This window comes from Candidatus Erwinia haradaeae (genome assembly GCF_900698885.1).
In the GTDB taxonomy this organism is placed as follows: domain Bacteria; phylum Pseudomonadota; class Gammaproteobacteria; order Enterobacterales; family Enterobacteriaceae; genus Erwinia_E; species Erwinia_E haradaeae_H.
In genome coordinates this window covers 519,044-576,714 of record NZ_LR217705.1, presented here as the reverse complement: position 1 = coordinate 576,714, position 57,671 = coordinate 519,044, and the positions used below count along the sequence as shown (strand labels likewise).

Below are 57,671 nucleotides of genomic sequence, written 5' to 3'. Positions count from 1 at the left end.
ATTTTTTTAAAAAATAAAATATTAAATAATATTATTATATATATTTCAAAGTTATCAGAGATTCTCTTATATAGCTATATCTATATGTAGTAGTTTATATATTTATATATTTAACTAATAAGTATTAACTAATAAAAGACTCTTTTATTTCTATTTAGTTTAATGATAAAGTCTTAATGTTAATTTAAATAATAAAAATTAAAATATTTTATTAGATTTTATAATATTTATTATTTTTGATTTTTTTAAATTTTAAAAAAATAAATTGGATTTATATAGTTAGCAAGACTAATAAATTTATCACATATTATATGTATTATAATATAGTTATATATAAATGATAGTGAAAACTTATCATACAAAAAATAGTTCTTTTATTATATAAATTCAAATATTTAACATCAAACACTAATGCTATATATAACTGTTTTAAAAATATTTAAAAACTATATAATAATTTTTATTAATCATTAATATTTTATATATATTCAATATAATTTTTTATTAATTATTATATGAATTTTATTCAAAATATTATATTTTATAAAAATTAATGTTAAAAAATATTTTTGTATATATCTAAAACCATTAATGGTCATTATCACATTAGAAAGATAATAGTGAATCAATTCACTAAATATATTAACTAGATAAATATCATGATAAGCCAACATAATATGTTTCTCATATGGAACTCTTAAGCAACTCCTATAATCAGTATTTACGTTTATTTGCAGCATTTTTTACAGGTGCTCTTGGTACACTGAGTTTCTCTCCATACGACTTTTGGCAGGCTGCCATTGCGTCATTATGTGGATTACAGAGTTTAACATTGCATCGAACTATGCGCCAGGCGAGCACAATTTCGTTTATATGGGGCTTAGGTTTCTTTGGTAGCGGATTGCATTGGGTTTATATCAGCATTAACACTTTTTATGGAATTTCTTGTATATTTAGTATTTTTATTTTATTTTTACTATCTTCTTATCTAGCTTTATACCCTCTTTTATTTATTGTACTACTAGACAAGCTATGTGCCACAAATTTATTTCTTCGCCTAACAATCGTGGCTCCAATAATTTGGCAAATTACTGAATTTTTTCGTAGTTGGGTATTAACTGGCTTTCCATGGTTACAATTTGGTTATAGTCAAATTAATGGCCCACTCAAAGGTCTAGCTCCATTAATGGGAGTGGAATCAATAACTTTTTTCTTAATGATGATTTCTGGATTAGTTGTGTATGCACTTTTAAAAAATCGATTTATTGTTATAGTCTTCATTCCGCTAATATTTATAATTAGTGTGGTATTAAGTAAAATAACTTGGTATTTACCAATAAAGGAACGTATGGTAAATGTTGCTTTAGTTCAAGGCAATATCTCTCCATCAGTAATACAGTCTCCTGAGCAGATAGAAAAGATTCTCTCAATTTATATGCAACTCAGTAAGCCCTATGTTGGAAAAGTAGCAATTATCATATGGCCTGAATCTGCTCTACCTGATTTTGAATCTAATCAGCAATTTTTTCTGCAATCTAGTGATAAAACTCTACGAATGTCTGGAACTACTTTAGTCACTGGAATTATAGATTCTCGTTTTGAAATGAACAGCTATTCTACTTATAATACAATTATTGTAGTAGGTAGCGATATTCCTTATCGTTACTGGAGTGAAAATCGTTATCAAAAGAACCATTTAGTACCTTTTGGCGAATATCTTCCTTTAAAAACTATTTTACGATTTTTTATACCGTTTTTTGATTTTTTGCCATCTGAATTTAGTCAAGGAAAATATATTCAGCCTCAGTTACAAGTAGCAGGTTATCATATTACCCCAGCGTTATGCTATGAAGTAATATTAGGACAAAAAATGCGCGATAATATACGTACAGATACTGATTTTTTACTAACTATATCAAATGACGCGTGGTTTGGAAGTTCAACTTGCCCATGGCAACACCTACAAATGGCACAAATGCGCGCGCTAGAACTAGGAAGACCCCTATTGTATGCTACAAATAATGGTGTAACAGCCATTATTAATGCTAACGGTGAAATTTCTCATATAATTCCACAATGTGAATCAAAGGTTTTAATGGCGCAGGTGACACCAACTTCTGGTTTAACACCTTATGTACGATTTGGGCACTTTTTGGCATGGGGTTTAACATTATTATTTTCTCTTATTTGGTTATTGTGTATTTTTTTACATATTTAAATTATGTAACTAATATTTTTAAAAAATCTAACATGCATGGTTAACATAATCTACTGAATTTAACCCTGATGCAATATATAATTTTATTATTTAGTATAATTGCTTCAGTAAATATTCACAAATTATTATAGAGATAACATACTAGAAAAACGAATAAAATATAAAATATATATTTTATATAACCTTATTTAGAATTTGATTCTGAATAACTTTGTCATAATATATTTATGATCAAAATCATATTTTATATTACAAGATTATTGTAATATCCTATGAGTTTATAACTAGTGCTTAATATTAGATTTTTATAATTTAAAGAGAAATAGCGTTTTAAGCCAGAGTTGGTAAACTAATAACATAAATTATATCATCCCTTGCTAGATTGATGCAAAAAATAAAAAATTACCTTTATATTGACAATTTTTTAATGAGCATAGAATATTATTCTACCAACATGAATAATTCTACATAGTTTCCCTCTTATCTAACAACTAAAAAGGTTTAATAAACTAATTAGGTTGTTAGATGAGAGGGAAAATAATTGATATAATTATATTTACGATTATCATTGCTGATAGCGATCTTTGCATTACCCAGAAAACACATTGAAGAGTATTTATTTATTTTTCAGCTATCAAGTATTTCTATTAAATAACATTTAACTACAAAATCTATTTTGATGGTTTGATGCAGGAATATTTTAAAATTTTAAAAAAATAAAATATAATTATTGTTATATATTTCTAATTTTACAATACAATGATAATTTTTTATAAAAATATAATACAATATTAAATATTTTTTATTAATGTAGTATGTATTGCTTTCTGACTTACTTTATTATGAAATGTTACATATTTTTGAATATCACTACATTTTTCAAAATATGATTTAGTCATATCTTTAGTGATTTAGTCATATCTTTAGTGTCAAATTAATAAAAATCTATAAAAAATATTTTATAGTTATGTATTCTAATAACTATATAATGATTAATAAAATTATATATATTACCAAAAAATAAATAATTATCCTGAGAGAATCTGCATTGGGTTGCAAACTATAAATTATGTATGTTGTGATTTTATGTATTTTCTAATATCGGATTACAACAATCCTTCCAAATTTTATTAAATACCATGTTGGTATAAAATACCCAATGCTTTTCACTAATCAATAATATACAGAGATTCTTTACTGATATTTTTTATATGATGTCACTTAGCATCTGAGCTTATATTCTAAATATTGTTTTGCATAACATTTAAGAGCTATTAAGGATATGTAAATAATGATACTTTTTCAGTATAATGCAAGATATATTAATGATATTATCAGAGATAAGTTATTGATAATAGTCAATAATAACACAATATTTGTTCTTATTTAAATTTATAACTCTTTAAAAGCATTTAAAATCCAAAATTCGTTATAATGCTTAATATTTTATAAAATTTCATTGTATATATTCTAATAATAGTCACTTAGTATAGAGCAAAGCTTTTGATAATCATCATAATTTGTAATTATCTGAATACCAATAAACTGATTATTCTTAACGCAGATAAACAATAAATATATTTTGCTAAAAACTATAGCGCCTAATTTATTCTTATCTAAGAGTATAAAATAATTTTCTGTTAAGAGCATAATGCTTGTATAAAAATGTTTATTAAAAATAATATGTTTTTATATGACTCATCAGATTTTCGAGATATTGTTTATAGAATATCTCTATAACTTATGTTCTGCAGCATACAGAAATTATAATATAGTTAAAAATTGTCTTATAATTTATTCTTTTTGATTTTGGAGATTATCATAAAAACTAATGTCATTAATTGTAAATTTTTTAATCTTTACTAGAATGCGTTATAATCCAACATTTTATTATAGAGTGAGCATGAGTGAAATCTTTAGATTGGATTTTAGCAGTGATCTCAGTAGCTATCATCCCTATAGATTCCAAGCCAAATAAGTGCATTTTAAACCCATGTTTATTGTTAGAAAAAAATATTTTTCCGTGCATACGTAACAAACGTTTTAAGTACCAAAGCAATTCTAGGTAATCGCGTTGTACATCAAAACTTCTGTTCATTTTTTTTGAATTAGAAAAAGTAGGAGGATTAACAAAAATTATATCGAACTTTTCTGTAGCATGGCGAATCCAGTGTAAGCAGTTAGCTCTAACAAAGTAATGTTTATTTCCAGAGAGGCCGTTGAGGCACATGTTCCGCTTGGCCCATGCAAGATATGTGTGAGACATGTCAATACTTGTTGTGCTCAAGGCTCCCCCTAGCCCAGCATATACACTAGCGCTACCAGTATATGAGAATAGATTTAAAAAGTCTTTTCCCCTACTAAGTTTCCCTAGTATTTTTCGTATAATGCGCTGATCTAAAAAAAGTCCAGTATCAATATAATCAGTTAAATTAACCAATAATTTTGCATCAAATTCAGCCACTAAAAGATAATTGTCATTCTGGTCTATTTTTTTATACTGCCGTTCCTTTCCTTTTTGTTTAATTCGAGTTTTTAATACTACTCTATTGACTGGTTGTTTAAGTACCTCCAAGGTAGTAGAGATAATATTTAAAAGATGCTGGAGCGTTTTAAATGTGTTAATAGTGGTCGGCGGTGCATACTCATGAATAACGATCCAATTACCATAACGATCCACAGAAACCTTGCAATCTGGTAAGTCTCGATCATAGATGCGATAACATTCAATGCCCTGAATTCTTGCCCATGTATCTAGTTTTTTAATATTTTTGCGTAGGCGATTAGCGTAATCTATAACATATTGATTTACATATATGTCTTTTTTTTGATCTATTATTTGGTTATATTTCTGAATGTACTCCTGTATGCCATGAATATCTTTAAGCTGATTATTTATCTGTTGTTGATAATATGAAAAATTCTGCGTTATAGAATCTAATAAGGATATATTATATAATTCATTATAGATCTTCATAATGCACCTTAAATAATAGTAATAGATAAATATTTCTTTTTCTCAAACCATTTTTCAGGAGTTGCATTAGATATAACTAACATTAATAACTTTTAATAAAAAAATGAAATCTGCAGTTAATTATGATTAATCTATTTGTAACATCTAGCGCTAAACAAAAGAATACCTATATTATAAAAAGATTATATTTTTATGAGAAAATCTATAGCATGACTAGGTTATTATCAATTCTGTTATTTTTAGATAACTATTTCACTGGCATATATTAGTTAGAAGAAACTAGTTAGAGGCAATGTATATAGTATAAAAAGATTTTTTTAATCTTATAGACTGAATTTTATTTAGCTATCTATATCAATAATGTTAATATATTATGGTTTTTAAAACTCCAGTCAGCAGAGGTTGTCTTTTTGAAAAATCAGTCTGATTTTTAAAATCACATATGATTCACATCATTTTAAGGATAACGCATATCACTAGATAAAATGCTTTAAATATTAATTGATACACTCTACGTTGAGTAGTTAGTGTAATTTTAGTTCAGTTTCTCATCCCAGGGAACCAAATGCATTGCATAGATCAGCAGATACTGATTTTTATGTATATTATACAAAAACAAGTTTATGTACTAACTATTAACCTTAATGATTATAATGTAAACTAAATTAACTTATTGTTATTTATATAACATAATACAAATTATCTAATTATTAAGACTTGGCTAACGCAGAACTTTTTATGTACGATAAATACGAATATATCTTATTATTAGCTAATACTCTAAAATTATGTTACGGATTCTATCCTGATTCACATAATGTATTTTATATATGATACTTAAAAATTGATTTTTAATATCAACCTTTTTATAAAAAATTGACAAATATATAAGCTGATCTTCTTAGTTTTATTCTTTTTTTAATCTTACTAAAGAGATGGCGTGATTATAAGTTTTTGTCATAATTAAATTGGCATATTTTCGTGTCGGTAAAATATTTTCTCTTAAATTTCTATAGTTGATCTCATTCCATATGTTACTTGCAATTAACATAGCGTCCCGAGAGGATAATTTTGCATAATCATGAAAATAGGAAGATGGATTAATGCAAGAGTTTTGACAAAATTTTAGAAAACGACTAGTGTACCAATTTTTTAATAGCTCATTTGGTGCATCAATATAAATTGAAAAATCTACAAAATCTGATATAAAAATCTTATGATAATTGTGAGAATAATTCGTGTTACGTTGTAAAACGTTTAAACCTTCTAATATAAGAATATCCGGATGTCGGATAGTTTTATGACAGGATGGGACAATATCATATATTAAATGAGAATACACCGGCGCGTTAACCTGTGAAACACCTGATTTTAAATCTGCAACAAATTTTACTAAACGATTTATATCATAAGATGAGGGAAAGCCTTTTTCTTGTATTAACCCGCGTTCGGTTAAAATAGAATTTGGGTATAAAAATCCATCAGTTGCGATTAATTCAACGTACTGATACACCGGCCATCGACTTAATAGTACCTGTAATATACGAGCTGTAGTGCTCTTACCCACTGAAACGCCACCAGCGATACTAATAATATAAGGAATTTTTTTACTATTCGCCCCAAAGCATTTCTTGAGTACCATTTCACGTTTTACGTTAGAAGTTATATAGAAATGTATTAATTGAGCAAGCGGTAAATAAATCTCTATAACCTCTTGCATTGAAAGATCTGCGTTTACCCGTTTTAAACGGATGAGCTCGCTCTTTTGCAAGGTTCTTGGTACTGCATCAGGTAATCCCGCCCATTGGGTGCGATTAAAGTACCAATAAGGTATGGTTCGCATAGAGTCTTTGTTCTCATGTGTGCTACTAATAGAAATTTAAACAATTTCACCCAATAGCTTAGCAACTGAATACCGGTCCTAATCATTATAAATGATATAACACAAATAACTCTATAAAATAATAGTTATAAATTATTCAGAATAAAAAATAAAATTTTTTAACAAGACATGATTACTAGCGGTCTATTAGACAGTTTTATATTTATTTAAAACAAAAAACTATTCTGCAAAAAACATAATATATATCAATTTTGATTTAAAAATACACAAAATTATCACTAATAAAACATCAAATTAAAAAATAAGACTATAAAATGTAACTATTAATTAAATTAATAGGATCTTTTTTATTTTATCTCAATTAATACAAACCATGGATAAATATCATCATGACTTTTAGAACTCCTATGATCTATCAATATTTTTGCTACGAAAACCCAATGACTATCATATAAATTGCATGCACATATATTATGTATATAATATTTCGAATTTATTTTAATTCATAATTGCAGAAATGAGATTATATTCATAGTATTTTGACTCTTAAACAATCTTTATTCTACTTACAGAAGTTACATAAATATATTTATAACGATAATAGATGACTATCTTAGTAAAGATAATAAAAATACATTATTAGTATTAACGTGATTATATAGATAGATATGTTGTAAAGTATTTTCTTTTTTTAAAAGAAGACAATTACCATAAGAACTGATAAAATCATTTATCATGTAATATACAGTTTATTGACTTGTCTGTAGTATAGCATTTAAAATAGATAATTTCGTTAGGTAAAAATAAAATAAAAAATTTTATTTTATTTTTACCTAACATATAATAATTGCGAATTATAACTAATACAATCGATCCTCATCTAAAATTTTTATATAAAATCGTTCAGCATTTATCTTAAAACAAGATATATTATAATTATTTTTTAGGGTTTTTATTTTTTAAGATTTATTTAAAGATATTGAAGAATATTCTTGCTCGATAAAAATTCATTTAAATTACAAAATACATTCCATATAGAGATTTTAATTACTATGTTCAGATATGCAGATATTTTAAAAAAATGTCAATTATCAGTAACATTTTATCTAAACATAGATATGATGATTGATATCTGATATATTAGTTATATATCCAATTTTCATTGGAACTGATAATTATAATCTTTCATTATAGCACTAATGATAATTAAACCTGAGTTTTAACCCTATCTCGAAAAGTAATCAATCAATAATAAAAATATTCTTATATATCTTCTGTTAACTACAACTTACCATATAATATACACCATAAGATACAAAAAAACTGACGTAAGTGGAATATTAAGTAGCAAACATAAGCGATGTATAATAAGTAATTTGGATGTATAATTATAAGTAATATCGTTTCTCTTTTATGATCCAGGAAATATAAATAAATAACTAAAGTTTATCATATAAATAGTAAAAAATAGTTTAACAATACTATTGTAGTATTTGTTGTTGCTTATACAATAACAATTGTACTAAATTATTTAAATACTCACTTATTAAATTTATTAAGTTAGGATTTTATGTAACTTAGATACATTCTTATACTTAATAAGTAACGTACCATAGTATGGTTAATGTACATTTTTTTGTAAAAATCCCACAAATTAACTTATATGGAGAATGATAAATGATATAGGTTACTGGAAAAACATAGTAAATAATACTATTATAATATATATACTAAGATGATAATAAATAAGATATTTTAATTTCTCTATCAAAAAATAATAACACTTGATTATAAGATATGATTAGTAGAAACAGATTTTTTGCAAAGTTATGATAGATAACATAGAGAAATTTAAACTTTAAATTAAATACAGTGATGATATTGAATAATAATAAAAAATTATTAAAATATAATACTTAACAGAATTAATCAAGAATATTTGAAATTATTTTTTTAAGTATAGTCATTTGAAGTGTGCCGTCAAGTTGATGATACCTCGTATTATCCATTAACATTTCTGTAGTATAATGTTTTATCAGAGGGGCCGTTCTTTGATGATATTCAGTTAATCGTTGGTAAACTATTTCCCTTTCATCATCGTTACGCATAATTAATGGCTCCCCAGTTATGTCATCTTTGCCTGGGGTTTTTGGCGGATTAAATTGTGTGTGATAAATCCGACCTGATCTTTCGTGTATTTGACGGCCAGTGAGTCTTTCAATAATTAATTGATCTGGAACCTGAAATTCTAAAATATGATCAACCTTAATACCTAATGCTTTCATAGCATTCGCTTGAAAAATCGTACGAGGAAAACCATCTAATAAAAAACCTGTGCAACAATCTGCTTGAGATAGGCGTTTCTTTACTAAGGCAATAACAGTTTCTTCAGTAACCAACTTTCCAGCATCCATAGTTTTCTTAATTTGTTTTCCAAGCTTTGAGTTATATTTTACAGCAGTACGTAATATCTCACCCGTGGAGATAATTGGAATACTGTATTGACTTGTAATAAAATTAGCCTGAGTTCCCTTTCCTGATCCAGGTGGCCCAAGCAGAATAATACGCATTATAATACTCTCCTCATTCATGAATGCATGAGTACATGAGCGCATGAGTGCATGAATCTTTTTTTTGCAATAATTAAAAGATAGCATCTCGGCATCATAACCACAAGTAAGGGTCGTGAGACAATCTGTTTTAATAGATATTAGCAGTATAGCGTGAAATACTAGTAACTTAAACTAACAAGATACTTTAATAGTATATTGGATGGTAATAATTCTTCACTGATATTTTTCACATTATTAATTGACTAAAAGTAACAAATTTGAAGGTTTTTTATTTTCATCAAAATATTTAAACCACATGCATGTAATGAAAAGTTTTATCTTCTAAGTTGAACATTCAGTAAATTTTAATGCTATCTAGAATTTGATGTAGCACATGTATAAAATACATTCTCTATTAATTTATATGGTATCAAATAAATATTTGGTACCTTAATTTAAAGATTAAATATCAACATATATGTGACTAAACATATATGTAACTAAAAATTGAATCATGCTCTTTATCTTTTACATTATTATAATTTGTATTGCAGCGATGATATCAATGTTATATTTTACTCTGATATATTATCATGTTAAAATTTTTTAGAAAAATATTTATTTTATACACGCTATGCTTAGTATTAGATGGTTCGTGAATTCGTAATACATATTACATTCTATTATTATCAAGACACAATCTTATCATCAAGCACCTGATTCGATATGGCAAAATTACCAGTCTTTTAATCTATCGTAATAAGATTCTGAACTAAAAAACTCGCACAGCAAGTAAATATGATGTGATCCAATATACTTATTTTAATACTGATAATATAAAAATTACTCATTATAAGCTCTACAGCGTTACACGTTACGCATATGCGTAATTTTTATTTAATTCAAAATATTGAGGTATATGTAGCAAGACGAGCAGTCATTACCTCGGAGACAGTATAAAAAGATCCAAAAACAATGATAATATCCCGTGAATTAGCGTTTTCTAATGCATAATGCCATGCATTAGAGACTGATTTAAAACACATTGCTTTTTTAAGATAAGACATAATATGAACAGCGCTACTTCCACGCGGTTGTGTTAGTGATGCACAGTACCAGTAATCTATCTGGGGTACCAAATAATTCAAGGTATTAGAGATATCTTTATCCTGGCGCATACCTACTATTGCATGTATTTTGGCGTATTGTTTTATTTTTTTAAGTTGTTTAGATAAATAATGCGCTGCATGAGGATTATGTGCTACATCCAAAATAACCCAAGGCGACTTAGATACTATCTGAAATCGACCAGGAAGAGCGGCTTGTGGCAAAATATCACGAATCATCGCATCATGAACTTTTATTGGTGATATGCGTACTGCTGCAATAGCAGTGGCAGCATTATCTATAGGTATTTTTGGTAATGGAATAAAGCTAATCTTTCCATTAACATCTTCAAATTCCCAACTATTTCCGGTGACGCTATAGGACCAATCACGATTTCTTTGGTGTAGCTTTGCCCCTATATATTGTGCTACTTTTCTAATGGAATTAGGCATGCCTGGATCACCAACTACCGCCGGCTTACCAGTGCGAAATATACCAGCCTTCTCTCGACCGATACTTTCACGATCTGACCCTAACCACGTCGTGTGATCTAGTGCGATACTTGTAATTATAGCTATATCTGCATCAACAATGTTCGTGGCATCTAACCGACCACCAAGACCAACCTCTAGGATAACAATATCTAGTTTTGCCTCTCTAAATAACCATAGAGCGGACAACGTTCCAAACTCAAAATAAGTTAGTGAAATATTTTTACGTCCCATGTCAACTACTGAAAATGATGTAATAAGTTCTTCTTCTGTTACTTCCCTCCCGCGGATTCGTATACGTTCATTATAATGCATAAGATGCGGAGAATTATAGACTCCCACCTGATAACCTGAGGCTAATAAAATTAGCTCTATAGCCCGACAAGTAGTACCTTTTCCATTGGTTCCAGCAACAGTAAATATAATAGAAGCAGGAGTAAGAAGATTTAGAACCATGGCAACATGTCTAACACGTTCAATCCCTAGATCAATTGGTTGAGCATGTAAATTCTGAATGTGGTGCAACCATTCACTCAGTGTTGATTTAATTTTCAAAAAGTATCCATGATATTTTATGATGTTGATTACTGAATTATATTCATAATATTACATAAATTTTTTTATGCTCTAGTGCATTACTTAACCCTATTCAGTCACACTAGCGTTCTTATTCTCAGAATCTGGCACTGGAAGATTCATCATCTTCGCAAGGATACATGCTAATTTAAAGCGCATCACTGGACGACGCAATATCATATCAATTGCACCTTTCTCAAGTAAAAACTCGCTTCTTTGAAATCCAGGTGGTAATGTCTCATGAAGTGTTTGTTTAATGACACGAGGACCTGCAAAACCAATTAATGCTTTTGGTTCAGCAATATTAAGATCTCCAAGCATTGCAAGACTAGCAGACACTCCACCCATGGTTGGATCTGTTAGAACCGAAATATATGGTAAACCATGCTCTTGTAATTTTGCAAGAGCTGCGCTAGTTTTAGCCATTTGCATAAGAGATATTAGCGCCTCCTGCATTCTCGCTCCCCCAGAGGCAGAAAAACAAATCATTGGACACTGATCTCTTATAGCTTGCTCTACTCCGCGCACAAAACGTTCACCAACTACAGAACCCATTGATCCGCCCATAAATAAAAACTCAAACGCTACTGCAATAACTGGTATACTGTGTATAGCGCCCTTCATTAGTATCAATGCATCCTTTTCTCTAGTGGCTTTCTGAGCAGAAATCAGGCGATCTTTATATTTTTTAGAATCTCTAAATTTTAGGATGTCTTTAGGTTCTAGTTCTATCGCCAACTCACATAGTGAACCTGGATCTAATAGACTATGCAGACGATCTCGAGCGTGCATTCTCATATGATGATCGCATTTTGGGCAAACATTAAGATTACGTTCCAATTCAGCGCGGTATAGAACCTGACTGCAGCTATGACATTTTGTCCATACTCCTTCAGGAATATGCGCTTTACGCGACGGGGTGAGTCTCCTTGTAGAAAAAATTCGCTCAATCCAGCTCATAAATGGCCTGTTACTTTTATATGATTTTTTCTGAATAAAATCTATCTTTTAAATAGAATCTATCGCATGTAGTTTAAAAATTAATAAACATAACATAACATAACATATTATATTATGATTTAATGAATATATGCTTGAATTCACTTAATGAAGTTATGATAATTTTGTTAATCAGTATTCTAAATACTAAGATTTCTACAAATAATTATTTAAATAGCATATTTTTTGTAAAACTGTAAAATAAATAAAATCAAAAGCCTTAATTCTTATATATCATAATAATACTAAAATCTAATGACACATATTCTAATTATACTCGTGATATCATTAGAGTGTGATATTCTAGATAACATTTTCTGTAAATATACACGTTAGACAATTCATGAATGCTCTTCATTAAAAGAGCATAATATAATCATTAATACTCCAGATTTAACAATCAATAGAACAAAGCTTCAACCAACCTATTGAAAATATCTGATATATTAAATAATAAGCTGGATATTACCTTCAATATAAAAAAATAAATCTAATGTCTACATAGAGAAAGGATTCTCCTGTAATCTCACTATCTATTATCTAAAAATTATACAGTGTGTTTATTTCTATAGATCATCGTCTCATATCAAAAGATGATCTTTAATAGACATATTAGAAAAAACCTTAAGTCATGGACTTGATATTACCTGACACTAATCTTTATACATTTTATATATTTGATATAGATTTTTCTAAATGTCATAATTTTTATAATTATCTTAAATTAAGACAAGCAATGATAAAACTCTTATATACATTGAATTTCCTACGCATAATTAAAATATAATTATCATATCTGTGATTATAGGTTGATATTACTGAAGTTATTCCTAATGAAAGGGGGTTAAATGTATCAAGATATGATTCGTGATGAACTGCAGCAAGCATCAAAAACATTAAATGCATTTCTTAGTCATAAAGAAAATCTTGAAGCAATTCAGTTGGCAGGTATATTATTGGCTGATACTTTTAAATCTGGAGGTAAAGTTTTATCTTGTGGTAATGGAGGATCGCATTGCGATTCAATGCACTTTGCAGAAGAGTTAACCGGTCGTTACCGCGAAAACCGTCCAGGATATCCAGCGATTTCTATTTCTGATGTTGGGCATTTTTCTTGCGTGAGTAATGATTTTGGTTATGATTATGTTTTTTCTCGCTATATTGAAGCTGTAGGTAAACCCGGAGATATTTTAATGGGAATATCAACTTCAGGTACTTCAAAAAATATAATAAAAGCAGTTCAATGTGCTTATTTACAAGGTATGAAAGTTATTATGCTAACAGGTTATAAAGTCAGTGCAATCAATGGTATGGTAGATGTAATTATCCGTGTTCCTCATATTGGTTATTCTGATCGTATCCAAGAAATTCATATTAAAGTTATTCATATTCTTATATTACTAATTGAAAAAGAAATGACAAGAAAAAACTCTGTAATTACCATATGATAATTTCTATATATTTTAGAGATTCTTAATACGAGTAATATAATATCTGTTAAAGTATATAAAATATATTTCTCCTGTACTATCTTGCATGATCTTGGAGATTGAAATAAATCATAAATAATTAGAATTTAAACAATTGATATATTTATATAATAAAAGATAGTATAATCATACTACTAATTTTCGTAACATCTAGAAATTAAAAATCTATACAACAGCTGCAATAATTAATAAATTTTGATTACTTTATAGATTATGCTTTCAGTTTTTAATTGCAATTCTACTATCTAACTTACCCGAGATCATTAACATGATATCTAAAGATATTCTCTTTAGAATAAATAAAATATTTATCTCATGCTGATATTTTTTATAAAACAATAGATAAAACAATATACACGGTAAAGTACCTTTACCTAGAATAGGCTAACTATCAAGGAGAGCATCATGTTAGCAGAATACCAGAAGCATGTTGCTGAACGTAAAAACCAAGGAATTCTACCAAAACCCTTAAATGTGAACCAAGTAACTCAGTTAGTTAAGTTATTACAAGAGCCTTTTGCAAAAGAAAAAGAACTTCTACTTGATTTATTAATGTATCGAGTACCACCGGGTGTTGATGAATCATCATATATCAAAGCATCATTCTTAGATTCTATCATAACAGGTCATACAATCTCCCCTTTTGTTACTCCAGAAAAAGCAGTAAAACTACTAGGTACTATGCGAGGAGGTTATAACATTGATATCCTTCTCAAAATACTTGATAATAATAGATTCTCCATGCTTGCTGCTGATTGTCTATCTCATACTTTACTAATCTTTGATTATTTTAATGATGTAGAAAAAAAGGCAAAAAAAGGAAATATATACGCTCAAAAAGTTATGCATTCATGGGCTAATGCTGAATGGTTTCTCGAGCGTCCAATATTAGCTAAAAAAATTACATTAACGGTATTTAAAGTAGCAGGTGAAAGTAATACTGATGATTTATCTCCTGCTACGGATGCATGGTCTCGACCAGATATTCCATTACATGCACTGGCAATGTTAAAATATCCTCGTGAAGGCATAAAACCAGATAAAGAAGGCATTATTGGTCCGATAAAACAAATAGAGAATTTAAAAAAGAAAGGTTTTCCTTTAGTTTACGTAGGTGATATCGTAGGTACAGGCTCATCACGTAAATCAGCTACGAACTCAGTACTATGGTTTATAGGAGAGGATATCCCATATGTTCCCAATAAGAAAAGTGGGGGGATATGTCTTGGTGGTAGTATAGCTCCTATTTTTTTTAATACCATGGAAGATGCAGGGGCACTACCTATTGAGGTAAATGTAGAGCGTCTTAGAATGGGGGATATAATTGATATCTATCCATATCAAGGTGAGATTCGCAGCCATCAAACTAATGAAATATTAGCTAAGTTCTCACTTAAAACCAAGGTTTTATTAGATGAGGTACGTGCCGGAGGTCGTATTGCGCTTATTATTGGACGTTCTTTAACTGAAAAAGCTCGAACTGCATTATCACTACCACCTTCGGATGTATTTTTAGCAACACAGACTCTTGAAAACAGTCAATCAAATTTTTCTTTAGCACAAAAGATAGTAGGTCGCGCCTGTGGCCTTAAAGGAGTTTATCCAGGTACATATTGTGAACCAAAAATAACTTCCGTTGGCTCGCAAGATACCACTGGACCAATGACTAAAGATGAACTACAAGATCTAGCCTGTCTAAGCTTCTCTGCAGATTTAGTGATGCAGTCGTTTTGTCATACCTCAGCTTATCCTAAGCCTATAGACCTGTTAACTCATGATACGTTGCCAAATTTTATGATGGATCGTGGTGGTATTTCTCTACGACCTGGAGATGGAATTATTCATAGCTGGCTTAACCGTATGCTATTACCCGATACTGTTGGTACTGGCGGTGATTCACATACCCGCTTTCCTATTGGTCTTTCTTTTCCAGCTGGTTCTGGTTTGGTTGCCTTCGCTGCTGCTACTGGAAAAATTCCACTAGATATGCCAGAATCAGTATTGATACGTTTCATAGGAAAAATACAGCCACATATTACCCTACGTGATGTCGTTCATTCTATCCCATTTTATGCTATTCAAGCAGGCCTTTTGACTGTGAAAACACCAAACAAGAAAAACATATTTTCTGGTCGGATCATGGAAATTGAAGGCCTACCAAATCTCAAGGTAGAACAAGCATTTGAGTTCTCAGATGCGTCTGCTGAACGCTCTTCAGCAGGGTGTGTTATTCAATTAAGTAAAGATTCAGTCATAGAATATTTAAATTCTAATATTATACTATTAAAATGGATGGTTCGTCAGGGTTATGGCAACATATGCACTATTAAGCGTCGCATCAGTCGCATGGAGGAGTGGCTAAGTTTTCCTCAACTCCTGGAAAGAGATGTAGATGCATCATATACTGAAACGCTAAATATTAATCTATCTAATATTACAGAACCGATTCTATGTGCTCCAAATGATCCAGATGATGCCTGCGTTCTATCTGACGTCTCAGGAACTCCTGTTAACGAAGTATTTATTGGCTCCTGCATGACTAATATTGGTCATTTTCGTGCAGCTGGAAAATTACTAAAAAATAAACTGACAGGCTCCCTAAAAGCCCGTTTATGGGTAGCGCCCCCTACAAAAATGGATGTAAGACAATTGACTCAAGAAGGTTATTATAATATTTTTAAGAACAGTGGTGCACGCATTGAGATGCCGGGTTGTTCACTATGTATGGGTAACCAAGCTCGTGTATCTGATGGCACTACAGTGGTGTCTACTTCTACGAGAAATTTCCCCAACCGACTTGGTAATAAAACAAAGGTTTTTCTTTCTTCTGTCGAACTTGCTACTATTTCAGCAATTTTAGGTAAATTACCTACTTTATCTGAATACTATATGTTTATGAAAGCAATTAACTCCACCTCTATAGATACCTATCGTTATTTAAATTTTAATGAGATAGAAGAGTATTCTAATAAAAAAAATACTGTAATTTTTCAAACACCGAAATATAAAGCAGATTGTTCACCATAAATTATAAAACATTCTAGCATTTTTTATAATTACTAAACAAAATGTATTTTTAAATAAAAATATAAATAAAAAATTTAATCTCGAGTGCTCTATAATTTTTTGCATATTTTTTATTTTTCTTTTGTAGTTTTTATTCTATTGAAAAGTAATAAGAAATACTAATATTTAGCTATTAATTTTCTTTTAAACCATACTGTAATAATATTATATTCTAGAATGAAATTCATGTTAACAATCTTAGTTAATAATTTGTTTTAGGAATATTTATTTAATAGATTGGTCATCTATGTATTATAGATTACATCTATGTTATGATACATTTATGGTAATGCGCTATACATCTTTTACTATTCAAAGATAGTTATCCTAATTGAAGTATTGCCTCAATATATACATAACCTCTATATAGTCATAGTCTTTTCGTCAGATAAAGAATTTTTTGTTAAGGGTGTATATATCATGAATATGTCATCATATCTTATGATTTAGAATGGTAAGATATTTAAATTATCTCCGTCTATTATCAAAATTTTATATAACCTTAATAGTTTCGAACTGATTAGATTTATCGTACAGTAAACAAGAGTTATTAGCTAATTATAGCTATAAATGATATTTTTTCTAGATTACGAAAACGATATTAATCTATACAGTTCCATTGAATTTTATGAGTGTTTTATATAAATTAGAATCTAGTGCTTATATTTACCATAAAAGTAAAAAATGTAATAAAGGTTTTATTTTTCTGCATTATACACTGATAAGTGTATCTATTTCACATATAAATCTTTCAAAAATACTCTTAAAAATTTTATATCCTTTTGAATAAGTAAAAAATGATAATGCGCCTTTTATTTAACGACCAGCTACACATATGACTAATCATGTGATACTTAAAAAGATGTCAAATCATATGCTATTTTTTATCAGTATTGGTATTACACGTATCGTGTAAAATACTCATAAAACTATAAATTATTTTTAAAAGTTTTTTCTAAAGATAAAGTATATTACTGTCTTGCTAGACGAGTACGATATGGTACGTACTCAGCATTACTACGCCAGGGATTAATATCTATTCCACCTCGTCGTGTATAGCGAATATACACGCTCAATTTCTTTGGATTGCAATATGTTATAATATCATGAAAAATTCTTTCGGCGCACTGTTCATGAAATTCATAATGCTTTCTGTAAGAAATGAGGTAACGTAACAAAGGTTCATGATGAATTCTTAAACCATAATAGCTAATTTGTATTGTAGCCCAATCTGGTTGTCTAGTAATTAAACAATTAGACTTAAAAAGATGACTGACTAATTGCTCTTGAGCAATATCCGAGGCGGTGCTATTATGCAAGTAATCAGAATTAAGTTCGTAATTATTAATATCAATATCTTGCTCATCGATACATATACCAGGTAAATGACCAATAGTTCTCTTGCGTATATCTTGAAGTCGAAATAAAGTAACCGTAACAAGTCCTATGGCACAATTACTAAGATCATATTCTATAGTCTGACGAACTGCCTCTGAACTTATAAATCGAGTTTGACTAAAGCTATTTAAGTATAATTTTAAGCTTTTAGATTCGATTAAATTAACACTGCGCATATCTAACGCCAACTCTCCAATCGCGACTTGTGGCAACCCTTTTTGATTGAGCCAAGATATTTCATATAATGTCCAAATATCTTCTCCGGTTAGCCCTGTTTGATTTAGATCAAAATTTATCAACTCCCTGTTAAGATTACGCGGGATGGCTCGCAGAAGCATAGGCTGATAAATATCATGATATTTTGTAGGCTTTCCAAGAAACTGTTCTGATAAGATATTTTGATTAAAATAGTTAGACGTAGACATAATAGTTTCCTGAATATTAAGTATCTCATTAAAAATAAACTGTCTGAATACTATGTAGTGACTTTTAAGACTTTTAAGCTAAATAAGATATGTAATAACCTAAACATCTTTTTCCTATAAAGACCAGCTATACCGACAACAGACCAATGTGCAATACATTTAATAGGTGTCACATATTAAATGTATATAAAATATTTTAGTCTTTTTTGTTTTGACATCTTTAGTTAAAAACTGATTTTGTTTTTTCTTAAAAAAATCATCAGTCACTTGGTAATATAGATAGTTTTTTCTCATTGTAATGAAGATAGAAAAATAAGACATTTAGCCATAGTTATAATAATACTAATAATTAATAGAAGTGAGTAATAGCTCAACACTCACTTTAAGTAAATATATTTTTACTTTTAAGGTAATAACCTTAAATTTATACCTAATTTAATTTAAGAATTTTCTACAAATATACAGAAAATATGTATTTTTTATATTAAGATAGAAATAATCACTAAATTTATCTATTGATCTTATAGTTAAATACTTAATAATTTTACAAGCTTAATCAGCATTAATGTATAACACTCGAGATATCATACATAAAGTTATAATTATATGCTCTCAGGTTTAGATTCATCTATCGTCAAATAATAAATCATTGTATTATTCTAGATAATCTATCATTTTAAACATTTTATATTTAATGTTAATTAGATATTACATACTATAAGCAGGAAACAATAAAGATAAATAGCTATAATCAATTTGAATATATCTAATATTATAAATATTATTTATATTATATGTACCATGTAAATATAAAACTATTTCTTCATCTGCCTTTCATTCTTTTAGATAATCATGTATGGTTTGAAATACTTATAACTTATCAAAGTTAATATTTATTAACGCTTATATCAAAAAAACTTTCTTTACTTTACTTTATCAATCTGACAAATAGAGAGAGTTTATTAAAATAAAAAGATATAGGAAAAGATAACGTTAGTTCTATTACTATCTTAGCAATCTAATTTTAAATTAGATGACATAGATTCTATTATTATTTTTAGATAAAAAAAATTAAAGAGTTTTAATATATGCTATCGATTGATAATTGATAGAAAGCTTAATATATTTACACTAAATCAAATTATTGATACTGTGACGACGCAGTATAGATTCTGTCTGCAATATATTTTTGTTTATATTATATATAATTTTTATTAAAAATAAAATTACATGTTCTTAAACTGGATTAGTAGCAATAATTTTTGCGATACGATCCGCTTGTGCATTTAAGTGTAATTGACGGTAAGCATTTTCCATTAACTGTAAAGCTTGATGAGTTGCCTTTGAATCTGGATAATCTATTAGCATTTTATCTACACGATTAACCACTGCTATATAAGCTCCACGTTTCTCATAAAATTCAGCCACGGATAACTCATGTTTTGCTTGACATTCTTTTAGAAAAATAAGACGTTTACGTGCATCAATAGCATATTGACTATTCGGATAATTGTGTAACATTTGCGAGAAACTATTAAATGCAGATAATCTATGGATCGGATCTCGATCTGATCGATCAATACCAAAAAAAGTTTGTATCGGGTTATTATCTTTTTCCATATATATTAAACCACGCATGTACATAATGTAATCAAGATTTGAGTGGTTTGGATATAGACGTAAAAAGTGATCAATGGTTTCTAATGCTAAAGAAAAATTATTATTTTTGTAATATGCATAGACCAAGTCTAATTGCACCTGTTCGCAATATGGACTTAATGGATAGTTGGCATTAAAAGTTGTGAGCTGTAAAATAGCTTTTTTAAAACCTCCGCGCTGTAGTTCTTTTTCGGCATGTGCTAAAATCATGCCAGGCGACTGATTTGGCGCTATACCACTAGACCCAGTACACGCATATAGCAGAAAGCTGTGTAGTACGATAATTGAAAAATATTTTATACGAATCATGAAGATTATTGTATCCTTGACGGTTTATGCGAGAAGCGTCTCACTCAGTATGTAGTAGTAATTTAGTTTTGGCTAAATAGTAGCCGAAATTAACACCACATGATAGTCTAACGTGAAATTACAACACTCTTATTTATGCAAATTTATGCAAAAAAAAATAAAACTTAACGCAAAAGTGTCTACACTACAACTTGGCCAACGTTTAGATCAAGCATTAAAAGAATTATTTCCAAACTACTCACGTTCTTGTTTAAAAACATGGATTCTTAATCAATACGTTTCTGTTAACGGAGTTATTGTTGATAAAGCTAAAAAAAAGGTATCCGGTGGCGAATTAATTAGTATTGATGCAGAAATCAAAGAAAGAATCTTCTGGGACTCCAAGGAGATTCCATTAAATATTGTTTATGAAGATGATGAGATTCTTCTCATTAATAAACCTAGTAAATTAGTAGTACATCCTGGGCCAGGTCATTATGATGACACCATTATGAATGCCATGTTATACCATTTTCCAGAGAGCGCTTGTATTCCTAGAGCAGGTATTGTGCATCGTTTAGATAAGGACACAACTGGCCTTATGGTAATAGCAAAAACTATTTCTGCGCACAATTATCTTTTAAAGAATTTACGAAAAAGAGAGATTATTCGTGAATATGAAGCAATAGTTACGGGTCAAATAATTACTAGTGGAAAAGTTGATGCACCAATAGGTCGTCATATCAGGAAACGCACCCATATGGCAGTAAATTCTATGGGAAAACCCGCGATAACTCATTATAGTATTATAAAAAATTTTCGCAATCATACCTGGCTTAGGTTACAACTAGAAACTGGTCGTACACATCAGATCCGTGTTCATATGTCACATATCACACACCCAATTGTTGGTGACCCTATATACTCTGGCCGTCCTCACCTACCAAAGGGGTCTTCAGAGGTTTTTATGGCTGCTTTATCTGCTTTTAATCGTCAGGCACTACATGCCACTATGTTACGCATGAATCATCCTATATCTGGTATAGCTATGGAATGGCATACTGAACTACCTATAGATATGATAGAATTGATTAATGCAATACAGACTGATACGGAAAAATTTAAACACTAAGAGGACTAATTATTGATTAGATTTAATAGTTGCTAAAAGTTATTAAGTGTAATAATAAAAATCATTACAACAAGGTATTATATGCATGAATTACATGCCAATATAAACACAATCTATAAAATGGCTCATATTTTAAAAATCATCAAAAATTTGGATCATGTGATATACATACAATATTATTATAAAATAATATATACAACATATAATAAAAGCTATTGATACTAAAATCAGAGATATTTTATGATCTGATAGCATATCAAAATAGAAACAATCTATTGTAGAAGATCTGATTCTATAAGTATTATAGCATAATAGCAGATTATGATCTTAAAAAACATGTTTATTGATAAACACTAGTAAGGTATTACTAATAGTATTAATTATGACTATAAAATAGCATATTTTAATTCTAATAGCATTAGACACCATTTATTTAGCCTAAAAATATACTAAATTTTATAAATTTCTGGTAAGAATCACTGAATAAAAATCTGAGCTATATTTAATAAAATTAGATCAGATTTCTATAATAGATTAAATAATAAATGCAAGAACAATTATTAATACTGCAGTGTTTTACTTATATTTTTAGGATTTCCTAGTTATTCTCATGAGTTTCTATAGTTAAATACCATACCTATCCATTGCGTAATTACCATACGTTCTGTGTATCTCGCTAAATATCAATACAAAGTGACAATTCATATTATCACGCTTGATTTAATCTATCATAGACTAATAATTTATAATTAAGATTTATTTGATATATGAGAAGTATCTAAATGATTTTTATATACTCATATCACTATAGTATAGTCGCATTAATATAATATAAAAATTTTATATATAGTTATTAAATAATACGTATCATATTTTATGCTACATTATCATAACAAGCGTATAGCACGTTAGCTTAGTATCTTAACATGCGATATTTATATTTTAAAAATTAATAAGCTCTCTTGGCTCTAAAATATTAGAGATTATCTATCCGTTTTCCTAATCTGGCTAGCCATTATTATATGCAATATCAAAAATATTTATATAAAAAATTTCTGATAAAAAGTTCAATGCAGCTTCTAGATATCTATTTATGATTAAAGAAAATGGTATAAATATAACTATCATTGTATGTTTATTGAAAAGTTTTACATCATTATTAGATTAATAGTCAACGTCAGTTATATAAAAATAATCATAATTTTAATAAAATTAAAAAATATTAAATTTAATCTTTATAATGAATAGAAACCGGTTTAAATAGTATTTAAATAAAGGATTATTACTATATGATTCAATAACCTTATAAATAAAATGCTAGATTTTTTTCAGATATATGGTTAAAATATAAAATAAAAATATAAAATTTACTGCATAATATTAGAAACATATAAAATTAACTCTTAATATTTTTTCTTGATAGATCTATCTTAGAAGACATTTAAGAATCGTATAATACTTTTAACTAAATTTTTAATTAACCAATCTTTAAATTATATATATCCATGCTCAACTGGATTAAAAGGAAGAAGAATCTTTAAAGAGCCCTACTTTTAAATCAGTAGCAGTATAGATAATTTGACCATCTACTATCACTTCACCATCCGCTACACCCATAATAAGTTTACGTTTAATAATGCGTTTAATATGAACAAGATAAGACACTTTTTTAGCACTTGGTAAAATCTGTCCGGCAAATTTTACTGAACCAACACCTAGTGCACGACCTTTACCTTTTCCTCCCAGCCAACCAAGATAAAAACCAACTAGTTGCCACATGGCATCTAATCCTAAACAGCCCGGCATCACCGGATCACCAATAAAATGGCACGAAAAGAACCATAAATCTGGATGAATATCTAATTCTGCTAAAACAAAACCTTTATGATATTTTCCATTAGTTTCTGTAACATGTACGATACGATCGATCATTAACATGTTACCAGATGGTAATGGAGGACCATCTATACCAAAAAGTTCAGCACGTCCAGAGGCAATTAGATCTTCTTTTGTATAAAAAATAGATTGATTTAGCATATTCCATAAACCTTATATTGGTTAATTATATGTGGAAATCCGAAGGTATACAGTTCGTGCTGTATTTGATAGTACTCATAATTATAGAATTTCTATCAAAACTAAATAGACTGAAATATATGCAAGAGTTTTAGATAAAACCCAATGTGCTTTCTCTCTATTTAATAATCCTTCTTTTAATGCATTTATTCAAAATCAGAAAAAGAGCGATCATAGTACATATTATAAATTAAAATTACTCTTCGGAATTACAGGTAATTCCGTATTGTAAATAATTTTTTATCCTAATTGATTATTTCTCTGTTATAAACTTTTTTTACAAATATAATGCTAGGATATAAATAAAATCAGCATATTTTATTTTAGTTTTTAAGAATTTAAAATAAGTGCTTTTAGATAGTTTGATTGGTATTAATTATAGTATATTTATTACTAATATACATGTTTAGCACTGACGCGGTATAAGTATAGTTTTTATCTAAAAATTTCTAATATATTCTGTATTTTTTATTTTCTTATTATTTGATATAACTGATATTATTAAATATTTTTAATATACACAGAAACATATATTGTGTAATCATCCTGTTTATTTTATTACACAATGTGCTTTTTTAATCAGATATCGCTATATGTATTTTTATTTAAAATAAAAATTATTTAGTAAAAATTTATTATTTATGCTTATATTTTAAAATATAATCTATAATTTTAAACAAAACATTTACGTTAAATTCTGTTAATAAAATTAATTATTAATAATTAAAATATATATCACAAAATTCTTAATAAAATGGTAGATATGCAATAATATAATATCCTGAGAAAATCAAATAATATACCATCTATACTAATAATTATTATAGACTAATCAATCAAATATTGATTTATACAGAATAAGTTAATTAAGGATGATGACATCATTTTATATCTAAAAAAAACCTAATAATAATTATAGCTATTGCTTTAACTGAATGAACAAAGCAAAATATATAGTACATAATAAATTAAATTGAACTTATCCAATTAAACCAACGCAGTGGCCCTGTACGTCGCCGAATGTCTTGTGAATTAATTTTTGCAATGCGCTCTTTTATAAAGCACAAAAGAGAAGGCCCTAATTTATTTTTCCACGGTACACCAGTTAATAATAACAAGGCTTCATCAACATTAGATACCGCCCACAGAGAGAATGTGCCATTTTTTATAGCTTTCATTACATCTTGATGCAATGAAAGATGACGAATATTGGAAGACGGTATAATAACTCCTTGGCAACCATCAAGTATCCGTTGATTGCAGATCTGAAAAAATCCTTCAATCTTTTCATTAATTCCACCGATGGATTGCACGCTACCTAGCTGATCTATAGAACCCGTGACTGCAATCTTTTGATTAATCGGCGTTAACGATAAAGCACTAATTAGTGCACATAGTGCAGCTAACGAAGCACTATCACCATCCAGCTCTGAATATGATTGTTCAAACACTAATGACGCAGAAAATGGAATATTCTGTTCTAATTTTAAGGTTGACAGTAGCCAAGATTGCATAATCATTAGACCTTTAGAATGAATACTACCACCAAGATCTACTTTACGCTCTACATCAATGAACTCACCATCACCAATATGTACTACGCAACTTACACGAACAGGGGTTCCGAAAGCGCCTGGGTGACCCGGAAATTCTATTACTGATAGAGCATTAATTTGCCCTATCACCTCACCTTTTGTGTCAATTTGTATCTGATTCTGCTCAATATTATTTAGAATTTTTTCTAATATTAATCCTTCTCTCCATGCACGCATTTTAATGGCTTTCTTAAGATTGTTTCCTTTCATTAAACCATCTGTACAATACAATAAAGCTTCCTGTAACTGATATCTGATCCAATCTAAATTTAACGGAAGCAACCCCTGATCCCCAGTCCAGCGTATACCTTCATGAACTAACGCTGGCCAAAAATTATAATCAGTAGGAGGACATCCCATGGCATCTGCAACACTTTGCACCCACATTCGCCAATTCATAAACGCTATATCATCTGATAATTCAATTGTATCCTCAAATTCACCATATAAAGACACATTAGTTAATTCAAACTCTAAATTCTTAAAATCTTCCAGAGCTTCTTGCCCTCCCATGAGAAGAAGACGAAAAGACATTGGCATCGACGGAATATCTAATGGAAGGGGTGCAGAATGATCACTGGAATACCATTCATATTTTTTGCAAGTTAGTATTTTCTTTAAACGAAGCCACATCAACGGTTGTTCTAATATAGCACGCAGAGATAATATCAGAAAACCTCCATTAGCATGGTGTACTAAACCTGGTGACAAGGAGACTTGATTTTTATATATATGCACACAACCAAAAAGATTATTATGTTCAATCCAATCCGATTGATGCACACCACCATAAGTGGCAAAATTATCTTGTATAGTTTTTGCTGGATACCAATCTACTGTATGCTCGTTAATTTCATAACGACCACCATATAGTATTTTTGTTTTATTTGCTGTTTTTTCCTGCATTGCTAGAAGAATTTTTTGTAAAAATGTAAAATATATACTACTTTCGGGGCTTTTAATTAACATTATCGGTTCTAGCGCCATAGTTTTTGACAATAGATCCAGCCCGTTATAGAGACGTGCTTGTACAATACGAAAATAATCCGTATCAACTATTAGATTCTTTAAGAATAGATGCTGAAATCGTTCTATAGAAGTCTGCAAAATATTCCACTTTAATGGATCTTTTTTCAAAATAACCATATTATTCTAAATAAGCATAACGTACTAGTTAATTAACTATGATTTAAGAATTTTTATATATAAAACATCATATAAGTTTACTTATACTGATTAATTACACGATGTTCTGTTAACCTTTATTGTAGTAAATAAATCGTACATATTAAGAATATAAGCATTAAAATTATATAAAATCCTTATCTATCTGCTAAGATATAAAATTTTTTATGTGTTTTATCTAATGACAAAGCCAGATCTATAATTATATATAGAAGGTGTGTAATAAAAAAATATTTTTTATAAAATTTTTAACTGACATTTTTATAGAATGTTTTTACCTGCAGAAATAAAAGTAGTTCATACTAGATTCTAGTAATCTAATCATGTTAATACGTCTTCTAGACTAGAAGATATAAAGAACATATAAGCATATAAATCTGTATGATTATTTGTATCTTCTGGAAACTATAAATGATTGCTGCATATTATTCTGTTTTTATAAAAATCACAGAATAACTTTAATATTTTTAGAATTTTTACCTACAATTATAAAACTTCACGAAATATAATTATTAAAATCTATTCAAAAGCCCCATATCTTGAAGATAATTCTTCACGAAAAATATACTAAATTATAGATATCCTGATTATTTGTTATTACACCGTAAACAACGCGGGGATTCAAATCCAACACGTAAGTCAAGAACATGTTGGGCCATATCCCACTCCGAACAGGAATAAATTTTTAAAGATAAAGCATGCACACTATCTACTATTTCTTTAGCTAGCACTTTATAAATTGCACGATGTCTTTTAAGTACTTCTTGAGCATGAAACATCTTGCTTACTATTAATACTTTAAAGTGACTTTCTAAACCTCTATACATCAAATGATATTGGCTCTCATCATATACCTTGAGATACTCCGGAGCAAACGCTTTAAATAACTTATATTCTATAATGTTACAAATATTATTCATAAATCCTCTTAATAAGAGTAATGCTTATACCAACCTATATTAATTAAAAATTAACCTGAATTTAAATAATATTCAGAAAAATTATCTATAAATCTATAATCTATTTATATAGATAAATATTCTATTAAATTGATAAAAATTTTTATGCTTGATATATGTCTTATAATTAGTATTAATGTACTTAATAACCTCACTATTTTAATATAGTTACAGAAGCTTAACTTTCGCAAAACTGATAAATCTTTTTGTATTTTAGTGTAACCCGTATATTTATATTTCTATAATATGCATATGAAATATTAACCTACTAAAAAAACTAACATGTTAGTTAACATTTCTTTCTTTTTCCTGCTACCAAAGAGTAGATATTAATATTAATATAAATTATTATATAAATGTCTTTATCTTTATATGTAGGCGTTTTAATAAAATCATATATTGAAATCAATAAAACAAGAAAATAGCTATATTATTAATATAACATTCTTATAGTGTATAAATGATATAAAAATATTCTTGATAATATCAAGAAATAAAAAAATTTTAGCATAGCATTTAAAACACTATTAATTATCACATCTATGTAACTATATATTATATTGATAAGTATTTATTTTTTTAAATGATTCTTAATAAAGATAATCTTTAATTATAGATTTTTACCTATAAATTATTTTAATTTAACAAAAATTTTAAAAAATGATCATTTCTCACTGGAGAATATTATAAAAATAATATTTTACCATTTAGTGTTTTCATTACAACTATCATTTGATATGTCATCTGCTATTACAAAAATATTTACATATACTATGGTTGTATTAAGTCTTATCTATTAGCTAATAATTTTATTAAAAATATTTATTTTATATGATAAATTTAATTCTACATATAAAAAGAAGTAATTTTGAGAAACATTAAAATGTTCTTTTTAAAAAAATAAAATTATTCATTAGTGTTTTAATTTTTAAATCTATTACTATAAAGTATATAAAATATGATATTATATCAAATTTAAAAATTTTTAATAATTCCTATTATATACAAATTAAAATAAAATACTAGCATGAAAAGTCAGATTAGTATCAATACAATAATAATATATTTATGTTTGAATTTTATTAATAGGTAAACGCTTATTTTTATAAAAATAGAAAATATTTAAATAGCTTATATATTGTAATGGTAGGTCATGGATCTATCTGAAAAAATTAAAAGCAAATCAATATTTAAAAATAGAATGCTACAATTCTACACAGCACCGGTATCTCTTTTAAAGGTATACAATAGAATAATACTAAAAGATAGGTGTATCCTTGATATGTTCTATCACTTAGCCAGGATCTATTTTTATGCAAAAAGGTTATTCTAAATTAGAACCTCTAACATTATCCCTAAAAGGTGAAATAATCATTGAAGCTTCTGCGGGGACTGGAAAAACCTTTACAATTGGATTGATCTATTTACGTCTCCTGCTAGGTTTAGGAAAAAAAATAGATTTTGTGCGACGATTGTCAGTTGAAGAAATTTTAGTAGTAACCTTTACTGAAGCTTCTGCGGCTGAATTACGTACACGGATTCGTAGTAATATACATGAATTACGCATTGCTTGTATTCGTGAAAAAACCTCAAATCCAATCCTTAAGCAGCTCATATCTCAAATAACAAATTTGCCTCAAGCTATCTTGCACTTATCAATAGCCGAGCGTAACATGCACGCAGCAGCTATTTTTACTATACATGGGTTTTGTCAACGCATCTTACATATGCAACCCATTGAGTCTGGTGTGCTTTTCAAGCAGGAGCTGCTTATAGATGAAACCCCATTTCAACGTCAAGCAATATTTGACTTCTGGAGGCGATATTGCTATCCATTACCAAAACCAATTGCTCGTATCGTGCGAAAACTTTGGATTGGACCAGAACAGTTACTTCAAACATTATTACCATGGCTATATAGGGAAGAGATTTTTCTGAAAACAACCCACACAACCTATCAAAACATCGAACAACAGCATGCTAATATTATAGAACGTATTAAAAATATTAAAACATCGTGGTTAAATGTGCAAAATATACAAGAATTAATTGAGACATCTGGCATTAATCGCCGTAGTTATAATAGAAAAAATCTAAAAAACTGGCTGGATAGCATTACACAATGGGCAAAAACTGAAACAGTAGATTACTTTATAATAAAATATCTAGTAAATTTTAGTCAAAGCACATTACTAAATAAAAGTACAAATGGAGAGCCACCGCATCATCCAATTTTTCTGGAGATTGAGCGTTTTCTTTCAAACCCCCTATCCCTATATGATTGCGTTATAACTTTAGCACTGCAACAGATTCGATGCTCTATACAACAAGAAAAATCTTTACATGCAAAAATCGGATTTCATGATCTATTAACGCTACTTAATTCATCATTACATAAACCAAATGGTAAAATATTAGCTAAAACTATTCAAAAAAATTATCCAGTAGCGTTAATAGATGAATTTCAAGATACCGATATACAACAATATCGTATTTTTCATGCTATATATCATAACATATCTCATGGCGCGCTATTATTAATAGGTGATCCTAAACAAGCAATTTATGCATTTCGAGGTGCGGATATTTTTACCTATATGCGCGCACGCTCGGATATTAAGGAGCGCTATACATTAGAAACAAATTGGCGCTCATCAAAAAATATGGTCGATGCCGTTAACCTTTTATTTTTAAATCATTATAACCCGTTTGTTTTTAAAGAAATACCCTTTACACGCATTCAATCAGCCACACCTAATCATCACTTTCATTTTAGTTTAAACTGCAAGATGCAACCTGCTCTAAAATTTTGTCTACAGCCAGGTAGTACTATTAATATTAGTGATTATCAAGAATTTATGGCACAGGAGTGTGCCGCAGAAATTAGTCATTGGTTACATCAAAGTAAAAATGGTAAAGCTTTTTTTTGTTATATGAACAATAAAAAACCAGTGAGAGCTTCAGATATTACCATATTAGTACGCAGGCGCAGTGAAGCAGAAATAGTAAAAAAAGCTCTATATGCACTAAATATACCATCGGTATACCTTTCTAATCGAGATAGCATCTTTTCTACATTAGAAGCAAAAGAAATGCTCTATCTCTTGCAGGCAATATTAACACCAGAAAAAAAATCAATTTTACGAAGTAGTCTGTCAACAAACTTTTTAGGCATAGATAAAGCAACTATTTATTCCATGCAAAGTCAGGAAGTGGTGTGGAATTCTTTAATAAGAAGATTTTTTGATTATCAAACGTGTTGGAAAAAATATGGTGTATTATCTATGCTCCGTAAACTCATGCTTCAGGAGAAAATCGCTGAGAATTTATCATCACCTTTGCATGTAAAACGTTGCTTAACTAATCTAATACACTTAGGTGAAGTGTTACAAGAAGCCTCGTTTATATGCGCAAATGAACAAAGTTTAATAAACTGGCTCACAAAAAACATTCAGAAACCAAATTCCTGTCAACCTGATCAATACATTCGCCTAGAGAGTAATCATACTTTAGTACAAATTATCACAATCCATAAATCTAAAGGATTGCAATATCCGTTAGTATGGATACCATTTGCTGCCACTTTTCGTGAAGCAAAAAATGCAATTTTTTATGATCATCAAACTTTTACGACTGTGCTTGACTTACAAAAAGATACTAAAAACATGGTCTTAGCCGATCAAGAAAGATTATCAGAAGATCTACGCTTGTTGTATGTGGCACTTACACGTTCTATATTTCACTGTAGTGTTGGTATTGCGCCACTATTTATAAGCTCTAGTAAAAAAACCGACAAAAGTCACTTACATCGTAGTGCAATAGGCTACTTAATTCAAAAAGGACAAGCAATGAACGCTAGTAGTTTGAAATCTGCGCTGCAAGTGTTTAATGGAGAAAATACTGCCGTTGCTATTGCATCAGGACAAAAGGGGAGACAATGGCAGGATACTGATCGTAATGCTATCGATATCGAAAAAATTCATATCCGCACATTATCATATCCTATTCAAGAGAAGTGGAAAATTACAAGTTATTCAGATCTTTTGCAAAAACATAATGCTACTAGTACTAGTAATATTAATAGTATAGATAGATTATCGTTTAAAAGTTTTGATATTCATGTATCCGGAAATCAATCAAGCAGTAGTTGTATAGTGGAAAATATGCAATATACACGACATACTTTTCCAAGAGGTGCGAAATCCGGGATCTTCCTTCATAGATTATTATCAAGTCTAGATTTCAGCGCACCATTGAGCATTTCTTGGTTAGAAAAACAGATTATCTATCATGGGTTAAACCAGGACTGGGTGCCAGTAATGTATGAATGGATTCAGAGTATTCTTCATACTACTTTAAATGAAACTGGTGTTAGTCTGCACAATATACCCATGAAGAATAGACAGGTAGAACTAAAATTTTATTTACCATTTTCAGAACCACTTACAGCAGAAAAACTAAACAAGATTATGCAACAAGATCCATTATCGGCGAGTTGCCCTCCACTTAGATTTAATCAAATTAAAGGCATGCTGGAAGGTTCGATTGATCTAGTATTTCTCTGGAGAGGTAAATATTACCTATTAGATTATAAATCTCATTGGTTCGGTGAAAGTGGCAATTATTACACCAAAAATAGAATCATTCAGGCAATGCAGGAGCACCGTTATGATTTGCAGTACCAATTATATACATTGGCACTACATCGATATTTACGTCATCGTTTAATAGATTATGATTATCAGAGGCACTTTGGTGGGATAATCTATCTTTTTTTACGTGGCGTAAATCATTTAGAAAATGATAACGCTGTTTATAATACTCTTCTACATGCAGATTTCATTACTTCTATGGATAGGCTCTAAGTCCATAGAATTAAGATATCTAAATAATGCAAAAACAAGTCGTGCACTATTAATAAAATCTCTTTATACTATATTTTAATAATTTTGATAATGAGATTCAATACTTACTTCTACTAATTTAGTAATAAATAATATCTAACGCATAAATAATAACTTTTTACTATAAAAACACTATGCTTTAAATATTTTTACATAAAATTTCATCAGTTTTACTAAGGAAATGAAAATGAGTAAGATCTCAAGCTATCCAACTAACTTCATTCGACAAATTATTAATAAAGATCTAGCAGAGGGCATGCATAAAATAGTGCGCACCCGTTTCCCACCAGAACCAAATGGTTACCTGCATATTGGTCATGCGAAATCCATTTGTCTAAACTTTGGCATAGCTCAGGACTACAAAGGAAAATGTCACCTACGATTTGATGATACAAATCCAACAAAAGAAAATGCAGAATTTATTGAATCTATTAAGCGTGACATTACCTGGTTAGGATTTCAGTGGGATGGTAAGGTTCGATATTCTTCAGATTATTTTGAAAAACAATATCAATATGCTATTGAACTTATTCAGAAAAACTTAGCATATGTTGATGAATTATCATCTCATTTAATTCGCGAATATCGTGGAACTTTAACCGCACCTGGAAAAAACAGCCCGTATCGTAATCGTAGTATACGCGATAATTTGCAATTATTTTCTCAAATGCGTAATGGTGAAATCGCTGAAGGCGATGCCTGCTTACGTGCTAAAATTAATATGACATCGCCTTTTATTATCCTACGTGACCCAGTACTTTATCGCATAAAATTTGAAGAACATCACCAAACCGGAAAAAAATGGTGTATATATCCAATGTATGATTTTGCCCATTGTATTTCTGACGCATTGGAGGGGATTACTCACTCTTTATGTACACTAGAATTTCAAGATAATCGTCGTTTATATGATTGGATTTTGAATAATATCAATATTACTGCGCATCCACGACAGTATGAATTTTCACGTCTTAATCTTCAATACACTATCATCTCTAAAAGACATCTGCACCGTCTAGTTGTTGAAAATATTGTAGAAGGATGGGATGATCCAAGAATGCTTACTATTGCTGGCATGCGTCGACGAGGCTATACGGCAGCATCTATACGTGAATTTTGCCGTCGTATTGGTGTTACAAAACAAGAAAATATGATTAATATTGAAATGCTTGAAAGTTGTATTCGTGAAGAGTTAAATGCTCACGCGCCAAGGGTAATGGCTGTAATTAATCCAATCAAAGTACTTATTAGGAATCTCCCATCAAATTACGAAGAAATACTCAATATACCATATTATCCTAACAAACATGAACTTGGAACACGTTCAGTTCCATTTACACAAGAAATTTATATTGATAGTTCTGATTTTCAAGAAGAGGAGCAAAAAGATTATAAACGCCTAATCTTAGGAGGAGAAGTGCGTTTACGTTATTCCTATGTAATTAAAGCAGAGAGTGTAGAAAGAGATTCTCAAGGTAATATCATTGTCTTATTTTGCTCCTGTGATATGAGCACGATGAAGAAGCATCCAAGTGATGGTCGTAAGATCAAAGGAGTCATTCATTGGGTATCAGCAAAATATGCACTTGTTGCGGAATTTCGTTTATACGAGAGACTATTTAATTCACCTAATCCATTGGCAGCAGATAATTTTATCAAAGAATTGAATCCAAACTCACTAGTTATTCAACATGGCTTCATTGAACCCAGCATGCGAACTGCAAAAATTTCATTTCCTTACCAATTTGAAAGAGAGGGATATTTTTGTACCGATAGTGTCAACTCTTCTTCAACTAATTTAGTCTTTAATCGTATTGTGGGTTTGCGGAATACTTGGGTAAAAATTAACGCATAATTTTTCGCAATTAGCAATAAAAGATTTTAGGTTATTAGATAACTTTTTAACTCCGTCGCATCAGATATTTAAATAAATCTTCTGATCCACATAAGATCTCAAAATCTAAATAATATTTTAGTAGTAATCAATGAACTACCATTGGTTAACTTACTAATAAAAGAGACTTATATTAGTTGTAATATATTAACATTTCATGTTTTAGGCACTAATCTATTATTTTCACACTAAAACTCAATACTCTTTTTTTAATTTTTATGATACTGTTTCATAACATGGTTATTATGATATAATCAATTCTAAAAAAATATTCTAAAAATAATGATCACCTATATGGTTATTTAATAATCCCACGATATTCCTTATCCTTATTTGAGAATACACAGCAAAAAAAATTCATACTACTGCATACTACAAAATAATATTAAATTATTTCACAGACTCAATCTATATCTACGCTCTTTATAATATTCTCTCGTTAAGTTATCAATATAATATTGTATGCCTTCAGAGCAAAGGTGTAATAATACTATAACTAAAATTCATACACGATACAGAATACTAGCTAAAAGTAAAATAAAGAACTATTAATTCTCTATAAACTTATTAAAAAACAGAATTAGATAATATCTTTAATATTAAATTAGATAATATTTTTAATATTATTGGCAATCATCAGATATATATAGTAGCTCACTACTCATTTATTCTATGGAATTAGAGGTTGATACACCTGACAAAGCATATCTTAATCATCATTCACATAATATATAAAAAATATATATATAATAGAGCATTAAGCTCCAATGATAACTAAGATAGATTCAATCATTATTGAACAATTGACATCTTTTTTAATATTTAATAAAAATACAAATACCTAATTTATCTACAACGCAATACATTATTTTATGCTCAATGACAGTATAATATAAGCAGGTTTTTTACAAATTACTGTAATTATTTCTAATATATCTCATTAAATAATCTATGTGATTAAAATTTAAGTAATCTATTACTCACTCCAGACTCTAAACTTATAGCATGAAGGTGTCAATGAAAAGCAATCTTATAAATTTTCTTAAGTTTCCTACATTATTTACTTATAAAATTATAGCTCTGTCATGTCCTGACCTAGTGGAGAAAATAGTTAAAGTAGTACAAATTTATGCTCCTGGTGAGTATACTCCAGAACTTAAAACTAGCCAGAAAGGAAAATATTCTTCAGTATCTATCACCGTTTCCGTAACTCATATTCAACAGGTGGATACATTATACAATAAATTAGGTAATATCGAAAAAGTTTTTATGGTCTTATAATGACTTACATAAAAATATCTATGAAGATGTTTTCTCTTATAATACATATTTATCATAATTGATTATATCTAATGGCAGTAAAGTTTATTGAAGATTGGAAAACTAGTATAACTTATAGAATAGGAATACAGATTTTGTCTCCAGACACACTTATTATTCGATCACTTGGTTTACATAACTGGCTATCTATCTCGTGTGCCATGCGGAAATTTACCAACCAAAGAGATTACATGACACCAGATGAAATCTGGTTGGTAGAGCACTTTCCAGTATTTACACAAGGCCAGACAAGTAAAAAAAAACCTCTTATATTACCTACAGGCATTCCTATCATGAAAAGTGATCGAGGCGGGCAAATTACTTATCACGGTCCAGGCCAGCAAATGTTATATGCAATGATAAACCTAAAGCGGCGATGCATTGGAGTTCATCAATTAGTAGTTGCTCTTGAGCAAACAGCAATTGAGACTTTGGCTGTATTCTCTGTAAATGCATATATAAAACCTGGGTCACCAGGTGTATATGTAGATGGCAAAAAAATATGCTCATTAGGATTACGTGTACGAAATAATTGCTCATATCATGGTTTAGCTTTTAATATTAATATGGATTTAACCCCTTTTCTATATATTGACCCTTGCGGAGACCCTTTACTTGAAATGACTCAATTAAAACAGAAAAAACCTGAGATAACTCTCTTAGAAGTTCAACCAATATTGATACGTAGCTTAACGCATCAGTTAGCTGTTAACAGGATTTATTGGGATAAGAATAGTACTATATCTGAGTATCATGCATTAGATTAAATACAATATATAGTGTGTTCTTTAAGTTGTATGTAGTCAAATCTATAAGAAAAGATAAATTAGCACAATCAGATTAACTATTTTTCAAAGTATAGTCTGCGCCCCTTAAAATGTCATGTTAGTGGCGTAATCACTGTGATTTTAATTTACATAAGTATTCTATGTAACTTAAATATACTGATATAGTGTTTACAGAATGGTAATTTCATGCTGTTCATTAAAGAACAATATGTTATATATTATTGTTTGCTGTACTGCGAGATACATGAATAGTTATTTTTTATACCTAATACTTCTTATATTTGATAGAATAAAAAGTTCTTGTTTTTCTGATCTCCTAAAAAGGACACTATTATTTTATCTTAAAATGCAATACAAACTTGTATTTAGCGCAAAAATATCGTCAAATTATAAATTTTTATCTAAAAATCAATGAATAAATATATTTAAATATCTTGAGATACAATACTCCTCTTAGTTAACATACTTGATATGATATATTTTTTATTGATTAGATTAATTAAAAAGACTGAGTAAAATTTTTACAAAATTACATACTACAACCTTCAAGCCATAAACCTGAGTCTATAATCTAGTTAATTAATTGTGAACTGTCACTTATGATTAAAAATAGCCTAAAATGTCGCGCTGTCAATATATTGAATACAGTGCCACTTAATAAAAATCAAGCTAATCGTGTCAATATTTTACCTAAACCAAAATGGATTAAAATTACATTACCGGCTGATCCTAGTTGTGTCCAGCGTGTAAAATCTATCATACGTAAACATAATCTTTATTCTGTTTGTGAAGAAGCCTCGTGTCCTAATTTGTCCGAATGTTTTAGCAATGGCACGGCTACTTTTATGATTCTAGGTGCAACCTGTACTCGTCGCTGTCCTTTTTGTGATGTCACACACGGACGCCCTATGCCACCAAATATTAATGAACCAAATAATATAGCAAAATGCCTCCATGAAATGAACTTGCGACATGTGGTGATAACTTCAGTAAATCGTGATGACTTACATGACGGAGGTGCTCAACATTTTTCTAACTGTATCAGTGTTATTCGTAAAACAAATCCATCTATAAAAATTGAAATTCTAGTCCCTGATTTTCGGGGATGTATGAGCCGCGCGCTTAAGATCCTTAGTGTCACGCCCCCGAATATATTCAACCATAATTTAGAGAGCGTCCCGCGTATCTACCATCTGGTGCGTCCTGGTGCAAATTATAAAAATTCACTAAAATTACTTCAAATCTTTAAAACATATCATCCAGATATTCCTACTAAATCTGGATTAATGGTTGGCTTGGGTGAAACTAACTCTGAGATAGAAGAAGTCATGCATGATCTTAGGTGTAATGGGGTGACAATACTAACTATTGGACAATACTTACAGCCAAGCCCTCAACACTTACCAGTAAAAAGATATGTCAGTCCATTTGAATTTAATAACATAAAGACAGTAGCAGTTTCTATGGGGTTTTTGCATGTTTCTTGTGGGCCCTTAGTTAGATCGTCTTACCATGCTGATATACAGATAAAAGAATTAAATACATAATACTACACTATTATAAATTTATTTTATAAATAGTATCTCTTATAAATAAGATCAAACCGTAATATACGCGCAGTAATTTTTAATTACATGATAATAGTATTCTTTGGTGTTAATCCTTATGGCGCTAGATGATATTTCAATTAATATAACACATTCTCTATCGACACTTATTAAAAGTAAAGCAATATATATTTTACATATTTAATTCTTAACTAGGATTTTATATAAAAGAATATTTTTATAAAAACTTAAGTAGATACATAATATAAAAATACATCTGAATTAAATTTTTTGAGTTAAGATGAATTAAAAAATCTTTTAAATGTTATAATTTAAATTATTTATAAATAATATCTTTTACCTAAAATTAGATCATGTTTAAATATTATACTAATATTAAAAATATTAGGCTGGTATCATGCATTCTTCTTTAATAAAAAATAACAAATATTTTTAGATTCACTTTAGATGTTAGAATATTGTTCCTATCAAATAACAAATTATAAATAAAATTAACAAATTATAAATAAAATGTATAGTAACTTATATGTAGAGATATATAATATTAATATATATTATATATATTAATCAATCAGTAAAAAATAATCATATTAAATATACTAATTACTTAATATTAAAATTTTAAATTTTATTTTTAGTTCTTTTAAATTTTAAAAATATTTCAATCATATCATGTAATAAATAGTACATAACAAATAAAAAATCTAAGAATTCTACAATATATATTGTGGATATAGATTTTATCAAGAAATATAAAAAATTTATTTTTCTATTTTATAGAATATAATAATCTATTAAGATACGTAAGAATTTTTTTCTAAATAACCAAACTTATCAATAGAAAAAATTAAAAACATTTAGACAAATATCCCATGTGAATATATTAAGATTAGTATTGCATATCAGTGGAAATGCAATCTCTTGTTTATCATGTAATGTATGTTATATTATAACTTGTCTTATTGATTACACCTGAAAGAAATAGGTCAATTTATGATTTTTTTAAACTTCTACTGAAAAAGATCTATACAATATAGTGATAACTAGTAAAAATAACAGAATGAAAAGAGATAATTATTCTGACATTGAAATACATAAATTATAATATTTCTAAAAAATATATAAATATAAAAAATTAGATAGAGGATAGTTCCATTTTTAATCTCTCAGTACTTTTAAATTCTAAACAACAGATTTTAATTAGAAGCGAATCAAAACGCATGGCAATACCTAGATGACTTCACCTAGCTTTACATGCTGCTAATAAAATAAAAAACAATAACACGCTTGCAATATACAATGGCACGTATCTTATAACTAATAGATCGCTTATATGAATCAGATTTCCTTACTTTATCCGCATCATTTTGATACCGCGTTTCTTATTGAGCAAAGAAGCCACACATATCCATCAACAAAAAAAACATTTTTTAAAAATCAAGGAGTTAGGTATTTGAATTTTTGTCTTATGGTTGATGGTGTTATGGCTGCTTTTGCTATTACTCAGCTAGTAATAGATGAGGCAAATCTATTTAATATAGCTGTAGACCCCAACTTTAAGAGACGTGGTTTGGGGAAAATTTTATTACAACATTTGATAGGTCAGCTTGTGGCGCGCAACATTAAAACGTTATGACTCGAAGTAAGGTGTTCAAACTATCCTGCAATAATGCTATATAGATGTCTTAATTTTAATGAGGTTACTATTCGCTCAAATTATTACCCAGTAGCTAATGGAAAAGAAGATGCTATTATTATGGCTCTTACAATATCACGGGGAGTGGTTTCATGTTAGTAAAATGGGAGTGGATATTATTTGATGCTGATGATACGCTATTTTACTTTGATTCCTTTTCTGGTTTAAAGAAGCTTTTTAAAAAATATGAAATCTACTTCACTCGTAATGATTACGATAAGTATCAATCTGTTAATAAAAGACTGTGGATAGACTATCAAAATAATTCTATTAATCTCTCGAAATTACAACATGATCGTTTTAAAGAATGGGCTAATAAGTTAGGTGTTGCTACTCATGAGCTAAATAATGGCTTTTTAACAGCGATGGGAGAAATTTGCACTCCGCTTCCTGGTGCAAAAGACCTACTAAGTTATCTGTATGGAAAAGTAAAAATTGGTATTATTACAAATGGTTTTACTGCATTACAAGAAACACGTATAACACGTAATTGTTTTTCAAAATATTTTAATCTTCTTATCGCGTCTGAACAAGTTGGTTATGCTAAGCCACATCCTAAAATTTTTAATTTTGCACTGAATAAAATGTCTAATCCTGTACCCCATAGAGTTCTTATGGTTGGAGATACTTTAGAATCTGACATCATTGGAGGTATCAATGCTGGGTTTTCAACTTGCTGGTTGAACCATAATGGTCGAAAAAAACCACATGGAATTAACCCAAACTGGCAAATTACTTGTTTACAAGAGTTACAGGATTTATTGAATAAATCATTATAAAATCCTAATTGCAGCAAAAGTCCTCTAAAAGTTCAGTAGATTTAGGATAAATCTTATTATCTATCCCTATCGTGATAGGGATAGATACAGGAATAGTATTAATTGAATTACAATGGCTATATGTTAATAATAAAGAAAAAATAAAAAATTTTCTAAAAACTCAGTCTGAATGCAAACACCTACGCAACTACATGACGAACCGCCGGGTATTTAGATTACATTTCACCCCTATTAATACTAAAAATTAGTTGACGTAGAAAAGATAAATTATCATAATATGAAATAAGATATTAATCTTTTATAAATTGAGATCACACCTCATAAAATTACAACCTATATTATAATAACCTCATGTCAGCGGGAGTGGCGAAATTGGTAAACGCACCAGATTTAGGTTCTGGCGCCGAAAGGTCTGCGAGTTCAAGTCTCGCCTTCCGCACCATTTCACGGGATAGTCAAGAACAAATGGGGTATAGCCAAGCGGTAAGGCACCGGTTTTTGATACCGGCATTCCCTGGTTCGAATCCAGGTACCCCAGTCATCAATAATATCATCTATAGTAACTTCTTATAGTAATGTAAAATATATTTTTGGCTACTTAGCTCAGACGGTCAGAGCGCAGCACTCATAACGCTGAGGTCACGGGTTCGATTCCCGTAGTAGCTACCAATTATACTGGGGTGTAGCCAAGCGGTAAGGCGCTGGTTTCTGATGCCAGTATTCCGGGGTTCGAATCCCTGCGCCCCAGCCAAATAAGATTTTAAGATTTATATTATATAATATAATACAAAAATTAAGTCAAAAAACACACCGAAAACCTGTGATATCAAAAAAAACAATGATGATAATAAAATTAATGACAATCATATATATAAAATATATAGATCTTTGCTTCTTAAGAACTTACGTTATAATAAAAAAATTTTTATAAATAAACACTGTTATGATTTTTCCATTTTCTTTTAATGCATTAATTATAAATAATTTTAGCTAAATTTTATTAAATTTTAAGATATTGATGGAGAATTATTTTACTAATAATTACTCTTATCTTAAAATAAAATAAAATATTAATATTCTATATTATATAATGTTAGTGAGTTTATAAATATAGAACACCAGATATCATATTATCTAATTCTTTCAAACATTAAGAGATTAAAAATGTAAAATATTTTTTCGTAATTTTAATGTATATACAGAGACCAATTTAGTACTATTTTAGCATCTCTTGAGTTATTCAGTCCTAGGTGAAATTATTTTTTACTTTTATCAAAAGTAAAAAATAATTTATTTAAGTAAAATGCCTGTAAGAATTATTATCGCCTGGTGTTAGTTGTTATGAAGTTAATGTAATTACTATTTTCACTATCACATGATGTATTATATTAAATATTGTAACTGTACCAGTTATTTCTATTCAATTTATATAAAACTACTAATAACAAATTAAGTGAGTCACTACTTTTAAAAATAAAAACAACCTTCTTATACATAGCTACTATAAATATTCATCATCATCGCCATCATAGCGTAACAGCAATCTTATTAAGCGCAAACAATCTCTTTTAAATACATAAGTCAAAATGCATTTAAATAATATTAACATTAAGATTCAGAATCTTATTCTATATCTTATACTGTGCTTTATATAGAATGTAAATAAAACCTATGCGCCTATATAGACACACTTTTACTAATGGTAAAGTACAGAAATGTTAGATCAGTCGTCTACTAGTGTTATACTAGTAATAACAGTTCAGATATTGAACAAGCAACATTCTAGATCTGATACTATACTATAAATGAATTATATATAATAAATTATATATAGCTTTTGACTATATCTTGAGTGACCAATCATCATTGTCTAGTTCTAAAATTTCATTGAAAGTACTTCGATTACTCTATTTAAAATAGATAATAATTATTATGTTTCCATTAGACCAAGTTTTTTCTCTAGATAATGGATGTTGGTTCCACCCAATTGAAAATTAACATCCGACATGATATCCATCTGAAGTTTAATATTAGTCTTTATTCCATCAATAATTAACTCGGTTAATGCATTTTTCATGCGAGCAATGGCTACATCACGGCTTTCTCCAAAAGTTATGAGTTTACCAATCATTGAATCATAATATAAGGGCACGCTATAGCCAGCATATACATGTGATTCCCAGCGTACACCAAACCCACCAGGGGCATGAAAACGAGTGATTTTTCCTGGACTAGGCACAAAAGTATGAGCATCTTCAGCATTAATACGACATTCCAGGGAATGCCCACGAATAACAACTTCTTCTTCTTTAACTGACAATGGATGTCCAGCTGCAATACGTAATTGCTCTTTAATTAAATCAATACCTGTAATCATCTCAGTAACAGTGTGCTCAACCTGAATACGTGTATTCATCTCAATAAAATAGAATTCACCATCTTCATATAAAAACTCAAAAGTCCCCGCTCCACGATATCCGATATCGATGCATGCTTTAGAGCAGCAATCCCCTATATATCGACGCATTTTATCAGTAATACCTGGAGCTGGGGCTTCTTCTACTACCTTCTGGTGTCGACGTTGCATAGAACAGTCTCGCTCAGCAAGATAAATAGCATTACCATGGCTATCAGCTAAAACCTGAATCTCAATGTGACGTGGGTTTTCTAAATATTTCTCCATATAAACTATGTTATTATTAAAAGCTGCTTGCGCCTCTGTTTGAGTCATATGTATTAATTGTTCTAAATCATGATCACTTCTCACAACATGCATACCTCGACCACCCCCGCCTCCAGAGGCCTTAATCATCACCGGATAACCAATACGATTCGCGAATTCTCTATTTTTGCTCATATCCTTCGTTAAAGGTCCATCAGAACCAGGAACTGTAGGAATACCTGCTTTCTTCATGATGGCAATTGCTGATACCTTATCACCCATCAGACGAATCGTGTCAGATTTTGGCCCAATAAAGATAAATCCTGAACGTTCCATTTGCTCAGCAAAATCAGCATTTTCAGAAAGAAAACCATATCCAGGATGAACCCCAACAGCACCAGTGATTTCTGCAGCTGAAATTAAAGCTGGAATATTTAAGTAACTTTTTACTGACGGAGGGGGGCCAATACAGACAGTTTCATCAGCAAGTAAAACGTGTTTTAAGTCTCGATCTACTGTAGAGTGGACCGCTACAGTTTTAATACCAAGCTCTTTACAAGCACGTAAAATACGTAGTGCAATTTCACCACGATTAGCAATAATAATTTTATCCAGCATAGTTGCCCTCGTTATTCAATGATGAGTAGTGGTTCATCAAATTCAACAGGTTGACCATTTTCAACTAAAATCGCTTTTACAATACCGGATTGCTCCGCTTCAATGTGATTCATCATTTTCATTGCTTCTACAATACATAAAGTATCACCAGAATGAATTTTCTGACCAACTTCTACAAATGCTGATGCATTAGCGCTAGGAGTAAGATAAACAGTACCAACCATAGGAGATCGAACTATGTAGCTTCCTACTTCAGATAAATAAGATCTTTTCTGACTTGGTGTAATCATTGATGGCACTTCAGTGCTTGTAACGGATTGCCGGATCGTCTGCGCTGTATTAGTGTTATGTAAAACAGAATGACCGGTTTGATTTATCGTGCGAATAATACGCACTGACTCTTCTCCTTCAGAGACCTCTAATTCAGCAATGCCGGATACTTCAACTAATGTAATTAATTTTTTAAGTTTACGAATATCCATAAATGTTATTCCGTACTTAGTACAATTAGAAGGTGGCAGCGTTTAATACGCTTGATTAAGTTAGGAGTATCTGTTAATAATCACTATACAGATCTCATTACTAGAGACGAGTTAATATATATTGGATATCAAATATGGGCTGGTAAGCCTTAATGTTCACATAACACGTGAATATTCACTACTAAATTGATAGATATCATATATATCTTTTAAATGTAGTATTTTTCTTATAAATTTAACGATGTATCATTTATTATTATGTCTATAATCTCATTATCTAAATAAAAATGCACAGAGACGCTATATCTAGATTAAACCGGGGTTTCTTGGAGATATTTTAGAAAGCTCAGTGATGCGGTAACTTTAGATATATCACAAAACCTCATGATGAGGTCAACTTTTTTCATATCTTATCATACATACTTTGGAGATTAATGTTAGACATTTCCATAATTATATAAAACTTATTGATAATTGCTTTTCTATTATCTAAGATTATTTAGGTATTACACAAAATACATGGCTATAGCTATTTTATCATCCTTTCAGATAAAATTTACAGTTATGGCATTAAAGAAGATAACTTTTTTTATACATCACTACTTAACTTTCTAACAATCCCTAAATTATTAGCATACACCATAGATACCTGTATTTCAAAAACTGGTAAAATCAGATTTAAAATGTTTTGCGAAAAAACACAAAAAGTATTATAAAAAATTTATCAAAAATGATACATCTAATATAAGATTCTAATATAAGATTCTTATATAAGATTTAGTTAGTATAATACCAAGTTAGTATAATACCATATGAAGGGTATGGTAATCTACCAAACTTTATTACACACTAAGTAATACTTAGTATTACTTAGTATTACTTACATACCACAATCTCTACTAAACAAGGTAAATTAAATTTATAAAAACAACTGAAATACACAAAATACTATTAAGATATAGAATGAAATATACTAATTCTTACTTTTAAGAACCCCCTTAAAATATCGCTATATAATATAAGAGACTGTATTGCTTATCATATTACCAGGGATATAATATTTAGCAGGATAAGATTGATGCGATACATTGTAGTTTATAGTAGATAATAAAATTTTATTAAAAATGAACATTTCTAAAAGCATTTGTCCTGAATATATCTATCAAATAATAGAAGATGTACGTTGCGAGATTTAAGTATTAGTCAACATAATATGTAGTTTTTCTTATTTTGATATAAAATTATTTAAAGGCCTTCTGACATCAAGAAATTTTTTTTTGTTACTACCAAATCGACTTTGTAAATAAAGTCAGGCTTATTCGATGAATAAGGCAATAGCTTACTAAAATGATAAAATCATAAATGATCGTATATAAGTTTAAGAGACAACATACTAAATTATTCTAAATTATTTAGAACACTAATAATAAAAGATAACAGATAAAGAGGTTGTATAGCATTATAGTAATATATAAGATTGTTAGCAACAATCTATCAAATGATATCATTGAGGCAAGAACACATATCATAGTAAAATATTTGGCGATATTTCACCGAACGTTTTGGTTTTACAGAAAAAACATTTTAGAGAATGTTTAGTATATTTTACTAGATAATGACTTTATAAATCCATTTTTTATATACTTAGAGTTGTTCTCATTAAGAAGTGTAAAAATAATATATAAAGCCGCTATATTTTATTAGATTAACTAATAGATTTAACTAATTTCTCGATATCAGGTAATTGATTTTTAGGAGATGTAATGACATTACCGACGATTAAAAAAATAATAGCTTGTATATGTTCGTTGGTGCTGGGTAGTAGTGCGCAGGCTACTGTGTTACTTAACAGTTCTTATGATGTATCACGTGAATTATTTTTAGCTTTGAATTCTGAATTTGAAAAACAATGGGCACAAACACATCCTAATGATATGTTAACTATTAAACAATCTCACGCAGGTTCATCTAAGCAAGCACTATCTATTTTACAAGGATTAAAGGCAGATGTAGTGACCTATAATCAAGTTACCGATATTCAAATTTTACACGACAAAGGTCATCTTATCCCTTCTGATTGGCAAAATCGTTTACCTAATAATAGTTCACCATTTTATTCTACAATGGCATTTTTAGTACGAAAGGGTAATCCAAAACATATCCGAGATTGGAGCGATCTCATACGTAAAGATGTAAAATTAATTTTTTCTAATCCAAAAACTTCAGGTAACGGACGCTATACGTGGTTAGCTGCATGGGGTATCGCGCAGCGTATCAATAATAAAGATATATTAAAAACTGAGCAGTTTATGAAAAAATTACTAAACAATGTAGAAGTATTTGATATAGGAGGGCGAGGCGCTACCACAACCTTTGTCGGGCATAATATAGGTGACGTATTGATTAGTTTTGAATCTGAAGTCAATACTATTTGTAATCGATACCTGCAACAGGGTTACCAAGTAATTGTTCCAAAAAATAATATTATGGCAAGATTTCCAGTAACATGGATTGATAAAAACCTCAGCCAAAATCATACTGAACAAGTAGCAAAAGACTATCTTCGTTACCTTTTTACACCATCTGCCCAAAAAATTATTACTAATTTTTATTATCGTGTAAATAACGTACAGTTAATGAAAAAAAATCAAGATCGTTTTCCATATACAAAATTCTTAACGATAGAAAAGGATTTTGGTGGCTGGGATCGCATCAATCGAATGCATTTTGCTAGCGGTGGTGAGCTAGATAAGCTCTTAGCGATGAGGCATGAGTGATCATGTTTGATACACAAAGTAAAAACGTTCTACCAGGATTTGCTCTCAGCTTAGGCAGTAGCTTATTTTTTACTTGTATTATTTTATTACTCCCTGTAAGTGCCTTGTTGATGCAGTTATCACAAATGACCTTATCGCAATATTGGGAGGTCATTACTAGTCCACAAGTAATTACTGCATATAAAGTTACTCTACTTTCTGCCGGAGCTGCATCTATTTTTAATACATTCTTTGGGATGCTGATGGCGTGGATATTAACACGCTATAATTTTAGTGGACGTCTACTTTTAGATAGCCTTATAGACCTACCATTTGCCCTTCCTACAGCTGTTGCAGGTCTTACCTTGACAAAGTTATTTTCTATTAATGGTTGGTATGGGCAATGGCTATCCTATTTTGATATTAAAATTTCTTATACTTGGGTAGGCATTGCGATTGCGATGGCTTTTACTAGCGCCCCTTTTGTGATACGCACAGTACAACCAGTATTAGAAGAGCTAGGACCAGAATATGAAGAAGCCGCAGAAACACTTGGAGCTTCTAAATTTCAAAGCTTTATTCGAGTTGTACTACCAGAGGTCGGACCTTCATTGCTAGCAGGTGCAGTTTTATCATTTACTCGCAGCTTAGGTGAATTTGGTGCGGTAATTTTCATAGCTGGAAATATTGCATGGAAAACTGAGGTAACTTCCCTAATGATTTTTGTTCGTTTACAAGAATATGATTATCCAGCGGCTACTGCGATTGCTTCAGTAATTTTAATAACTTCACTATTTTTATTATTTATAATAAATATTTTACAAAACCGCTTTGGCCAAAGAATTGGAGGACAATAATGCCTAAAGCGCGAAAAGCTCATGGCGCCAACTATTCATGCATGAACCGATGGAGGCAGAGAACATTAATTAGCACAGGGGTAATTATTTCTATATTGTTATTAGTAATGCCGCTAATAGCTATTTTTAGCACTGCTTTTTCTGAAGGACCATGGTCATTTCTCAGAAATTTGTGTGATGATAATATGCTCCATGCCATTAAACTAACTTTATTAATTACCTTAATTGTGGTACCAATTAATTTAATATTTGGTACTTTATTAGCCTGGCTAGTAACTCGCTTTACTTTTCCTGGTAGGCAACTTCTTTTAACTCTATTTGACATTCCATTTGCCGTGTCACCTGTAGTAGCAGGATTGATGTATCTACTATTTTGGGGTGTAAATACTCCAATTGGAGGCTGGCTAAATACACATAATATTCAATTGATGTTTTCATGGCAAGGTATGGCTTTAGTAACAACTTTTATTACTTGTCCATTTGTTGTGCGTGAATTAGTACCAGTAATGCTAAGTCAAGGTAGACAGGAAGATGAAGCCGCAGTGCTTTTAGGGGCTTGCGGATGGAAAATGTTTTTTCGCGTGACCTTGCCAAATATCCGTTGGGCGATTCTATATGGTGTGGTGCTGACTAATGCAAGAGCAATTGGTGAATTCGGTGCGGTTTCAGTAGTATCCGGAGCTATACGTGGTGAAACTTATACCCTGCCGTTACAAGTTGAAGTTTTACATCAAGATTGCAATGATGTAGGCGCGTTCACCGCTGCTACCTTATTGACTATGATGGCCATATTAATGCTATTACTAAAAAGCGCGCTACAGTGGCGATTAGAAAAATCGAACTCAGCAGTATAGGCAGCAAGGGGGAGCATTATGAGTATTGAGATTGTTAATATCAATAAATTTTTTGGGCATATACAAGTTTTACACGATATTTTTCTTAATGTCTCTTCCGGGGAACTTGTAGCATTATTGGGACCCTCTGGTTCTGGAAAGACAACATTGCTTAGAATTATTGCTGGACTAGAAACTCAAAATAGCGGCCACCTCAGTTTTCATGGATATGATGTCAGTCAAGTACACGCACGAGATCGCCGAGTAGGCTTTGTATTTCAACATTATGCGCTATTTCGACATATGACAGTATTTAATAACGTTGCTTTTGGTTTACAGGTCTTACCAAAATATAAGCGCCCTCCTATAAGTGAAATTCATCAAAAAGTTAGATCTCTTCTAGACATGGTGCAATTAGGACACTTAGAAAAACGTTTTCCATCTCAGTTATCCGGTGGACAAAAACAGCGTGTTGCTTTAGCGCGTGCGCTAGCAGTTGAGCCCCAAATTTTATTGTTAGATGAACCTTTTGGTGCTCTCGATGCTCAAGTACGAAAAGAATTACGCCTATGGGTTAAACAACTACATGAAGAGTTAAAATTCACTAGTGTTTTTGTTACACATGATCAAGATGAAGCCATGGAGGTTGCAGGACGGGTAGTTGTAATGAACCATGGTAATATTGAGCAAGTTGGTACGCCAGATGAAGTATGGCGCTTCCCAAAAACCAGATTTGTTTTAGAATTTCTTGGAGAAGTAAACTGTATAAACGGATGGGTTAATAACGCTCATCTGCAAGTAGGAAATTATAACTGGGCTCTCACTCATACAACGTCATATCAAGGGGCTGTTGAATTATTTCTTCGTCCATGGGAGATAGATATCAGTCTTCAGAGCAGTTTTAAGACACCTTTTCCTACAACAATATTAGAAGTTAGTCCTCGCGGGCATTATTGGCAACTAATCTTAAAACCTACCGGATGGAAAACTGATTCTCTTAGTGTTATACTAGTAAATGAAAATATCATACCGAAACGTGGTCAATGTTTGTTTATAGGTTTACAAAACGCGCGTCTTTATCACGGTAAAACAGCACTCAATCCATTATCTTATGCTTAACTTTTTACGTCATTAATTTTGTCAGCTAAAACCTTTTTGAAATCAATTACAAGATGATTTTTTATATCTTACTTATAATAAAATCTTATAAAAACTAAAAGTTTTGGTTATTCACCATATACGTAACCTGACTGATTAAATAGAATTTTTAAATAACTAGTGTAGTTAGTAACATTAAAATATTTTATATAAAATTAAATGTTTAAAATTAAAAATTAAGAAATACGGTGACGGTATGACTCTTTAGTACACTATTAGTCTAGTTATAATCATATATTGTGTAATACCCATATCATTAGAACGATGTGCGCAATCTATATTTTAAGGCATGCTCTAGCATTCGGTCTATATCCTTATTTTTCACTATAATCTTTTTTGAAAGAAGAGACACCACATGAATATCGCTTTTAAAAATTTTTGTTAGCAATAAAAATACAGAATAGTTACTACAATTAACTATATAAAAAGATTCAGTGAGTTAATAAATTTTTTTAAATAAAAATATTCCAATAAGATTACTGCCATCCTAATTCAAATGATATTCATCTCAGAATCTTTATCTATTTCTACTAGAGACAAACTCGACTAATTAGTTTATTTAGTAATAATAGCAATTTACCGTATCGCTAGCTATACTATGCAAAATATTCAGTTACTTCTCACATCATAACTTCTTTGATAGTAATTTAATTTTAAGAAATTAAAACAAACTTTTTTAAAAGAAAAATTAAGTCTAAGCAATAAGTTTATGTAAAATTACTATATATTAACTCTTGTTTAAATTATTACACATACATATGCCCAGGATATCTTAAAATAAGACATCAATACATTGCAAAGTCTATAATAGACTATTATGAATAAAACCAACCATAGTATCAAAAAATTAATAATTAAATCTATAAAACTAGATGTATAATCTATCAGTAGTACACCTATTAAATTATCTACAGCACGTAGAAACTTTTTGTTAACTGTTAATATATATTATACAGTGCTATTTTATAGCATTAGATAACAACATTAAAATAAGAGGTATAATCATGCGTACTGTATATTGCGGACAACTCAATCAAACCTACATAGATCAAAAAATCACACTATGTGGATGGGTTCACCGATATCGTAACTTAGGAAGCCTTATCTTTATTGATATGCGCGACCGTGAAGGTATTGTACAAGTTTTTTTTAGCCCAGATTATTATCAAACTTTTTGTCTTGCTAGTGAACTACGTAATGAATTTTGTATTCAGGTTATTGGTACGGTTTGTATTCGTAGTGAAAAAAATAAAAATAGATCTATGCTAACTGGTGATATTGAAGTATGCGCAACAAATCTATCTATCATTAATCGCTCTGAATCAGTGCCTCTAGATTTTAGCAAAAATAATAGTGAAGAAGCACGCTTAAGGTATCGCTATCTAGATTTAAGACGCCCAGAAATGGCTAATCGACTGAAAGTTCGTTCCACCATTACTGGCATAGTGCGAAAGTTTATGGAAAATGAAGGGTTTCTTGATATAGAGACACCAATGCTAACTAAGATTACACCAGAAGGCGCTCGAAACTATTTAGTCCCTAGTCGCTGTCATATCGGCAGGTTCTATTCACTGCCACAATCACCACAATTATTTAAACAGTTATTAATGATCTCAGGATTTGATCGTTATTATCAGATCGCAAAATGTTTCCGTGATGAAGACCTGCGTGCTGATCGTCAACCAGAGTTTACGCAAATTGATGTCGAAACCTCATTTATGAATGCTAAAGAGGTAATGACAATCATGGAAAGTTTAGTGCGTACTTTATGGTTAAAAATAAAATCCGTATCATTGCATAGTTTTCCAGTGATGACCTTTGCTGAATCAAAGCGGCGTTATGGTTCAGATAAACCAGACTTGCGAAACCCGATGGAGTTAATAGATATAGCTGATTTTATACAAAAAACTGAGTTTTTAGGTTTTTCCAAACCATTCAATCACGCTACAGATCGCATAACAGCATTATGTGTCCCAGGTGGCGCTAGACTTACGCGAAAACAAATTGAGTCCTATGTAAAATTTTCTAAACACCACGGTTTAAGCAGAATATCTTGGATGAAAATATATCATCGAAATAATGTTCTTTCTGGAATAAATGGCCCTCTAGTAAAACATCTAGATTCAGAAATAATAGAAAAGCTCTTGGATCGTACAAAAGCAATTGATGGGGATATGATTTTTTTCGCTGCAGATCTTGCAGATCTGGTTACTAATGCACTAGGTGCTTTACGTACAAAACTAGGTCATGAGCTAAATATTAATAACAACTCTTCTTGGGAGCCATTATGGATAGTAGACTTCCCCATGTTTGAAGCAGACGCAAAAGGTAATCTAACATCAATGCATCATCCTTTTACCGCCCCCAAAATAATGTCAGCGGAGAAACTAAGAAAAGCACCAGAAAACGCAATCGCTAATGCATATGATATGGTAATTAATGGTCATGAAGTTTGTGGCGGATCTGTACGTATAAATGAGTGGATAATGCAAAAAACAATATTTGACCTTTTGGGTATTTCCGAAGATGAGCAAAATCAAAAATTTGGCTTTTTTCTTGAAGCATTAAAATTTGGCGCGCCTCCACATGCTGGTTTAGCTTTTGGTCTTGATCGTCTGGTAATGCTATTAACTAACTCAGATAATATACGTGATGTTATTGCTTTTCCTAAAACTAATTCTGCCATTTGCCCGATGACAAATGCTCCTTATACAGCTGATCCATTTTTATTAATGGAATTAGGTATTCAAACTAAAAAAATACTATAAGATTAACATCGACACAACAGAGAGAGATAGAAATATTTAATAAAGATTTTTTTATCATTGGCAAATCTCCCCAAAAAATAACGCACTGTACAAAGCACTCCTAATTAAAATAATGTCATATTTAATACAAATCAAAGTAATTAAATAAAATAATCCAATTCAAAATCACAAAGTAAAATATGTAAGATGATATTATCATTAATAATACAGTCTAATATTAACACTGATAGTACATCTTTATTTTTAAAAATAAAAAAGCCAAATCACCAAATTATCAGATCATTGCTGTTTGATGCGAACTTATACTAAGTATTTGTACTGTGTAATATATCAAAACATATAAATAGAATTCATAACAAAGTGAAAATTTTAACTAATATTAGAAATATAAAAATGATTATAAATCATATCAATGATATTTCCACATTGGAAAACACTGTGGCATATTAAATTAACTGAATTAAACTAAAAAAATAATTCATTGGTACAAGTATATATAGAACTTTATTGCAATGACTCATCAACATCAAAAGATCTTCAAATTTTATTCTGGTTATTTATTTCTCCACTGAGTGCCTTCTATGTTGTCTTCTAGAATAATATTCATATACCTATCAAGGTAATTGCGTATAAAATCAGCTTTCTTCCAGTTTTTATTTTCTCGAGCATTCGTGCGCATCTGGATAAGATTGTCAATTGTTGATAGTTGATAATCCTTACAATTTAAGTTATTTTTTTTTAAAAACTGATCTGGATCTTGCTCTAGTAAACCAAGAATACTACCAAGAAAACGTAGACGCATTGCTAAGCTATTTGCTAATTTCCTATCAGTTGTTTTTTTACGATTAATTTCTCGCGCTAAATCAAAGAGAACAGCGCAAGCTACTGGGGTATTAAAATCATCATTCATTGCTTTACAGAAACGCTTTTCAAATTCTTCACCTAAGCATATGTTTGCGTTGTTCTCTGTATGCAGCAAAGCTGTATAAAGACGCTCAAGTGCAAAACGCGCTTGCATTAAACTATTTGTATTGTAATGTATTGGACTGCGATAGTGGCTTGATATTAAAAAATAACGCAAAGTCTCTCCATCATGATGTTTTAATATTTCACGTACAGTCAAGAAATTATTAAGAGATTTTGACATTTTTTCACAATCAATCATCACCATACCAGAGTGCATCCAGTAGTTTACGTATGGCGTATTATAAGCACAAGTAGACTGAGCAATTTCATTTTCATGATGCGGAAACATAAGATCTGATCCACCACCGTGGATATCAAAGTGATGACCTAATTGTTTATGATTCATTGCAGAACATTCAATATGCCAACCTGGGCGACCACAACCCCACGGAGAGTCCCAAAATGGTTCGTCTTTTTTTGATTTTTTCCATAAAACAAAATCCAGAGGGTTTTGTTTTATATTAGCAAGAGAAGTAACTCTTACACCAACATTTAAGTTAATCAGGTTTTGCCGTGAAAGCAATCCGTATCCCGGGCTTTTATCAACAGAAAACATTATATCGCCATTATGAGCGATATAAGCATATTTTTGTATTATGAGTTTTTCTATTAGTAAAATCATCTCTGAGATATAATCAGTAGCACGTGGTTCACAATTCGGCACTAAAATATTTAGTGCTGATAAATCCTGATGCATCTCATGAATCATAGACTGAGTCAGACATGTAATCGATTTTCCTTCATGATTAGCACGTTTAATGATTTTATCATCAATATCAGTAATATTGCGCACGTAATTCAGGTTATAGCCAAGATATCGTAGATAACGAGCAATAACATCAAAAGCCGCAAAGGTTCTTCCATGGCCAATATGACAGAGATCATAAACAGTCATCCCACAAACATACATACCAATCATACCACCATGAATCGGTTGCATCTCCTCTTTAGTGCGACTTAATGTATTAAAAACTTTTAACATATTAATATTTCCATGATAAAGCAGGATAGTGTATGAATAGATATATATATACAATATACAGCTAAGACATGATCAAAAGTATATAAAAGTACAAATCTGTAAATAATACTTTATTTATTGTTAATATCTATTTTTATTAAAAAGATACAATAATTATTCAATACACATCCTGCACTATCTAATTAAAGTCTTCATGCTACTAAAAATATCTATAATCTAAATAAAGTTAGACTGACAGAATATGATTATTAAATTAGTACTTAAACTTATTAAAGTTTTATAAAATTCTAAATTATAGCAATTAATTCTTTTATTTATCACCACGCTATATATAGCGATTTTAAAGATCTAGGTTAACCACATGACTAACTATCCATACATTTTTACATCTAACCGTGTCATTATATATTCGATATCAAAATAATAAATCGCGTTATATGATTCTGTATGATATATAATCATCATTGTTAGATAATTTTATATCAACATGAAGACTTGGTGCTATTATTACTAATTTTTCTTCATGGTGCTTTCTACTTTTAGATTCTAAGAGAAGATAGTTATTTATACATTAAATACTGTTAACTATTTACTAATCATGCCAAATACGCTTTTTATTTCTGACTTACATTTATCTAACCGATCGCCAAACATTACTTCTGGTTTTTTAAAATTTTTAAATTATGAAGCGCGATATGTGGATGCGCTATATATTTTAGGTGATTTATTTGATTACTGGATTGGTGATGACGATCCGAATCCACTGTATGATTATTTGGCTTTCTTTTTTCGCCAGTTATCTATTCCATGTCACTTTCTTCATGGAAACCGTGATTTTTTATTAGGTAAACATTTTGCATACAGAGCAGGGATAAATTTGATACCTAACGAATATGTTCTTGAGATATATGGCCAAAGATTACTAATTATGCATGGTGACACATTGTGTTCTAACGATATATTTTATCAATTATATCGACAAATAGTACAATGTCGATGGATGAAAAATTTATTTCTTACTATACCAATATACACCCGAAAACATATCGCATCAATTATTAGGACTTATAGTAAAAAAATTAATAATAAAAAAAAGATAGAAATCATGGACGTACATCCTCAATTAGTTATTGATATCATGCGTGCATACCGGGTATCAATACTTATACATGGTCATACTCATCGACCAGCAGTGCATCAATTAGAAATCCATGGACAGCCTGCTCAACGTTTAGTATTAGGAGATTGGCATCAACATGGATCCATGGTTAGAGTAAGTCATAATGACATACAACTCGTTACTTTTGCTTTATAAGGATAAAGACTCTCGTGCAGTAAGTCGGACTTTAGCTATAGAGATATACGCCCTTAACTATTATTACTTATATAAATCTGCTCTCCTATCTTGCATTATACAACCTCTTAGGCTTGTCAGTAATAGTAATATTTTCAAATCATGGGAATGATCACATATGCCACACACATCTAATATAAACTGTATTGCAATTATTATGGGTTCTAAAAGTGACTGGTCTACTATGAAATACTCTGCAGATATCCTAACTAAATTCGCAGTGCCATTTCATTGCGAAGTAATATCAGCCCACCGAACACCAGACAAGCTGTTTAGCTTTGCAGAAAAAGCTCAAGATGATGGATATAAAATTATCATTGCCGGTGCAGGTGGGGCCGCACATCTACCAGGGATGTTAGCGGCTAAAACATTAATACCAGTATTTGGCGTACCAATACATAATTCTATGTTAGGCGGGATGGATAGCTTCTATTCTATTCTTCAGATGCCATCTGGCGTCCCAGTTGGAACGTTAGCTATTGGGACCGCTGGAGCTACTAATGCAGCTATTTTAGCTGCACAAGTTCTTGCATTAAATGATACAAAATTAACTGCGAAGATAGCAAAATGGAGACAACATCAGACAGATGAAGTGCTCAAACATCCAGACCCAAGGAATTAAAGATGAAACTGGTTTATGTCTTAGGAGATGGTCAATTAGGTCATATGTTACGTCAAGCTGGTGAGCCACTTGGTGTGACCGTTCATCTCATCGCATTAAATAGCGATCTCCGGATATTCTCAGTTAATAATAGTGTGATTACTACGGAAATAGAATGCTGGCCAAACACAGTGTTAACTCAAAAGTTATCTAAAAGTATCTATTTTGTAAATCGCGATATCTTTCCAGTATTAACTGATCGTCTGAGGCAAAAAAAATTACTAAACGATCTTAATCTAGCAACTGCACCATGGAAACCACTGTCTTGTAAAACGCAATGGCCTCAAATATTTTCTGCTCTTGATCAGCATGTCATTGTAAAATGTCGTAATGGTGGTTATAATGGACGTGGCCAATGGCATTTATCTCCTGATAACACTGAAACGGTACCAGAAAATATGTATGGTCAGTGTATCGTAGAAAAAAAAATTAACTTTTCTAATGAATTATCTCTTATTGGTGCTAGAGCTCGTAATGGAGATACAGCTTTTTATCCTCTTACTCATAACTTCCATCAGAACGGTATTTTACGAGCAAGTGTGGTGTTATTAAACAACAATAAACACCAGAATGTAGCTGAACATATGTT

At 30.1% G+C, this 57,671-nt stretch carries 31 protein-coding genes, 4 tRNA genes and 1 pseudogene (1 of these 36 cut by a window edge); 23 read left to right on the top strand and 13 right to left on the bottom strand.

Annotation, left to right across the window (positions count from 1 at the left end):
- The first annotated feature begins 688 nt into the window (after positions 1-688).
- Positions 689-2,218, top strand: coding sequence for an apolipoprotein N-acyltransferase (gene lnt, locus ERCISPPS3390_RS01810; RefSeq protein WP_197095140.1), 1,530 nt, complete (start codon positions 689-691; stop codon positions 2,216-2,218).
- Positions 2,219-4,070: 1,852 nt separating this feature from the next.
- Here lnt and ERCISPPS3390_RS01805 read toward each other — a convergent pair.
- The 5 genes from ERCISPPS3390_RS01805 to accD all read right to left on the bottom strand — a co-directional run bounded on the left by ERCISPPS3390_RS01805 (position 4,071) and on the right by accD (position 12,724).
- Positions 4,071-5,195: a class I SAM-dependent methyltransferase gene (locus ERCISPPS3390_RS01805; RefSeq protein ID WP_197095139.1), complete on the bottom strand. Its 1,125-nt coding sequence runs from the start codon at positions 5,193-5,195 to the stop codon at positions 4,071-4,073.
- Positions 5,196-6,102: 907 nt separating this feature from the next.
- Positions 6,103-7,038: a type I pantothenate kinase gene (coaA, locus tag ERCISPPS3390_RS01800; protein WP_197095138.1), complete on the bottom strand. Its 936-nt coding sequence runs from the start codon at positions 7,036-7,038 to the stop codon at positions 6,103-6,105.
- 1,925 nt (positions 7,039-8,963) lie between these two features.
- Positions 8,964-9,608 (bottom strand): adenylate kinase, encoded by a 645-nt coding sequence (gene adk, locus ERCISPPS3390_RS01795; protein WP_197095137.1) that lies wholly within the window; start codon positions 9,606-9,608, stop codon positions 8,964-8,966.
- A gap of 884 nt (positions 9,609-10,492) precedes the next feature.
- Positions 10,493-11,743: a bifunctional tetrahydrofolate synthase/dihydrofolate synthase gene (gene folC, locus ERCISPPS3390_RS01790; RefSeq protein ID WP_231517344.1), complete on the bottom strand. Its 1,251-nt coding sequence runs from the start codon at positions 11,741-11,743 to the stop codon at positions 10,493-10,495.
- A gap of 90 nt (positions 11,744-11,833) precedes the next feature.
- On the bottom strand, positions 11,834-12,724 hold the full coding sequence (gene accD, locus ERCISPPS3390_RS01785) for an acetyl-CoA carboxylase, carboxyltransferase subunit beta (RefSeq protein WP_197095136.1): 891 nt from the start codon (positions 12,722-12,724) through the stop codon (positions 11,834-11,836).
- Positions 12,725-13,611: 887 nt separating this feature from the next.
- Between accD and lpcA the strand changes: the two genes are divergently transcribed.
- Both lpcA and ERCISPPS3390_RS01775 read left to right on the top strand, forming a co-directional pair.
- On the top strand, positions 13,612-14,211 hold the full coding sequence (lpcA, locus tag ERCISPPS3390_RS01780) for a D-sedoheptulose 7-phosphate isomerase (RefSeq protein WP_197095135.1): 600 nt from the start codon (positions 13,612-13,614) through the stop codon (positions 14,209-14,211).
- A 447-nt stretch (positions 14,212-14,658) separates the two neighbouring features.
- On the top strand, positions 14,659-17,280 hold the full coding sequence (locus ERCISPPS3390_RS01775; RefSeq protein WP_197095134.1) for a bifunctional aconitate hydratase 2/2-methylisocitrate dehydratase: 2,622 nt from the start codon (positions 14,659-14,661) through the stop codon (positions 17,278-17,280).
- A gap of 1,010 nt (positions 17,281-18,290) precedes the next feature.
- On the opposite strand, the gene queF is transcribed toward ERCISPPS3390_RS01775, so the two are convergent.
- Both queF and bamD read right to left on the bottom strand, forming a co-directional pair.
- Positions 18,291-19,142, bottom strand: coding sequence for an NADPH-dependent 7-cyano-7-deazaguanine reductase QueF (gene queF / locus ERCISPPS3390_RS01770; protein WP_197095133.1), 852 nt, complete (start codon positions 19,140-19,142; stop codon positions 18,291-18,293).
- A 1,236-nt stretch (positions 19,143-20,378) separates the two neighbouring features.
- On the bottom strand, positions 20,379-21,110 hold the full coding sequence (bamD, locus tag ERCISPPS3390_RS01765; protein ID WP_197095132.1) for an outer membrane protein assembly factor BamD: 732 nt from the start codon (positions 21,108-21,110) through the stop codon (positions 20,379-20,381).
- A gap of 145 nt (positions 21,111-21,255) precedes the next feature.
- Here bamD and rluD point away from each other — a divergent pair, with 145 nt between their 5' ends.
- The gene (gene rluD / locus ERCISPPS3390_RS01760; protein ID WP_197095131.1) at positions 21,256-22,221 is read left to right on the top strand and encodes a 23S rRNA pseudouridine(1911/1915/1917) synthase RluD; all 966 of its coding nucleotides are present in this window, start codon (positions 21,256-21,258) and stop codon (positions 22,219-22,221) included.
- Between the two features lie 1,518 nt (positions 22,222-23,739).
- Here rluD and fabA read toward each other — a convergent pair.
- The 3 genes from fabA to ERCISPPS3390_RS01745 form a co-directional block, all read right to left on the bottom strand.
- Positions 23,740-24,258 (bottom strand): bifunctional 3-hydroxydecanoyl-ACP dehydratase/trans-2-decenoyl-ACP isomerase, encoded by a 519-nt coding sequence (gene fabA, locus ERCISPPS3390_RS01755; protein ID WP_197095130.1) that lies wholly within the window; start codon positions 24,256-24,258, stop codon positions 23,740-23,742.
- A gap of 1,007 nt (positions 24,259-25,265) precedes the next feature.
- On the bottom strand, positions 25,266-27,038 hold the full coding sequence (locus ERCISPPS3390_RS01750; RefSeq protein WP_197095129.1) for an AAA family ATPase: 1,773 nt from the start codon (positions 27,036-27,038) through the stop codon (positions 25,266-25,268).
- A 626-nt stretch (positions 27,039-27,664) separates the two neighbouring features.
- On the bottom strand, positions 27,665-27,997 hold the full coding sequence (locus ERCISPPS3390_RS01745; RefSeq protein ID WP_197095128.1) for a BolA/IbaG family iron-sulfur metabolism protein: 333 nt from the start codon (positions 27,995-27,997) through the stop codon (positions 27,665-27,667).
- A gap of 1,352 nt (positions 27,998-29,349) precedes the next feature.
- Between ERCISPPS3390_RS01745 and recB the strand changes: the two genes are divergently transcribed.
- The 11 genes and pseudogenes from recB to ERCISPPS3390_RS01690 all read left to right on the top strand — a co-directional run bounded on the left by recB (position 29,350) and on the right by ERCISPPS3390_RS01690 (position 41,736).
- Entirely contained in the window at positions 29,350-32,901 is a 3,552-nt protein-coding gene (gene recB / locus ERCISPPS3390_RS01740; protein ID WP_197095127.1) for an exodeoxyribonuclease V subunit beta, read from the top strand.
- Between the two features lie 226 nt (positions 32,902-33,127).
- Positions 33,128-34,795 (top strand): glutamine--tRNA ligase, encoded by a 1,668-nt coding sequence (glnS, locus tag ERCISPPS3390_RS01735; RefSeq protein ID WP_197095126.1) that lies wholly within the window; start codon positions 33,128-33,130, stop codon positions 34,793-34,795.
- 1,056 nt (positions 34,796-35,851) lie between these two features.
- Entirely contained in the window at positions 35,852-36,115 is a 264-nt protein-coding gene (ybeD, locus tag ERCISPPS3390_RS01730) for a DUF493 family protein YbeD (RefSeq protein ID WP_197095125.1), read from the top strand.
- A 134-nt stretch (positions 36,116-36,249) separates the two neighbouring features.
- Positions 36,250-36,921, top strand: a complete 672-nt coding sequence (gene lipB, locus ERCISPPS3390_RS01725; RefSeq protein WP_231517353.1) for a lipoyl(octanoyl) transferase LipB — start codon at positions 36,250-36,252, stop codon at positions 36,919-36,921.
- Positions 36,922-37,541: 620 nt separating this feature from the next.
- The gene (gene lipA, locus ERCISPPS3390_RS01720; RefSeq protein WP_197095123.1) at positions 37,542-38,489 is read left to right on the top strand and encodes a lipoyl synthase; all 948 of its coding nucleotides are present in this window, start codon (positions 37,542-37,544) and stop codon (positions 38,487-38,489) included.
- A 1,354-nt stretch (positions 38,490-39,843) separates the two neighbouring features.
- Positions 39,844-40,305, top strand: a pseudogene (gene rimI / locus ERCISPPS3390_RS01715) (ribosomal protein S18-alanine N-acetyltransferase).
- The gene (yjjG, locus tag ERCISPPS3390_RS01710; protein WP_197095122.1) at positions 40,299-40,985 is read left to right on the top strand and encodes a pyrimidine 5'-nucleotidase; all 687 of its coding nucleotides are present in this window, start codon (positions 40,299-40,301) and stop codon (positions 40,983-40,985) included. The pseudogene rimI and the gene yjjG overlap by 7 nt, the downstream one beginning before the upstream one ends.
- 357 nt (positions 40,986-41,342) lie before the next feature.
- Positions 41,343-41,427, top strand: a tRNA-Leu gene (locus ERCISPPS3390_RS01705).
- Between the two features lie 24 nt (positions 41,428-41,451).
- Positions 41,452-41,523 (top strand) — tRNA-Gln (locus tag ERCISPPS3390_RS01700).
- Positions 41,524-41,577: 54 nt separating this feature from the next.
- Positions 41,578-41,654 (top strand) — tRNA-Met (locus tag ERCISPPS3390_RS01695).
- 7 nt (positions 41,655-41,661) lie between these two features.
- Positions 41,662-41,736, top strand: a tRNA-Gln gene (locus tag ERCISPPS3390_RS01690).
- A gap of 1,179 nt (positions 41,737-42,915) precedes the next feature.
- On the opposite strand, the gene accC is transcribed toward ERCISPPS3390_RS01690, so the two are convergent.
- Complete coding sequence (gene accC / locus ERCISPPS3390_RS01685) at positions 42,916-44,265, bottom strand: acetyl-CoA carboxylase biotin carboxylase subunit (RefSeq protein ID WP_197095121.1); 1,350 nt, start codon at positions 44,263-44,265, stop codon at positions 42,916-42,918.
- An 11-nt stretch (positions 44,266-44,276) separates the two neighbouring features.
- Positions 44,277-44,747, bottom strand: coding sequence for an acetyl-CoA carboxylase biotin carboxyl carrier protein (gene accB / locus ERCISPPS3390_RS01680; protein ID WP_197095120.1), 471 nt, complete (start codon positions 44,745-44,747; stop codon positions 44,277-44,279).
- Positions 44,748-46,510: 1,763 nt separating this feature from the next.
- Here accB and cysP point away from each other — a divergent pair.
- The 5 genes from cysP (at position 46,511) to aspS (ending at position 53,119) form a co-directional block, all read left to right on the top strand.
- Positions 46,511-47,524: a thiosulfate ABC transporter substrate-binding protein CysP gene (gene cysP, locus ERCISPPS3390_RS01675; protein WP_197095119.1), complete on the top strand. Its 1,014-nt coding sequence runs from the start codon at positions 46,511-46,513 to the stop codon at positions 47,522-47,524.
- Between the two features lie 2 nt (positions 47,525-47,526).
- Positions 47,527-48,360 (top strand): sulfate/thiosulfate ABC transporter permease CysT, encoded by an 834-nt coding sequence (cysT, locus tag ERCISPPS3390_RS01670; RefSeq protein WP_197095118.1) that lies wholly within the window; start codon positions 47,527-47,529, stop codon positions 48,358-48,360.
- Between the two features lie 41 nt (positions 48,361-48,401).
- Positions 48,402-49,214, top strand: a complete 813-nt coding sequence (gene cysW, locus ERCISPPS3390_RS01665; protein ID WP_414626232.1) for a sulfate/thiosulfate ABC transporter permease CysW — start codon at positions 48,402-48,404, stop codon at positions 49,212-49,214.
- A gap of 18 nt (positions 49,215-49,232) precedes the next feature.
- Positions 49,233-50,312, top strand: coding sequence for a sulfate/thiosulfate ABC transporter ATP-binding protein CysA (gene cysA, locus ERCISPPS3390_RS01660; RefSeq protein WP_197095116.1), 1,080 nt, complete (start codon positions 49,233-49,235; stop codon positions 50,310-50,312).
- Between the two features lie 1,043 nt (positions 50,313-51,355).
- Complete coding sequence (gene aspS, locus ERCISPPS3390_RS01655) at positions 51,356-53,119, top strand: aspartate--tRNA ligase (RefSeq protein ID WP_197095115.1); 1,764 nt, start codon at positions 51,356-51,358, stop codon at positions 53,117-53,119.
- Positions 53,120-53,672: 553 nt separating this feature from the next.
- Here aspS and cysS read toward each other — a convergent pair.
- Positions 53,673-55,067 carry a cysteine--tRNA ligase gene (gene cysS, locus ERCISPPS3390_RS01650; RefSeq protein ID WP_197095114.1) on the bottom strand — a complete coding sequence of 465 codons (1,395 nt, stop codon included), beginning with the start codon at positions 55,065-55,067 and terminating at the stop codon, positions 53,673-53,675.
- A 598-nt stretch (positions 55,068-55,665) separates the two neighbouring features.
- On the opposite strand from cysS, the gene ERCISPPS3390_RS01645 reads away from it, so the two are divergent.
- The 3 genes from ERCISPPS3390_RS01645 to purK form a co-directional block, all read left to right on the top strand.
- Positions 55,666-56,382: a UDP-2,3-diacylglucosamine diphosphatase gene (locus ERCISPPS3390_RS01645; RefSeq protein ID WP_197095113.1), complete on the top strand. Its 717-nt coding sequence runs from the start codon at positions 55,666-55,668 to the stop codon at positions 56,380-56,382.
- Between the two features lie 157 nt (positions 56,383-56,539).
- On the top strand, positions 56,540-57,043 hold the full coding sequence (gene purE, locus ERCISPPS3390_RS01640) for a 5-(carboxyamino)imidazole ribonucleotide mutase (RefSeq protein WP_197095112.1): 504 nt from the start codon (positions 56,540-56,542) through the stop codon (positions 57,041-57,043).
- 2 nt (positions 57,044-57,045) lie between these two features.
- On the top strand, positions 57,046-57,671 hold the 5' portion of the coding sequence (purK, locus tag ERCISPPS3390_RS01635; protein ID WP_197095111.1) for a 5-(carboxyamino)imidazole ribonucleotide synthase. 445 nt of this gene lie beyond the right edge of the window; 626 of the gene's 1,071 nt are visible here — the first part of the coding sequence; its start codon is at positions 57,046-57,048; its stop codon lies off the right edge, out of view.

Coding starts and splice junctions, on each gene's coding strand:
- purE (WP_197095112.1), top strand. CDS start 56,540: ATGCCACACACATCTAATATAAACTGTATTGCAATTATTATGGGTTCT.
- cysA (WP_197095116.1), top strand. CDS start 49,233: ATGAGTATTGAGATTGTTAATATCAATAAATTTTTTGGGCATATACAA.
- recB (WP_197095127.1), top strand. CDS start 29,350: ATGCAAAAAGGTTATTCTAAATTAGAACCTCTAACATTATCCCTAAAA.
- rluD (WP_197095131.1), top strand. CDS start 21,256: ATGCAAAAAAAAATAAAACTTAACGCAAAAGTGTCTACACTACAACTT.
- fabA (WP_197095130.1), bottom strand. CDS start 24,258: ATGCTAAATCAATCTATTTTTTATACAAAAGAAGATCTAATTGCCTCT.
- lpcA (WP_197095135.1), top strand. CDS start 13,612: ATGTATCAAGATATGATTCGTGATGAACTGCAGCAAGCATCAAAAACA.
- ERCISPPS3390_RS01805 (WP_197095139.1), bottom strand. CDS start 5,195: ATGAAGATCTATAATGAATTATATAATATATCCTTATTAGATTCTATA.
- yjjG (WP_197095122.1), top strand. CDS start 40,299: ATGTTAGTAAAATGGGAGTGGATATTATTTGATGCTGATGATACGCTA.
- lnt (WP_197095140.1), top strand. CDS start 689: ATGGAACTCTTAAGCAACTCCTATAATCAGTATTTACGTTTATTTGCA.
- ERCISPPS3390_RS01750 (WP_197095129.1), bottom strand. CDS start 27,038: ATGGTTATTTTGAAAAAAGATCCATTAAAGTGGAATATTTTGCAGACT.
- lipA (WP_197095123.1), top strand. CDS start 37,542: ATGATTAAAAATAGCCTAAAATGTCGCGCTGTCAATATATTGAATACA.
- adk (WP_197095137.1), bottom strand. CDS start 9,608: ATGCGTATTATTCTGCTTGGGCCACCTGGATCAGGAAAGGGAACTCAG.
- cysS (WP_197095114.1), bottom strand. CDS start 55,067: ATGTTAAAAGTTTTTAATACATTAAGTCGCACTAAAGAGGAGATGCAA.
- accC (WP_197095121.1), bottom strand. CDS start 44,265: ATGCTGGATAAAATTATTATTGCTAATCGTGGTGAAATTGCACTACGT.
- aspS (WP_197095115.1), top strand. CDS start 51,356: ATGCGTACTGTATATTGCGGACAACTCAATCAAACCTACATAGATCAA.
- cysW (WP_414626232.1), top strand. CDS start 48,402: ATGAACCGATGGAGGCAGAGAACATTAATTAGCACAGGGGTAATTATT.
- ERCISPPS3390_RS01645 (WP_197095113.1), top strand. CDS start 55,666: ATGCCAAATACGCTTTTTATTTCTGACTTACATTTATCTAACCGATCG.
- ERCISPPS3390_RS01745 (WP_197095128.1), bottom strand. CDS start 27,997: ATGAATAATATTTGTAACATTATAGAATATAAGTTATTTAAAGCGTTT.
- accD (WP_197095136.1), bottom strand. CDS start 12,724: ATGAGCTGGATTGAGCGAATTTTTTCTACAAGGAGACTCACCCCGTCG.
- ERCISPPS3390_RS01775 (WP_197095134.1), top strand. CDS start 14,659: ATGTTAGCAGAATACCAGAAGCATGTTGCTGAACGTAAAAACCAAGGA.
- glnS (WP_197095126.1), top strand. CDS start 33,128: ATGAGTAAGATCTCAAGCTATCCAACTAACTTCATTCGACAAATTATT.
- cysT (WP_197095118.1), top strand. CDS start 47,527: ATGTTTGATACACAAAGTAAAAACGTTCTACCAGGATTTGCTCTCAGC.
- ybeD (WP_197095125.1), top strand. CDS start 35,852: ATGAAAAGCAATCTTATAAATTTTCTTAAGTTTCCTACATTATTTACT.
- queF (WP_197095133.1), bottom strand. CDS start 19,142: ATGTCTACGTCTAACTATTTTAATCAAAATATCTTATCAGAACAGTTT.
- accB (WP_197095120.1), bottom strand. CDS start 44,747: ATGGATATTCGTAAACTTAAAAAATTAATTACATTAGTTGAAGTATCC.
- coaA (WP_197095138.1), bottom strand. CDS start 7,038: ATGCGAACCATACCTTATTGGTACTTTAATCGCACCCAATGGGCGGGA.
- bamD (WP_197095132.1), bottom strand. CDS start 21,110: ATGATTCGTATAAAATATTTTTCAATTATCGTACTACACAGCTTTCTG.
- cysP (WP_197095119.1), top strand. CDS start 46,511: ATGACATTACCGACGATTAAAAAAATAATAGCTTGTATATGTTCGTTG.